Consider the following 41041-nt stretch of genomic DNA (forward strand, 5'->3'; position numbering starts at 1 on the left):
CCGCTGGCGCTGCCGCAGGCGCGCCGCCAGCACCACCAGCGCGCAGAGCACGGCGGCGATGGCGGCGCGGCCCGCGCCGGTTTCCCACCACAGCGGCTGCACCCGCAGCGACACCTGCCGCACCGCCGACCACGGTCCCTCGGCGTGCCGCGCCTGCATCAGCAGCGTGTGCTCGCCGGCGGGCAGGCGCGCGAACAGCCGTTGGGCCACCGGCCCGGTATCGATCCAGCCCGGATCCTGCCCGGTCAGACGGAACCGGTACTGGATGCGGTCCGGGTCGCCCCGGCCGAGCAGACTGACCGCGACGCGCACGTTGCGGTCGGCCGTGCTCAACAGCACCGGCGATGCATGCAGGGGCACCGGCAGCGGACGGCCCTGGCGGCGACGGCTCATGGCCTCCATGACCAGCACCGGCGGACGATCCGGCTCGCGCAGCGCGCGCGGATCGAAGGCCAGCAGGCCGCCTTCCCCCATCCCCGCCAACAGCGCACCCGAGCCGAGGCGCAGCAGCGCCTGGCTCAGCACTTCCTGCATCGGGAGGCCCTGGGCAACACCCAGCACCCGCACGTCACCCTGGCGCGGATCGACGCGCACCAGCCCGCGTGCCGTGCCCGCCCACGCCACGCCATCGCGACCCACGGCAAGCGCGTCCGCGCGCAGCTGCGGGTAGCCCTGTGCGGCATCGAAACGATGCAGCCGCTGCAGGCGCCCACCGGTGTAACGGTAGTGCTCCAGTGCGCCGTGGCGGCTGACCCAGAGCGCGCCGTCGTCGGCTTCGGCCAGCGCGACCACACTGCCACCGCTGTCGCCATCGATCGGCTCGAAGCGCTCGCGGTCCGCTGACCAGCGCATGACGCCCTGTGAATCGGTCGCCCACACGTTGTCGTCGCGCGTACACAGCAGCTGCCGTGCCGGCACATCGGCGCTCAGACCCAGGGCGGTTGGCGTGCCACTGCGCAGCAGCGCTCCCGTGCTCGACCACTGTTGCAGCGCCTGCGGATGCGCCAGCCACAGTTGCCCGGCCGCGCAGCTGCGCAGGTTGACGGCGGCCGGGCGCGTTCCCACGCCCGTCCGCCATTCCTGGCGCTCGCGGCGCACGGGATCGTAGCGGACGAGGCGGTCCCCGCTGGCAATCCAGAGCTGGCCGGCGGCGTCCTCTGCCAGGCCCACCGGCAACGCGCTGTCGAAACCGCGTGCGTGATCGATGTGGTCGATGCTGCCCCCGCTGCGCAGATCCAGGCGCTGCAATCTTCCGCCGCTGCCTGCCACCCATGCATGGTCGTCCCCCGATATTGCCAGCGCCACTACCGTGCCGCTGCGCAGTCCCGGTCCGTCATCGCTAGTGGCCGGCAGTGCGGTGAACTGCCGCCAGCGCGCCGGCAGCCACCACACCCCGTGCCGCTCGGTGACCCACCACAGGTCGCCGTGTCGATCCTGCAGCGCCTGCCGCACCCGCACCGGGGCCGGTGCCGCGCCGGGCGCTGGATGCAGCGCAACCGGATGCACCCCGGCAGCGTCACGGCGCTGCAGCACGCCATCGCCCTGCTGCCAGAGCGTCGCGTCGGCGCTGCGCAGCACGCTGCGCATCGGCAGCGGGCCGGCGCGCACCCGCTGGCGGGCGTCGAGCACCCAGGTTCCGCGCGAAGTCCCTACTTCAATTCCTCCCTGCGGGTCTGCCCACAGTGACAGCAGTTGCGTCGCTGCCGGCAACGACAGCGGCACGGACACGAAACCCTCACCGTTCCAGCGCCACAGTCCGCCGGCCGACGCCGCCCACAGTGCGCCTTCTGCATCGCGGGCCAGCATGCGCACCGCCTGGTCGTTCAGCGACTGGCGTTGCCAGCGCGCCAGTCGCGGTGACAGGCCATACAGGCGCTGATCGTCACCGATGACCCAGACCCAGCCATCGCGGCTGCTCGTTACCTGGCGCAGATGACCCGTACGGACCGCGGGCGGGGCGGAGGCATCCACACGCAGGAAGCCGCTGCGGCCGGCCCCCATCATCACCAGTCCGCGGGTGGCCGTGCCCAGCCAGAGCCGGTCCCGCGCGTCCACGTGCACCGAGCGCAGGTCCACGTCCGGCAAGCCTTCGTCGTGCCGCCACAGGCGGTAGCGCTGGCCATCGAAACGCATCAGACCGTCACTGCCGGCCAGCCACAGATAGCCCGTGGCATCTTCGGCAATCTCGCGCACCAGCGGATCCGGCAGCCCATCGGTTGGGCCCAGCTGGCGCGGCCACGGCATCTGGACGACCACGGCGAAGACCTGCGCGGACCAGCCCAGGCACACGACCAGCAGCAGGGTTCCCAGTTGCCCGCGCAGGGCGACTCGCGGACGCTTCACCGTCTACCGCAGCGGCAACATTCTCATCCCTGTCACGGTAGAACCCGCATCGCCCGCTTGCACCGGACATTCTGTAAACAGGTCACACGAATGCGAATCAAGTTTTAGATTGATTGATCGATTCGACAACACGCAGGCTATCAAATGGCTTCGCCCGGCTCAGCCAGCGGGGGCTCGGGCCGCGCGCGCCTGGGCAATGGCATCCACCAGCAGGTCGCCCGTGACCGGCTTGCGCAGGAAGCCGTCGAACCCGGCCGCCAGCACCTGCTGCTCGGCGTATGCGTCCGAGCGCGCGGTGACAGCGACCAGCGGCAACTCATAGCCCATTGCCCGCAGCTGCCCGGCAATGGCGATGCCGTCCAAGGCCGGCAGGTCCAGATCGAGCAGACCGACGTCGAAGTCACCGGCGGTGATTTCCGACAGCGCGGCAAGACCGTGCAATGCGTGCACCACGGCGTGCCCGCGCGCGCGTAGCAGCCCTGCGATCACTTCGGCGACGGTGGCGTCGTCTTCCACCAGCAGAATGCGCAGCGGCGGCAGCTCGATCCGCGCACCGTCCGGCGCGGGGTGACTGGCTGCGCCGTGGCGCTGGCTCCATGGCAGGGGCAGGTGCACGGTGAAACGCGCACCGTGTCCCGGCTGGCTGTCGATGCCGATGCGCCCCCCCATCGCCATCGCCAGTTCCTGGCAGATGGCCAGGCCCAGCCCACTGCCACCGTAGCGTGAGGCGGTACGCGGGCCGTCGGCCTGCTCGAAGCGGTGGAACAGGCGCTGTTGCTGGTCCTCGTTGATGCCCGGGCCGGTATCGGAGACCTCGAACACCAGGCCCATGCCATCGCCCTGCAGTTCGACATCCAGGCCCACGTGCCCCTGCTCGGTGAACTTGATGGCGTTGCCCAGCAGGTTCATCAGGATCTGCCGCACGCGCATCTCGTCGCCGCTGACCTGCACCGGACCGGGCAGGTTGAAGCTGCGCTCAAAGGCCAGCCCACGGTGATGCGCCATCGGCTCCATCAGCGCCTCCACCTGGGTGAGCATCGACATCAGGTCGAAGGGGCGGATGTCCAGCTCCAGCCGGCCGGCTTCGATCCGCGCCAGGTCGAGCGCGTCATTGACCAGGCGCAGCAGGTGGGCGCCGGCATGTTGGATGGACGCGGCATAGCCGCGCTGCAGGTCATCCAGCGGCGTCGCCAGCAACAGCTCGCTCATGCCCAGCACACCGGTCATTGGCGTGCGCACTTCATGCCCCAGCGTGGCCAGGAAACGACTCTTGGCCTGCGAGGCCTGCTCGGCGATCTGCTGCTTGTGCACGGTCAGCTGCCACTGCTGCCGGCGGCGCAGCCGCGCGCGGGCGAACAGCAGCAGCGCCGCGATCAACAGCAGCCACAGCACGAGGTAGCCGAAGATGGCCCAGCCGCTGCGCCACCAGGGCGGCTGCACCTGCACGCTGATGGTGCGCGACGGCGTCCAGTCACCGTGCGGCGTGGCGGCCTGCACATCGATGGCGTACTGGCCCGAGGGCAGCCGCGACAGCAGCCGCTCGCCGTCGGCATTCTGCATCACCCAGTTCTGGTCGTAGCCCGAAACGCGGTAGCGGTAGCGGTTGCCCATCGGGCTGGCATAGGACAGCAGCCGCGCGGAGATGATCAGGTCACGGTCGTCCGGCCCCAGCAGCAAGGGCGCATTGACAGGCAGCGACTGCTGGCCCTCGGCGTCGTCACGACGCACCTGGATGTTGTCGATCACCAGCTGTGAGGGCGGCAGCTTCAGGTCGGCCGCGTCCGGATCGAAGCCGACCAGCCCGGTCGCCGTGACGGCCAGCACCCGTCCATCGGCGGCGCGCACCGGCGGTCGTCCACTGAACTCCACGTCCGGCAGTCCATCGCGTTCGCCGTACAGGCGCAGGCGCCGCGCCTGCGAATGCCAACACACCAGGCCGCGCGGCGTGGTCGCCCATACCTGGCCGCCGCGGCCGAGCACCAGACCGCCCATCGACACCGGCGGTACGCCCTGCGCGGCACCGACCCGCTCGCGCAGGGTCATGCTCAGGCCATCCCAGCGGTAGCGCTCCAGGCTGCCCTTGCGCGCCATCCACACGTCGTCCGGACCTGCCCAGGCGATGTCGAACACCATCCCTTCTGAAATGCCAGGCACGCGTTCGAAGCGGTTTTCCTGCCAACGCAGCAGGCCCATGTCGCCCATGATCCACAACTGGCCGCGCGGATCGAACACCATCTGTTCGACCGGGTTTTCGGTCAGCCCCCGCCCCTCCTCGATCCGGATGGATTCGAGCAGCTCGCCGTTTGCGTCGCGGCGCTGGATGCCGAAATTCATGATCGACAACCACAGCTCGCCGTTGGGCGCCTCACGGATCAGGTCGATGCGCTGACGCACATCCGAACCGCCGCCGATCTTCCATTCGCGCAGCTGTCCGGACTGCGGCTGGTACAGGCCCAACCGGCCGGCGCGGCCGATCCACAGCGCACCGTCGGCACGCGGCAGCACCGCCCAGATGGCGCCGACGCCCAGCTTTTTTTCGTCGGCAATCTGGCTCAGGCGGGCACTGTCGTCCAAGTGGTACAGCCCGTGCGCACCGGCGATGTAATACGCATTGCCGGCGGCCCCGACCCCGAGCAGGTAAACGCTGTCCAGCGGCTTGCCGTCGAGCTGGTACCAGGTGGAGAAGCGCTTCCAGTCCGGCGGCAGATAGGCCAGGCCCTGGGTCAGCATCGCGACCCACAGGCCGCCTTCGTGGTCCTGCAGCATGTCCAGCACGCCGCTGCGTTCGGTCAGGAAGCCACTGCCGCCATCGCCGGCCAGCAGGCGCAGGTTCTGCTCGTCGCCGCGGTAGAGGCCATCGGCCGTGCCCAACCAGTAGCCCCCATTGCGGTCGTGCACCACGGTGGCCGCACGGACGTCGGCGCTGAGCGTCCACGGTGCCGGGCGCACGCTGCCGTCGGCGCCGATCCGGAACAGGCCGCCCTCGGTCCCGGCCCAGACCGTGCCGTCCGGGTCGCGGGTCAGGCGAAAGACGCTCTTGCCGCCGAGCACGGCCGGCGCGATGCGGGTAAAGCTGCGCCCGTCCCAGCGCGCCACGCCACTGCCGGTGCCGACCCAGACACGGCCCTGGGGGTCGGCCAGCAGGCTGTAGATGGTGTCGTCGGGAAGACTGTGGGGATCGGCCGGGTCGCTCCGGTAGCGCTGCAGCGTGCCGTCCTCGTCGCGCCGGCAGATGCCGTGGCGATTGGTGCCGATCCACAGCGATTTGGCGGCATAGGCCAATGACCAGAACTGGCCTTCGCAGTGCTCGTTGAGCTCGGGGAAGCGCTCGAAGCGCTCGCGCCCCGGCCCCAGCATGCTCAACCCGACGCCATTGCTGCCGACCCAGACCCGGTCCAGCGGATCGACCAGCAACGTCTCGATTTCATTGCCGGGCAGCGAACCGGGATCGTCCGGCTCATGCCGCCACACGCGCAGGCCCACGCCGTCAACCCGGGCCAGGCCATCGTCGGTGGCCGCCCAGATATAGCCCTGGCGATCCTGCGCCAGCGCCAGCACCATGCGCGAAGGCATGCCTTCGGCGGCACCGAGACGGCGCATGCGCGGTGTTTCTGCCGATGTCCCTGCGGCCCACAACGCTGACGGCACCCAACACAACGCCAGTGCCAGCAGCACGATGCCTGCCCGCCAACCGCGCGTGCTCAACGCCATCGAGTTCTCCCTGTTGCCCGCGATTGTCACACAGTGCGCTGCGCAACGCCCCGGCCCCAGCCCGCTGGCCGCACCACGATCTGTTGCAGCCATGGTGCTGCCAGGCATCACGGGGCAACGCGTATGATCGGCCCAGCCCTGAATGGAGCCGGCCGTGAACCAGCGCCTGACCCTTGCCCTGCTGTTGTCCATCGCCCCCTGGGCGGTGAGCGCCGCACCCGATACCTACCGGCTCGACCCGGTGCACACGCGGGTCCTGTTCGCGGTCGAGCATGCCGGCTTCTCGCAGGCCCTGGGCACGGTGTCGGGCAGTGAAGGCACTCTCTCCTTCGATGCCGACGACTGGCGCAGCGCCACGCTCACAGTCAGCGTGCCCCTGCAGCGCCTGGACCTGGGCGACGACAAATGGAACAAGGCCGCACTGGCGCGCAACCTGCTGGATGCCGAACGCCATCCCGAGGCCCGCTTTGTCTCTACCCGCATCGAGCCCGTCGATGCCACGCACGCGCGGGTAATCGGTGAGCTGACCCTGCGAGGCGTGAGTGGGGAAGTGGCGCTCGATGTCACGCTCAACGCGGTCAAGCGCCATCCGATGCCGCCGTTCCGCCGCACAGCCGGCTTCTCGGCAACTGCCACGCTCAGCCGCAGCGCGTTCGGCGTGGATGCGTGGCCGTCGATGATCGGCGACCAGGTGCAGCTGCGCATCGAGGCCGAAGCCGTTCGCGATCGCAGCGCCACCGATCCGCAGGACACACCGTCCGTCGAGGAACCGGGAACTCCGGTGCCGAGCGATGACTCCGACATTCCATCCACTCCGTCCGCCCGGAAGCGCTCGCCATGACCACCCGAAACACCCGTGACCGCTGGGGCACTGTCAGCCAGAGCCTGCATTGGCTGATCGCCGTGCTCATCCTTGTGCTGGGCATCGTCGGCCTGACCATGGGCGAGCTGCCCCGTACCCCGAAATACTTCTGGGTGTATACCGCGCACAAGTCGCTGGGCATCACCGTGCTGGCGCTGGTGGCGCTGCGCCTGGGCTGGCGCCTGTATGCCGGTGCCCCCGAGCCCGTGCCCGGCACGCCGACCTGGCAGGAGCGCATCGCCTCGGCCACGCACTGGCTGCTGTACGTACTGATGTTCGCGCTGCCGTTGTCCGGCTGGATCTACGATTCGGCCAGTGGCCTGCGTCCGTTCCGCTGGTTCGGCCTGGTCGACGTGCCCAAACTGGTCGCACCGGACCCGGCGGCGCGTGACATCTCCCACGCCATCCACGAGTGGGGCTTCTGGCTGCTGATCGCGGTGGTCGTCGCGCACGCCGGCGCCGCGCTGTACCACCATTTCTTCCAACGCGATGCCACGCTGGCGCGCATGCTGCCGCAACGCTGGATCGCCTCCCCCCAGAAGGATTGACGATGAACATCAAACTCACCTCCCCCGCCGCCGTCGCTGCCGCGCTGGCCGGCCTGATGGCCACCGCCCCAGTGCTGGCCGCCGATTACGTGCAGGCCCCGGGCGCAGGCTCGCACCTGGCCTTCGCCACCAAGTACGACGGCGAGGTGTTCACCGGCAAGTTTCCGGGCTTCTCGACCAAGGTCAGCTTCGATCCGGCCAACCCGGCAGCGGGCACGCTGGACGTGACCATTCCGCTGGCAGGTGCCGTGACCGGCAATAGTGACCGCGATTCAACGCTGAAGACGGCGGACTTCTTCAACGTCGCCAAGTTCGCCACGGCCAGGTACACCGCCAAGGGCTTCACCAAGAACGGCGACAAGTACGTCGCCAATGGCACGCTGGAGCTGCGCGGGGTGAGCAAGCCGGTCACCTTCACCTTCGAATGGAAGCCCGGTGCCAACCCGGAACTCAAGGGCAAAGCCACAGTCAAGCGCTTGGACTTCGGCGTAGGCCAGGGCGACTGGAACGACACCAAGACCATCCCGGACGAAACCGCAATCAGTACCGTGGTGAAGCTGCAGGCGAAGTAACCCCTTGGCGGTGCGGCGTTCCGGAGTGCCAGCCAACGGCCGGCGCTACCGCTGGTCCGTCATCCATACCGACAGGGTGGAGGCGTCGAATGGCCAGTCCAGCTCCCGGCCCTGCCCGTCGCGCAGGACGGGCACCCGGCTGCCATAGCGGGCTTCCAGGGCGGCGTCATCGTCGATGAACACACTGTCCAGCCCGGGCACCCGGGCCTGGGACAGGACCGCCAGGGCCAGGTCGCAGAGATGGCAGTCGTCGCGCTGGTACAGGATGAACATGACGCCCCTATGTTGCGTTGCAGCCAGGGTGGTTGCTGCGGAAAGCATAGAATAGCGCTCCATCCGATACCCGCAGTTTGGCAATCATGGCTGTCAGCACGTTCGACGTTTTCAAGATCGGCATTGGCCCGAGCTCCTCGCACACCGTCGGGCCGATGAAGGCTGCCGAACGCTTCGTGCACCGCTGGCTGCTGGACCCGGGCTGCCTGCAGGACGTGGTGCGCATCCGCGCCGACGTCTACGGCTCGCTGGCGCTGACCGGTCGCGGCCATGGCACCGACAAGGCCGTGCTGCTGGGCCTGGAAGGCCAGCGCCCGAACCTGATCGACCCGGACATCATTCCCGCCACGCTCGAGCGGATCCGCAGCAGCAAACGCATCCGGCTGATGGGCACCCATGAAATCGCCTTCGACGAGAAGCGCGACCTGGGCCTGAACAAGCGCCAGAAGCTGCCCTACCACACCAACGGCATGCGCTTCACCGCCTTCGATGCGCAGGACCAGGTGATCGCCACGCGCGACTACTACTCGGTGGGCGGCGGATTCGTGGTCAACCAGGACGACGCGGCCGATGATCGCATCGTGCCCGATGAAACCCCGCTGCCCTACCCGTTCAAGAGTGGCGACGAACTGCTGGCCCAGACCGCGCGCAGCGGCCTGAGCATTGCCCAGATGATGTTCGAGAACGAGAAGTGCTGGCGCAGCGAGGACGAGATCCGCGAGCAGCTGCGCGAGATCTGGGACGCCATGCAGCAGTGCGTGGCCCGTGGCATCCGCCAGGAAGGCACCCTGCCGGGCGGCCTGCAGGTGTCGCGCCGCGCGCCGGCGCTGTACCGCGAGCTGTCCTCCAAGCCGGAAGCGGCCATGCGCGATCCGCTGACCACGCTGGACTGGGTGAACCTGTACGCACTGGCGGTGAACGAAGAAAACGCGGCCGGCGGTCGTGTGGTCACCGCGCCGACCAACGGCGCGGCCGGCGTGCTGCCGGCGGTGCTGCACTACTTCGACCGTTTCTGCCCGGGCGCCAATGAGCAGCGGGTGTTCGACTTCCTGCTGACGTCGGCCGCCATCGGCATCCTGTACAAGGAAAACGCCTCGATCTCCGGCGCCGAAGTCGGCTGCCAGGGCGAGGTCGGCGTGGCCTGCTCGATGGCCGCCGGCGGCCTGGTCGCCGCGTTGGGCGGCAACCCGAGCCAGATCGAGAACGCCGCCGAGATCGGCATGGAACACAACCTCGGCCTCACCTGCGACCCGATCGGCGGCCTGGTGCAGATTCCCTGCATCGAGCGCAATGCAATGGGCGCGGTCAAGGCGATCAATGCCTCGCGCATGGCCATGCGCGGCGACGGCAAGCACAAGGTCTCGCTGGACAAGGTGATCAAGACCATGCGCGATACCGGCCGCGACATGCAGGACAAGTACAAGGAAACCAGCCGCGGTGGCCTGGCGGTCAACGTCATCGAGTGTTGATAAGGTCTGCCGGGCAGAGCCCGGCGCCACGGTTCGGTTGGGGCAGAGCCCCACGCGACTGAGCGGCCACGGTTATGCTGGTGGTTCCCCTATTGGAGACCGCCATGCGCATCCTGGCCGCTGCCCTGCTTGCCTGCCTGCCCCTGACCGGCCTTGCCGCCGACACCTATGACGCACGCCTGCAGGCGTTCGACTACGGCTGGCCGGTCAACACCTTCCGCCTGGATTCGCAGCGGCAACCGCTCGAAATGGCCTACCTGGATGTACCGCCGGCCGGCCGCGCGCTGGTGGGCACGGTCGTGCTGCTGCACGGCAAGAATTTCTGCGCGGGGACTTGGCGCGACACGATCACCGCGTTGAGTGCGGCCGGCTACCGCGTCATCGCGCCGGACCAGATCGGCTTCTGCAAGTCCAGCAAGCCGCTGCGCTACCAGTACTCGTTCGGCCAGCTGGCCGCCAACACCCAGGCCCTGCTCGCCCACCTCAAGCTGGACACCACCAAGGTGGACCTGGTCGGCCACTCGATGGGCGGCATGCTGGCCACGCGCTTTGCGCTGATGTACCCGCAGCAGATCCGCCAGCTGGCGCTGGTCAACCCGATCGGACTGGAAGACTGGAAGGCCAAGGGCGTGCCGTGGCGCAGCGTGGATGCGTGGTATGCCAACGAGCTGAAGACCAGCTTCGACAGCATCAAGAAGTACCAGTTGGAGGTGTACTACAACGGCGACTGGACGCCGGAGTACGAACACTGGGCGCGCATGCAGGCCGGCATGTACGCCGGCCCGGGCAAAGAGGCCGTCGCATGGAGCCAGGCGCTGACCTCGGACATGGTGTTCAACCAGCCGGTGGTCTACGAACTGCCCAACATCAAGGTGCCCACCACGCTGCTCATCGGCCAGAAGGACCGCACCGCGATCGGCCGTGATCTCGCGCCTGCCGCGTTGAAGGCCACGTTGGGCGACTACCCCGCCCTGGGCAAGGCGGCGGCCGCCGCGATTCCAGGTGCAACGCTGGTGAGCTTCGACGAGCTCGGCCATTCGCCGCAGGTGCAGGATCCCGAGCGGTTCAATGCGGCCTTATTGGAGGCGTTGAAGGGCGGGAAGTAATTCTGCCCGCCTCCGCGACGTCCGGGGTACCACCGGCGTAGAGCCACGCCGCGCCGTTTGACCGACGGGCGCCGATTCGATGAACGCATCGCCATGCGCGCGGAACCTCCCGCCGCAACGGGACGTGATTCAGGCGTGGCTGCTCTTCGTTCGGTACCGCGAAGCCACGCAGGGCGTGGCTCTACGCCTTTGCTATCCGCAACACATCGTCAAGGAGCGCCGCGGCGGTGACGTCGGCGCCTGCGCCCGGTCCCTGGATCAGCAGCGGTTGGGCGCTGTAGCGGTCGCTGTGGATCGCCACGCGGTTGTCGGTCTGGGCGCCACCCGCCAGGGGATGGTCCTGCGCCACGATGCGCAGGCCGACACGGGCGCCATCACGGTCGAAGCCGCCGATGAAGCGCAGGCAGCCATTCTGCGCCTGGGCCTGCTCCCACTGCCGTTGCAGCGGTGCATCCAGCAGCGACAGCTGCTCGATGGCCGCGGCGACCGGCAACGAGGCCAACGCGTCGGGCACCAGCGATGCAACCTGCACCTGCTCGGCGCGCAGCGCAATGCCGCTGGCGCGGGCCAGGATCAGCAGCTTGCGGCGCACGTCTTCGCCGGACAGGTCCACGCGCGGATCCGGTTCGGTGTAACCGGCGTCGGCCGCCTCGCGTACCCACGCCGAGAACCGGCGCTGGCCATCGTAGTGATGGAACAGCCAGGCCAGTGAGCCGGACAGCACGCCCTCCACCCGGTGGATGTGGTCGCCGCCCGCCACCAGCCCGCGCAGGCTGCTCAGCAACGGCAGCCCGGCACCCACGGTGGCACTGTCGCCATATCGCGCGCCGCCGCCATGACCGCTGTCGGCGATGGCCTGCGCGCGCGCCAGCTGCGCGCCCTGCCCCAGCTTGTTGGCGGTCACCACATGCACGCCGCGCGCCAGCCATTGTTCATGCCAGTTGGCTACATCGTCGCTGGCGGTGGCATCCACCACCACATCGCCGCGCTGCAGTCCCTCGGCCTCGGCCCAGGGCTGCACCGCCGGCGCACCGCGCTGGGCGCGGTTGGCCTCGGCCAGTTCCTGTTCGGGCAACTGTTCGCAGGCACGTGCCGTGCGCGAGTTGGCCAGCCAGGAGAACTGCGGCAGCGTGATGCCGCGCGACTGCAGCGCCTGGTAGCGCTGCACGAACGCGGTGCCTACCGTGCCCGTGCCCAGCAGGGCCAGCCGGCGCGGCAGCGCACGCGTGAACGGAACCACCGCGCTCATGCGTCCACCTGTTTGCGCCGCGCCGCCTGCGACTGCAGGTCGATCACCGCCTGCGCGCGCTCCAGCCCGGCCTGCAGGTCGGCCACCAGGTCCTCCAGCGCTTCGATGCCGACCGACAGGCGCAGCAGCCCCTCGCCGATGCCCGCATGCGCGCGCGCCTCGGCGGTCATCGCCGCGTGGGTCATGGTGGCCGGGTGCGCCACCAGGCTCTCCACGCCGCCCAGCGATTCGGCCAGGGTGAAGCAGCGCAGGCCATCGACGAAGGCACGCACGGCCGCGTGCGGATCATCGCCCGGGCAGGAGGCCAGTTCGAACGACAGCATCGCGCCAAAACCACTCTGCTGGCGCGCGGCGATGGCGTGGCCCGGATGCCCGGCAAGGCCCGGGTAGTACACATTCGCCACCGCGTCGCTGGCGGCCAGCAGCTCGACGATGCCGGCGGTATTCTCCTGGTGCACGCGCAGGCGGGCGCCCAGCGTGCGCAGACCGCGCAGGGTCAGGAATGCGTCGAACGGCGAGCCGGTCAGGCCCAGCGCATTGGCCCACCACACCAGCTGCTCATGCAGCGCCGGGTCGCGCGCGATCACCGCACCGCCGACCACGTCGCTGTGGCCGTTGATGTACTTGGTGGTGGAGTGCAGCACCACATCGGCACCGAAGGCGATCGGCTGCTGCAGCGCCGGCGACAGGAAGGTGTTGTCCACCACCACCTTGGCACCGGCCTTGTGCGCGGCGTCGATCACGAAGCGCAGGTCGGTGATGCGCAGCAGCGGATTGGACGGGGTCTCGATCAGCACCAGCGTGGGCGAACCGGCCAGCGCCTCGGCCAGCGAACGCGGGTCGGTCAGGTCGGCGGTGACCAGAGTGAAGTGCCCCTTCTTCGCCAGTGCATTGAACAGGCGCCAGCTGCCGCCGTACGCGTCGTGCGGCACCACCAGCGTATCGCCCGGCTGCAGCAGCGCGTTGAGCACCAGATTGATGGCGCCCATCCCGGTCGAGGTGATGACGCCACCGGCGCCCCCCTCCAGTTCGGCCAGCGCCTCGCCCAGCAGGTCGCGGGTCGGGTTGCCGCTGCGCGTGTAGTCGTACTGGCGCTTGTTGCCGAAGCCGTCGAAGCTGAAGTTCGACGACAGCACGATCGGCGGGGTCACCGCCCCATGCGCGGTATCACGGTCGATGCCGGCACGCACGGCGGCGGTAACACGGCTACAGGACGGCTCGGAACCGGTGGACAGACTCATGCGTTTTCTCCCGGGAGGCGGAATGCGTTGGCGAGGATCGCGTCGATGCGATCGGTTTCTTTCAGGAAGGCGTCGTGGCCGTAAGGCGAGCGCAGTACGCGCAGGCTGCCGTGCCGGCCCAGCCCTTCGACCAGGCCGACCAGGTCGGCCAGCGGCACCAGACGATCGCCTTCAACGGCCACCACCACGGTGGGCACGTCGATGGCGGCCGGGTCGATGCGGTGCAGGTCGATGGATTCGGACAGGCGCAGGTACGCCTCGACCGGGGTACGCGCGACGTACTGCGCGCCCGCCGCGTCCAGGTAGTCTTCGGCGGCCACGCGCACGCGGCCATTCACCACTTCCGGCGCGGCGTCGAAGCGCTCGCCGAACTCTTCCGGGGTGCGGTAGCTGAGCATGGCGAACTGCCGGGCGAGTGCCAGCCCGTGGCTTTCGGCGCACTGCAGTTGGCCCAGCGCGACCGCACGGCGTTGCAGCGCGCGCCAGGCCGCCGCATAGGGATGCGGACGATGCGCGCCGCTGACCGCGACCAGCTTGAGCAGGCGCTGGCGGTGGCGCACCGCGAACTGCTGGCCGACCAGTGCACCGTAGGAGTAGCCGACGAAGCACTGCAGCTGGGCGATGCCCAGGTGGTCCAGCAGGAGCAGCAATGCGTCGGCCTGGTCGGCGGTGTCGATCGGCAGGTCGAGCGAACCGTCGGCACCGATGAAGTCGAAGGCCAGGATGCGCAGCGACGCCGGATCGAGCGTGCGGCCGGCGCCGACCAGGCCCTCCGCCCAGCCCTTCTCGGTGAACTCGCCGTTGGCGGCCACGTGGCGGTGCGCCGAGATGCCACCGGCCAGCACCACCACCGGCGCTTCGGCACGGCCCACCAGCTCGTAGCGCAGCCGTACCGGCCGCAGGCCTCCGTGGCGCATCGACAGGATCGCGGCGATTTCGCCGCGCACGGCGCAGCGCCCGGCATCAACCGGAACGCTCAGCGGGGCGAAGGAGTCGGTGGCAACGGCGGCAGTGGCGAAAGACATGGCGGTATCCCGATAAGGAGAAACGGCCATCGAGCTTTCGCGGAGCTCGCGTTCGAAGCGCACGCACGGTGCACGGTTCGAACCATCTTTCGGAAGACGCCACGGTCTCCGCAGGATTTGGCACCTACGCAGGTCGCTTGCGCGTCTGCGGGCTGCCCCGGCTTCAAAGGGCCTGTCCCTCTGCCGGTCTCGATGGTGGAGCCACGATGCCAGCCTCCCGCGGCCATGTCAATCCTTTCATCGGGATGAAGCGATATAGTTTTTTCTCATCAGCCCACTTTCCTGAACGGATACAGTTGCGTAGAGTCCGCGCACCCTCACGCGAAGATCGACGATGCGCCGCACCCTGCTGCTGTCCCTGCTGCTGTGCCCCCTGGTTTCGCTGGCGTCCGGCGCCCCTGCGGCGCAGGAGTGGCGCTCTGGCTGGGGGCTGGTCCAGCAGGTGGACGGCGCCCCGCAGGGCCCCACCGCCGGCGGCATCGCCTCGGTGAAGCTGGAAGGCGGGGCGAGCCGCTGGCAGGCCCGGGTCGACAACCACCTGGCCGGCCCGGTCCAGATCGCCCTGCGCCAGGAAAGCGGGGCGGCGCTGCTGCCGGGGCTGCCCATGCAGGCGGTGCTGCCCGGATCGGCCAGCGTGGTGGTGGTCCGCCTGCAGTTGCCGCCCGACACCGAACGCCTGAACCTGCTGCTGGACGCGGTGCCGGGCGATCCGGCCGCGCGGCCGCGCGATGTGACGTACGCGCTGCCCTTCGACGCAAAGCGCTTCCAGGTGACCCAGGCGCCGCAGGGGCATTTCAGCCACACCGACCCCGAGAACCGCGATGCGGTGGACTTCGCGCTGCCGGAAGGCACGCCGGTGCTGGCCGCGCGGGCCGGCAAGGTGATGCAGGTGCAGGGCAATTTCAGCGCCAATGGCCGCGACCCGGCGCGCGACCGCGCGCGGGCCAACTTCATCCGGGTGCTGCACGAAGACGGCAGCATGGCCGTCTACGCGCACCTGCAGGCCAATGGGGTGCTGGTGCGCAGCGGGCAGCGGGTCGAGGCCGGGCAGCGCATCGGGGTCTCGGGCAACACCGGTTACAGCACCGCGCCGCACCTGCACTTCGTAGTGCAGGTCAATGTGGGCATGCAGTTGCGCTCGATTCCGGTCCGTATCGTGGCCCCGCAGGGCGAGCTGCACTTCGCGCGTGAAGAGGCCGATCCGGGGCAGGCGGCGTCCCCCTGACCCGCCGACCGCGGCGGCCCGGTATAATCGCCGGCTTATCTCTTTGAAAAGCGCCCCGGGCGGGCGCGTCACGCCATGTCCGAAGTCGCTACCGAAGCTGCGCGCCGCCGCACCTTCGCCATCATTTCCCATCCTGACGCCGGCAAGACCACGCTGACCGAAAAGCTGCTGCTGTTCGGCGGTGCGATCCAGATGGCCGGTTCGGTCAAGGGTCGCAAGGCGGCCCGGCATGCCACGTCCGACTGGATGGCGCTGGAAAAGGAACGCGGCATCTCGGTCACTTCGTCGGTGATGCAGTTCCCGTACGAAGGCAAGATCGTCAACCTGCTCGATACCCCTGGCCACGCCGACTTCGGCGAGGACACCTACCGCGTGCTGACCGCGGTCGACTCGGCGCTGATGGTGATCGACGTCGCCAAGGGCGTGGAAGAGCGCACGATCAAGCTGATGGAGGTGTGCCGCCTGCGCGACACGCCGATCATGACGTTCATCAACAAGCTGGACCGAGAGGGCAAGGAGCCGATCGATCTGCTGGACGAAGTGGAGAGCGTGCTCGGGATCCAGTGCGCGCCGGTAACCTGGCCGATCGGCATGGGCCAGCGCCTGAAGGGCGTGGTGCATCTGATCAGCGGCGAAGTGCACCTGTACGAGCAGGGCCGCAACTTCACCCGTCAGGATTCGACGATCTTCCCCTCGATCGATTCGCCCGGCCTGGCCGAGAAGATCGGCGAGCGCATGCTGGCCGACCTGCGCGACGAGCTGGAACTGGTGCAGGGCGCCAGCCACCCGTTCGACCTCGAGGCGTACCTGGCCGGCAAGCAGACGCCGGTCTTCTTCGGTTCGGGCGTGAACAACTTCGGCGTGCAGCCGCTGCTGGATTTCTTTGTCGAGCACGCACCGTCGCCGCAGGCACGCGCCACCACCGGCCGCGTGATCGCGCCGCAGGAGAACAAGCTGACCGGCTTCGTGTTCAAGATCCAGGCCAACATGGACCCGCAGCATCGCGACCGCGTGGCGTTCATGCGCGTGTGCTCGGGCCGCTTCGTGGCCGGCATGAAGACCTTCCACGTGCGCACGGGCAAGGAGATGAAGCTGGCCAATGCGCTGACGTTCATGGCCAGCGACCGCGAGATCGCGGCCGAGGCCTGGCCGGGCGATGTGATCGGCATCCACAACCACGGCACGATCTCCATCGGCGACACATTCACGGAAGGCGAGGCCGTCAGCTTCACCGGCATTCCGAACTTCGCACCGGAGCTGTTCCGCCGCGCGCGGTTGCGTGACCCACTGAAGCTCAAGCAGCTGCAGAAGGGCCTGGCGCAGCTGTCGGAGGAAGGCGCGACGCAGTTCTTCCGCCCGCTGATGAGCAACGATCTGATCCTGGGCGCGGTCGGCGTGCTGCAGTTCGACGTGGCGGCCTACCGCCTGAAGGACGAATATGGCGTGGAAGCGACGTTCGAGCCGGTCAGCGTAACGACGGCGCGCTGGGTCACCTGCAGCAATGAGAAGAAGCTGGAAGAGTTCCGCGAGAAGAACGCGGGCAACCTCAGCATCGACGCGGCGGGCCAGCTGGTCTACCTGGCCCCGACCCGGGTCAACCTGCAGCTGGCGCAGGAACGCGCGCCGGACGTGCGCTTCGCGGCGACCCGCGAGGCAGCGCACAGCGTGTCGGTGTCCTGACCAGGCACGCTTGAACGATGGCGCGTGCATGCACGTGCCATCGCGGCGATGATAGGGGGGAGCGGGCTCCCCCTCCCCGCGCGACGATCATCGCCATGACCTCTGTTGCTTCCGTACGTGAAGAAATCGCCAGCGCCCTGACCCACGGGCTGGGTGCCGTTGCGGCACTGGCCGGCAGCGCGGTGCTGATCACGCTTGCCGCGATCTACGGCGACGCCTGGCAGCTGGCCAGCGCGATCGTGTTCGGCGTGGCCCTGCTGCTGCTCTACACCGCCTCGACGCTGTACCACGCGATCCAGCACCCGATCGCCAAGGGCCGCCTGAAGGTCTTCGACCATTGCGCGATCTATCTGCTGATCGCCGGCACCTACACCCCATTCACGCTGATCGGGCTGCGCGGCGGCCCCTGGGGCTGGGGCATGTTCACGGCGATCTGGGCACTGGCGCTGTCCGGTGTGATCTTCAAACTGTTCTTCACCGGCCGTTTCAAGCTGCTGTCGACGATCATCTACATCGCGATGGGCTGGATGGTATTGGTAGCGATCAAGCCGATGTGGTCCTCGATCGACGGCTGGACGCTCGGCTGGCTGTTCGCCGGCGGCCTCTCCTACACGCTCGGCACGTATTTCTACCACCGCGAATCCATCCCCTACTCCCACGCGATCTGGCACCTGTTCGTCATCGGCGGCAGCGTCTGTCACTTCGTCGCGGTTACTGCTCAGATTCTTTGAAGCGAATAGCTGGAGCAACAGCAACAGCAACAGCAACAGCAGGCTGCTATTTGCCCACTGTTTAGGGGCGGTGTGGGTGGGCAGCCGGGACACGCCGCAAGTACGTCCCTGTAGGCTCGTTCACGCCATCCATGGCGCTCTACGGTCCCGTCAACCCACCCACACCACCCCTTCGACGCTTGGTCGGTGTGCATAGAAGATCAATAGCGGTCCAAGAGCGTTCAAGAGCGTTCAAGAGCGCAAGCGTGCTCGACCTGCCGCCGAGGAAAATGCTGAGGGGGTGGGCGGGGGTAGCCCATGCCGGGACCGCAGAAAACATGGATGTTTTCTACGAGCCCCCATGGATGGGTTTACGGCGTGTCTCGGCATGGGCTACCCCCGCCCGCCCCAGCACGTAGAAATGAAAAGCTAACGCTTTGGCTTTGGCTTTGGCTTTGGCTTTTGGCGCAACACTGACACCATCCTTACCAATGCTTCGCGTTACGTGCACGATGAACGGGCAAGGATGGGCGGGTGAATACCGTTCCCGCGCCTGCGCCTGATACGCCCTCCTCCCGCTCCCGTTGGCGCTTGCGCCGCCCTGGCAAGCGGGGGCAACGCTGGTTGGCGGTGCTGGTGTTCCTGTTTGCGCTGGCGCTGGTGGTCATCGCGCTGTGGGATTGGAACTGGTTCAAGGGACCGGTTGAACGCGCCGTGCAGGCCAAGACCGGGCGCGAATTCCATATTGGCGGCAACCTGGATGTCGATCTTGGGCGCACCCTGACCGTGCGCGCCGATGGGCTGACCTTTGCCAACGCCGAATGGTCCAAAAAGCCGCGCATGGCCAGTGCCGACCGGGCCGAAATTGATCTGCGCGCCTGGCCGCTGCTGCGGGGAGATATCCAGATTCCCGAAATCCGCCTGACCCGCCCGGACCTGCTGCTCGAAACCGCGCCCGGCAAAGGTCAGCCCGGCAACTGGGACTTTTTGGGGCCCAGCGACGGCAACCCGCCCGTGCTGCGGCGCCTGCTGGTCGAGGACGGCAGACTGCAATTCCTGGATGCTGCCGGCAAGACCGACATTCTTGTCGCCCTCAACAGTGGCAAGCCCCGCAATGCGGACAGTGCCCCGCCGCTGCTGGTCAACGGCAAGGGCCGTTGGCAGGGCAATCCGTTCACCTTGAACGGCAATACCGAATCCCCGCTGGAATTGACCAACAGTGATCATCCGTTCCGCATCCACCTGGACGGCCGCGCCGGCAATACCCACGCCATTGCCAGCGGCACGCTCACCAATCCGTTCGCATTGCGCACCTTCGACCTCGACCTTGCCCTGAGCGGCCAGGACATGGAAGACCTGTATCCGCTGATTGGACTGGCCATTCCGTCCACCCCGCCGTATCGGCTCAAGGGTCGACTCAAGCGCAACAACGACATCTGGCGCTACGAGAACTTTACCGGCGTGGCCGGCGACAGCGATCTGGGCGGCACCGCGCAGATCGAAGTTGGCAGGGAGCGTCCCCTGCTCAAGGCCGACCTCGTGTCCAAGCGCCTGGACTTCGATGATCTTGCCGGCTTCATCGGCGCGCCGCCGAAGACCGGTGCCGGCGAATCGGCCAATGCCGAACAGAAGGCCAAGGCGGCCGCGCTCGCGGTGAAGACCCGCGTGCTGCCCGATACGCCCTACGATCTCGGCAAGCTGCGCGCCATGGACGCCGACGTGCGCTGGAAGGCGCAGCGGATCAATTCGCCGGTGCTGCCGCTGGATGACATGGATGCGCACCTGAAGCTGGACGACGGGCTGCTGCGCCTCGATCCGTTGAACTTCGGCGTTGCCGGCGGCGATATCCGCAGCACCATACGCATGGATGCGCGCAAGCCGACCATCGCCACCCAACTCAATGCCAGCATCCGCAAAGTGCAGCTGGGCAAGCTGTTCCCCGACGCCAAGCTCGCCGAGCAGGCCTCCGGTGGCATCAGCGGCGAGATCAAATTAAGCGGCACCGGCAACTCCGTGGCGGCAATGCTCGGCAGCTCCGACGGCAGTGTCGCCGTCGGTATCGGTCGCGGCCATGTCGGCAACCTGGTCATGGAGCTGGCCGGCCTCGACGTGGCCGAATCGCTGAAATTCCTGTTTACCGGCGACAAGCAGATTCCGCTGCGCTGCGCGTGGGGTGATTTCAACGTGGCCAGCGGTGTGATGACCTCGCAGCAGTTGGCGTTCGACACCACCGATACGCTGATCCTGGGCGAAGGCACGGTGGACCTGAAGCAGGAAAAACTCGACCTGCTGCTGCGCCCACGGCCGAAGGACATCAGCATCCTGGCGTTGCGCTCGCCGCTGCGCATCGGCGGCACGTTCAAGGACCCGTCGTTCCGCCCCGACTTCAAGGCACTGGGCATTCGGGGTGCCATCGCAATCACCCTGGGCAGTATCGCCCCGCCGGCCGCCCTGCTGGCGACCATCGAAACCGGCCCCGGCAAGGATTCGAACTGCGGCGGGCGATACGCGAAATAACGCAGGCAGCCGGGCAGAGCCCGGCGCTACGTCATGCGATACAACCGGGCAGATGCGATTCAGCCGGGCAGAGCCCGGCTCTACCCGTCAGCCGGCGACGATGTACTGCTGCAGCTGATCCAGCGTCTTGGCCTGCTCGTCGATCACCGACTTGACCAGATCACCGATCGAGATCACCCCGATCACGCCACCGCCGTCCACCACCGGCAGATGCCGGATGCGGTAGTCGGTCACCAATTGCAGGCAGTGTTCCACCTGCTCGCCCGGTGCCACCGTGACGACCTTGGCGGTCATGATGTCGCTGACCAGCGTCGTTCGCGAGGAGCGGTCGTGCAGCACGATCTTGCGTGCGTAATCGCGCTCGGACAGGATGCCGACCAGGTGCCGGCCTTCCATCACCAGCACCGCGCCAATGCCCTTCTCGGCCATCAACCGGATCGCGTCGATCACCGCCGACTCCGGGGTTACCGCGAAAACCTCAGGGGACTTGCCTTCCAACAGCTGTCGTACCGTGGTCATCTCGCTGCTCTCCACCGATGGGATGCAAGGCCGAGTCTGCCACGAACGGCGCCTGCCAGGTGTCAACCAGGTACAGCGGGCGCTGCTTCGATTCCTCGTACAGCCGCCCCAGGTATTCCCCGATCAGACCCAGTGCAATCAACTGCACGCCCCCCAGGAACAGGATCACCGCCATCATCGTCGGATAGCCGGCCACCCGGTCGCCGTACAGCGCCGCCTTCACGATCACCCACACACCAAAGACGAACGCGACGCTGGCCGTGGCCAGGCCAAGGTAGGTGGCCGCACGCAGTGGCACCGTGGAGAAGCTGGTAATGCCCTCCAGCGCGAAATTCCACAGCTTCCACAGCCCGAACTTGCTGTCGCCCACCATCCGCGCGTGGCGGTGGTACGGCAGCGCCTTGCGCCTGAAGCCGACCCAGCCGAACAGCCCCTTCATGAACCGGTGGCGTTCACGCAGCTGACCCAGCGCCTGCAGCGCGCGTGGCGAGAGCAGGCGGAAATCGCCGGTGTCGGCGGGAATGGGCGTTCTCGACAGTCGTCCGATCACCCGGTAAAACGCCGCGGCGGTGCTGCGCTTGAACCAGCCTTCGCCATCGCGCACCAGGCGCGTGCCGTACACGTTGTCGTAGCCCTGCTGCCACAACGCCACGAATTCCGGAATCAACTCCGGCGGGTCCTGGCCGTCGGCATCGAGGATCATCACCGCACCGTCGTCGACCCTGTCCAGGCCTGCGGTCAGCGCGGCCTCCTTGCCAAAATTGCGCGACAGCCGCAGCGCGCCCACGCGCGAATCGATCGCAGCCAGGTCCTGCATCACCTGCCAGGTGGCATCGGTGCTGCCGTCATCCACATAGACGATGCGTCCCTCGATACCGTCCAGGCCATCCAGCACCGCGCACAGCCGGGGCTGCAGCATGGGCAGCGCCAGGGCTTCGTTGTGGGCGGCAATGACCACGGTAAGGCGTTGGGCAGACATGGGCCGAGTGTACCGTTGTGTCGTCAGCTGCATGAATCGTCAGTCGTCGGCCAGGTACGCGCCGCCGCCCAGCTGGCGGGCCTGCCGCTGGATCCAGTTGGCGCGACGCTGCACGTACGGCCCCGGGTTTGCCGCGTTGTAACGGCGCGGCGCGGGCAACACCGCTGCCAGGCGGGCGCTTTCGGCCGGGCTCAGGCGTGCGGCGTCCTTGTGCCAGAACTGCTGCGACGCCGCCTGCGCACCGTAGATGCCGTCGCCGAATTCGGCGATGTTGGCGTACATCTCCAGGATCCGCGATTTCGGCCACAGCGCTTCGATCAGCACCGTGTACCAGACCTCCAGGCCCTTGCGGATCCAGCTGCGGCCCTGCCAGAGGAACAGGTTCTTGGCCACCTGCTGGCTGATCGTGCTGGCCCCACGCAGGCGCCCGCCGCGCGCGTTGTGGTCGCGCGCCTTCTCGATCGCCTGCAGGTCGAACCCGTTGTGCTCGGGGAAGCGCTGGTCTTCGGCGGCCACCAGCGAGATCGGCAGGCTGGGCGCCATCTGGTCCAGGTCGCGCCACTGGTAGTGCAGCCGGTAGCTCCAGTCGCCCTGGCCCAGCGCCTCGCCATAGCGCCACAGCATGACTGTGGACAGCGGCGGGTCGATCACACGCAGCGCGGCCACCTGCAGCACACTGCCCACCACGAACAGCACGGGCAGCCAGAGCAGGTGCTTCCAGCGCCAGCGGCGCGGGCGTGAGGGTTCCAGACCCGGATCGGCCTTGTGGTTGCTGCGCTCTGCCCCCATTACTCGTGCACCCTATGCTTGCATGGTTGTCGGCGCATTATCCGGCAACACGCCCCCATTTATATAAGCGCAGCCACCGACCCGATGACCGCCCAGACCGACTCCCTCGTCCGTTTCCTGCTTCCTGATGCCGGCGTCCGCGGCGTGCATGTGCACCTCGACGCCACCTGGCAGGAAATCCTCTCCCACGCCAGCTACCCGCCGGCCGCCGCCGAACTGCTGGGCCAGGCGAGTGTCGCCTCGGCGCTGTTCACCGGCCACACCAAGGTGGACGGTCGGCTGTCGATCCAGCTGCGCAGTGCCACCGCCCTGCGCACCCTGTTCGCCGAATGCACCGCCGCCGGCACCCTGCGCGGCATCGTGCAGCTGTCCGATGACGGCGACGTCCCGCGGGACCTGACCCAACTGGGCGACGACGCGCTGCTGGCCATCAGCATCGAGAACCCGGGCCTGGACCCGCGCGAGCCGCAGCGCTACCAGAGCCTGGTCGGGCTGGGTGCCGCCAGCCTGGACGAGGCCTTCGAAGACTACTTCCGCCAGTCCGAGCAGCTGCCGACCCGCCTGCTGCTGGCCGCCGATGGCACCCGTGCGGCCGGCCTGCTGCTGCAGAAGCTGCCCGGTGACGAGGGTGATGTGGACGGCTGGTCCCGCGCCAGCGCCCTGTTCGAGACCCTGGGCAAGCAGGAACTGCTCGACGTGGACGCCGACACCCTGCTGCTTCGCCTGTTCCATGAGGAGGAGCCGCAGCTGCTGGGTGCGCGCCCGCTGCGCTTTGCCTGCTCCTGCTCACGCGAGCGGGTGGAGGGCATGCTGCAGTCGCTGGGCCAGGAAGAAGCCCGGGCCGCCGCCGAGCCCACGGGCGCGGTCGAAATCCGTTGCGAATTCTGCGGACAGGAGTATCACTTTCCGTTGACGGAATTCGACATACTGTTCAGCGACGAGGTAGTTGCCTTGCCGTCACCTGAACGGCTTCAGTAATCGCCGCACGAGTTTTGTTCTGGGGAGAACCAAGACTTGTTAAGAAATCATAAACACCCTAGGATCAGTGTCCCGCTTCGGCGGGAACTTGTGCTCATCACCGCTGTCTGAGAGTTCCCATGCGTGCCCTTCTGCGTCTACCGCTTGCCCTGATGATCGCCCTCGCCGCGATCCCGGGCGCGTATGCGCAATCCAAGGCGCGCCAGGACAGCACGGTGATCCCGGTGTGGAACAAGGGCAGCGGCAAGGTCGAGGCCCTGCTCTACCTGGAACCCACCGGTGAGCAGGCCGCCGGCGCGCGCTGGCACTTCGGGCGCAGCTCGCTGGACGCGGCCTTCGGGCTGTCGTCGGGGGATTCGCTGGGCCTGCTGTGCAACAGCAGCCGCGGCACCAGCATCAGCGGATTGGCCAGCCACTGCATGCTGGCCAGCCTGGGCGACGATGACGACAACACCCTGAGCCGTCGGGTGACCGGCACCGCCGCGTTCAACCGGCCTGGCGGCCGCGTCGGCTTCACCGTCGGCACCGGCAAGGACACGCTTCCGGCCTGGCTGGCCGGCCCGAACAAGTCGCCGGCGCTGCGCGCCGAACAGAATGACCTGACCGTCTTCGGCCAGAAGAACATTGGCCGTGAGGGCTTCGTGTCGATCGGTGGCACCTACGCCAAGGCGCGCCTGGTGCCCCTGTCCGACATGTCCCCTGCGCTGGTGGACCGCTGGGACAGCAAGAACCTCACCCTGGGTGCCGGCTATGGCAACTTCAGCGGCAACATCATCGGCCGCGTGGTCGATGTGCCCGGCCAGCCCGGCAAGTGGGAAGGCCTGGGCGTCGGCCTGACCTGGCGCACCCCCTGGAGCGGCCAGCTCACGGTCGGCGCGGAGAATGTGATCACCCGCGGCAAGAATCCTTTCGCCCCCCGCAACGAGAGCACCGACGAGGGCACCGTGCCCTATGTCCGCTACGAACAAGATCTCTGACCGGCCGCCCACGGGCGCTGACAGACAGACACAAAGCGCGCCCCGGGCGCGCTTTTTTTATGGCTCTCCGTCTGCTTTCGCCCCCCGAGCACGCCAACCTGATACACAGCGTGACAAATCAACTGCAACTATTTTGCTAACATTTTTTTAACATTCGGGGCGGAAAGACGTTTTTGCCCATCCAAGTGCCTTGATCCACAAGGACTTTGCCGAATTTCACATGGATCACAGACATCATTAACGCTACTTTAATTCTTTCGAACTGGCAGTTACTATCGAGTCAGCCTCGTGGTCTTTGGTGCTCTCTATTGGCACCGCCCCAGGCAAACACCCCAGTGAATACCCAAGATTCCCTTGGAGAGAGAGAGCAATGAACTTTAAGTCCAACAAGCTGCGTGATGCAGTGGTCGTTGCACTGGTCGTCGCTGCCGGCAGCGCCACCGCGCAGGCCCAGGAAGAGACGAACACCACCAATCTGGACCGCATCTCGGTTACCGGCTCGCGCATCCGCCAGGTCGACACCGAAACCGCCCAGCCGGTGCTCACCATCAGCCGCGACCAGATCGAACGCCAGGGTTTCAAGTCGGTTGCCGACATCCTGCAGAACATCCCGGCCGCAGGCTCTCCGGCGATCAGCCGCACCTCGCCGCTGAGCTCGGGTGAAGCCGTCGGTGGTTACTACATCGACCTGCGCAACCTCGGTGCCAACCGTACCCTGATCCTGGTCGACGGTCGTCGCCTGGGCATCACCAACGACGGCCTGCAGGACGTCGCCTCGATCCCGTCGGCCATGGTCGAGCGCATCGAAATCCTGAAGGACGGCGCGTCCACCATCTACGGCTCCGATGCCATCGCCGGCGTGATCAACATCATCACCCGCAAGGACTTCGAAGGCGCAGAAGCCAACGTTTACATCGGCCAGTGGGACCAGGGCGACGGCAAGCGCGAGAACTACGATTTCATCATGGGCTTCCGTGGTGACCGTGGCTCGCTGACCGCCGGCGTTGAATACACCAACGAAGATCCGGTGTGGGCCAAGGACCGCTGGTTCTCGCGTGACCGCTTCCCGACCGGCGAAAAGAGCGCTGCGCGTCCGGGCGGCCTGTCCGGCACCACCCAGTGGGGTCGCTTCTCCTACAACGGCGGCACCTACACCCTGCGCCGCGATGTGCCGGGCCTGGACGTGACCGACTTCGGCAGCTTCCGCCCGACCAACGGCACCGACACCTCGAACCCGGCGCTTGCTTCGACCGTGTACAGCGGCATCAAGCGCAAGTCGGCGTTCTTGAACGGTCAGTTCGACTTCACTGACAACGTTCGCTTCAACACCAGCGTCATGTACACCGACCGCGACTCGTTCGCGCAGAACGCCGGCTATCCGTTCAACAGCGCCAACTTCGACCTGAGCTCGGGCGGCCTGTCGGCCGACAGCGTGTTCAATCCGGTCGGCACCGACGTGCAGTACGTCCGTCGTGGCTGGGAAGTTCCGCGCGAAGTGTTCAACAGCCTGACCACCACGCGCTTCACCGGCGTGTTCAGCGGCAACTTCCAGACCGGTGATCGTTACTGGGATTGGGAAGCGGGCTACCTGTACAACCAGAACAAGGGTACCCAGATCAGTACGGGTAACCTGAACACCTACGCTGTTGGCCAGGCCACCGGTGCATCGTTCATCAACGCCGACGGTCGCGCCCAGTGCGGCACCGCCGCCAACCCGATTCCGCTGGGTAGCGGCCCCGGAGCCTGCACCCCGTGGAACCCGTTGATTCCGTTCGGCTACCAGGCCGCCAACGGTCTGGACGACCCGAACGTGCAGGCGTACCTGTACCAGCCGGGCCAGGCGCTGTCGCGCACCACCACCAAGAACTACTTCGCCAACATCTCCGGCTCGATCGTGACCCTGCCGGCGGGCGATCTGGGCGTGTCGGTGGGCGTGGAGCGTCGTGAGGAAAGCGGCTCGTTCTCGCCGGACGCACTGGCCCAGACCGGTATCTCGACCGATCTGGCTGCTGGTCCGACCGCAGGTGGTTACAACCTGAACGAAGTCTACGCCGAGTTCCTGGTGCCGATCCTGTCCGACGTGACCTTTGCCCGCGAACTGAGCATTACCGCGGCAACCCGTTACTCGGATTACGACACCTTCGGCGACACGCTGAACAGCAAGTTCGGCCTGAAGTGGAAGCCGATCGACTCGCTGCTGATCCGTGGCACCTGGTCGGAAGGCTTCCGCGCTCCGACCGTCGCCGATCTGTACGGTGGCCTGTCGCAGACCTTCGAGGACTACACCGATCCGTGCGACACCGTGTTCGGTCCGGCCGCCAACAACGCGCGCTGCCGCCAGGACGTGCCGGCCGGCTTCCGCCAGCTCAACGCTTCGGGCACCGCCCCGGCGCCGGGCCCGGGTGAGCAGACCAACAACCCGTTCGTGACCGGTTCGACCCCGACCCTGACCCCGGAAACCTCGACCTCCAAGACCCTGGGTGTCGTCTGGAGCCCGGAGTTCATCGAAGGCTTCAACACCTCGCTGGACTGGTGGAACATCCGCATCGAGAACACCATCGTTGCTGATACCCCGACCGACCTGCTCAACGACTGCTACCTGCGTGGCATCGAATCGCGTTGCGTCGGCTTCACCCGTAACGGCGCCGGCAACGTGACCTCGCTGAACTTCGGCCTGCGCAACGCCGGTTACGTCGAAACCGAAGGCTTCGACTGGGATATCAACTATCGCTTCGAGACCGGCTTCGGCAACTTCACCACGTCGATCCAGAGCAGCTACGTCACCAAGAACGAGATCAAGCAGGACAACTCGGCCAACCCGCCGACCCAGGACAACGGCTTCGGTGGCAACTTCCGCCTGCGCTCGAACGCCTCGGTCAACTGGCAGCTGGACGACCTGTCCATCACCTGGACCGCGCGTTACTACTCGGGCACCAAGGAACAGTGCTACTTCGACGACCGCTGCACCCTGCCGGATTACGCCGCACCGGATACCGCTGGTCAGATCCTGCCGCAGAACGAGCTGGGCTCGAACACCTTCCATGACCTCCAGGTTGCCTACAACCTGCCGTGGAATGCGACGGTGGCCGTCGGTGCCAACAACGTGTTCGACCATTGGGCTGCTCCGGCCTACGCGCAGCCGAACTCCGGCTACTCGTACTACGGTGGCTTCGACATCGGTCGCTTCGTGTACATGAAGTACCAGCAGAAGTTCTGATCGATCCACTGATCAGCACCTGATGCAGCAACGGCCCCGAAAGGGGCCGTTGCTTTTTGTGCCGTCGTTGTTTCGCACCGATCGCACACGCACAAAAAAGGCCGCTTTCAGCGGCCTTTTTCATGTTCTCGACTCCCGCTCAACCGATCGGAATCAACGTCTCGATCACGTGCTCCACGTAAGCCTCGAAGTCCTCGCGTGCCGGCTTGGGCTGCTGCAGCTGCAGCGACAGCTGCAGGAAACCCACGTACGCGGCGTACGCCAACCGCGCGCGATGCTGCGCGTCGGTACGGCTCAGCCCCGCCTGGCGGAACGAGGCCACCAGGTACTCCAGGCGGCGGTGCGAGACGCGGTCGATCACCGGCCGCACCATCGGGTGGTCCAGCGCCTTCAGCAGCTCGCTGTAGATGATGTGCGGCTGCACTTCATGGGCCACCACCTGGAACAGCTGGCGCAGGCGCGCACGCGGATCGGGCACGTCTTCCAGGCTGCCGAACACCTGTTCCTGTTCGAACAGTTCCCAGCGCTCCAGCGCGGCCTGCAGCAACGCGTCGCGCGAGGGGAAATGCCAGTAGAAACTGCCCTTGGTCACGCCGAGGCGGCGGGCCAACGGCTCCACCGCGACGGCACCGACGCCTTGTTCAGCGATGAGGTCCAGGGCGGCCTGGGCCCAGTCTTCCGCGCTCAGGCGGCTGTTGCGGCCGGCACGTGGCTCGCCGGCGGAAGCGTCAGGTTCATTCATGAGGATGATTTAACCATACGCCGGGGTTGGTTTGTATGGAATTCCACGCCCGACAGGCAAACCATACCCACCGGTATTGACATGCCCACAACGCGGTCCATACTAGCAAGTATGGTAACTCCCGCCCCCTCCCTGCCCGTCCCCACCGAGGCGCGCCTGACCGCCGCCCACGACACCGTGCTGGCCGCCACCCGCTCCGGCAGCGGACGACGTGGCACTGTCCTGTTCGCGCACGGCTTCGGCCAGACCCGGCATGCCTGGACCGCCACCGCGGAGTCGCTGGCCGGCGCCGGCTATGCCACCCTGGCCTACGATGCGCGCGGTCACGGCGACTCGGACTGGAACGCGGCCGACGTGCCGTATCACGGCGAACAGTTCGCCGATGACCTGATCGTGCTGGCCGGCGAACAGCCGCAGCCGCCGATCCTGGTAGCCGCCTCCATGGGCGGGCTGTTCGGCCTGCTCGCCGAAGCGCGTTGGCCGGGCCTGTTTTCGGCGATGGTGCTGGTCGACATCACCCCGCGCTGGGACACCGCCGGGGTCGAGAAGATCCTGATGTTCATGACCGCGCACCCGGACGGCTTCGCCTCGCTGGAACAGGCGGCCGACGTGATTTCCGCGTACCTGCCGCACCGCCCGCGCAAGACCGAGGCATCGCTGCGCGCGTTGCTGCGCGATGACGGCCACGGCCGCTGGCGCTGGCATTGGGACCCGCGCCTGGTCGCCGAACTGGCGCGCGACAGCGAACAACACCAGGACGCGCTCGCAGAAGCGGCGCGCCAGGTGAAATGCCCGGTGCTGCTGGTCAGCGGCGGGCGCAGCACCCTGGTCACCCCGCAGACGGTGGCCGAGTTCCTCGCGTTGGTGCCGCACGCTCGCCACGTGCAGTTGCCGGAGGCCACGCATATGGTCGCCGGTGACGACAACAACGCCTTTACCGCTACTGTGTTGGACTATCTGGACGTGTTGCCCTCGGCCTCCGCCGTGGCACAGTCCGCCACAACCGAGCACGTCACCGGAGCACGCTCATGAGCATTGTCGTCCCCTTCCTCGCCATCCTGCTGGCAGGCGCGTTCGTCGCCTACCATCGGATGCGGCTGATCACCTGGACGCTGGTCAGCCTCGTGCTGCTGGCGGCCTGCTGGTTCGTTCCCTACATCAACCAGACCGCAACGATCGTGGCCGCCGCCATCGTCGCCGTCATCGCCGTGCCGCTGCTGCTGCCGTTCATCCGCAAGCCGCTGCTGACCGCGCCGATGATGAAGGTGTTCCGCAAGGTGCTGCCGCCGCTGTCGCAGACCGAGCGCATCGCACTGGAAACCGGCTCGGTCGGCTTCGAAGGCGAGCTGTTCACCGGCGACCCGGACTGGAACAAGCTGCTCAGCTATCCCAAGCCGCAGCTCACCGCCGAAGAACAGGCCTTCCTGGATGGCCCGGTGGAAGAACTGTGCAAGATGGTCAACGACTGGGAAATCACCCATGTCTACGCCGACCTGCCGCCGGAACTGTGGAGCTTCATCAAGAAGAACAAGTTCTTCGGCATGATCATTCCGAAGGAATACGGCGGCCTGGGCTTCAGCGCGCTGGCCCACCACAAGGTGATCCAGAAGCTGGCCTCGGTGTCGAGCGTTGTGAGCTCCACCGTCGGCGTGCCCAACTCGCTGGGCCCGGGTGAACTGCTCAACCATTACGGCACCCAGGCGCAGAAGGACCAGTACCTGCCGCGCCTGGCCGACGGCCGTGAAGTGCCCTGCTTCGGCCTGACCGGTCCGTTCGCCGGCTCCGACGCAACGTCCATCCCCGATTACGGCATCGTCTGCAAGGGCGAGTGGAACGGCGAGCAGGTGCTCGGCGTCAAGCTCACCTTCGACAAGCGCTACATCACCCTGGCCCCGGTGGCCACGCTGATCGGCCTGGCCTTCCGCATGTACGACCCGGATGGCCTGATCGGTACCACCCGCGACATCGGCATCACGCTGGCGCTGCTGCCGCGCGACACCGACGGCGTGGAAATCGGCCGCCGCCACTTCCCGCTCAACTCGACCTTCCAGAACGGCCCGATCCGCGGCAAGAACGTGTTCATCCCGCTGACCCAGCTCATCGGCGGTGCCGAGAAGGCCGGCAAGGGCTGGAACATGCTCAACGAGTGCCTGGCCGTCGGCCGCTCCATCACCCTGCCCTCCACCGCCAGTGGCGGTGCCAAGGCCGGCGCCGTGGTGACCGGCGCCTATGCACGCATCCGCAAGCAGTTCGGCCTGTCGGTCGGCCGCTTCGAGGGCGTGGAAGAGGCGCTGGCACGCATCGGCGGCAAGGCCTACGCGATCAGCGCGCTGTGCCAGGCCACGGCCGCCGCCGTGGACCGTGGCGACGTGCCGTCGGTACCGTCGGCCATCGCCAAGTACCACTGCACCACCATGAGCCGTGAAGTGATCTCGGATGTGATGGATGTGATCGGCGGCAAGGGCATCATCCTGGGCCCGCGCAACTTCGCCGGCCGCAGCTGGCAGGCCGCACCGATCGCGATCACGGTCGAGGGCGCCAACATCATGACCCGCAGCCTGCTGATCTTCGGCCAGGGTGCGATCCTCTGCCACCCGTGGGTGCTGAAGGAAATGAAGGCGGCGCAGGACCCGGACACCCGTGCCGGCCTGCAGGAATTCGACCGCAGCCTGTTCGGCCACATCCGCTTCGGCATCTCCAACGCCGTACGTTCGTTCTGGTTCGGCCTCACCGGCGCCCGTTTCGGTGCCGCCCCGGGCGACGCATACACCCGCCGCTACTTCCGCAAGCTGGACCGTTACTCGGCCAACCTGGCGCTGATGGCCGACATCTCCATGATGACGCTGGGCGGCAAGCTGAAGTTCAAGGAATCGCTGTCCGGCCGCCTGGGCGATGTGCTGAGCCACATCTACATGACCAGCGCGATGCTCAAGCGTTACCACGACGAAGGCGCACCTGCGGCCGACCAGCCGCTGCTGGCCTGGGCCTTCCATGACAGCGTGCACAAGATCGAACAATCGCTGTCGGCGGCCCTGCGCAACTTCCCGATCCGTCCGATCGGCTGGCTGATGTGGCTGCTGGTCTTCCCGTTCGGCCGCCGTGCCGAAGCCCCGGGCGACCGCCTGGGCCACCGCGTGGCCGCGCTGCTGATGGCCCCGAACGAGGCCCGCGACCGCCTGGCCAATGGCGTGTTCCTGACCCCGTGCGAGAACAATCCGGGTGGCCGCATCAACAGCTACCTGTCCAAGGCGATCATGGCCGAACCGGTCGAGCGCAAGTTCATCAAGGCGCTCAAGACCAAGGGCATCGAAGCCCTGGACTTCGTCACCCAGCTGGACGAAGCCGTGGCCGAAGGCGTGATCACCCAGGACGAACGCACCCTGCTCGAAGAGCTGCGTGCGATCACGCTGGAGACCATCACCGTCGACGATTTCGAACCGCACGAACTGCGTTCGGCCAGCTACTACGACCGCGAACGCAAGGACGCGCAGTCCGAAGCGGCGTAACCCCGCTGCAGCGCACACCCCAACGGCGGACTTCGGTCCGCCGTTTTTTTTGAGGAGACCCCGCCATGCCCGCTCCGCTGCTCAACCTCTACCACCGCATGCAACGCTGGCCCGCCGGCCAGTGGCTGTTCTCGCGCGCCGTCTGCTTCAAGGCCCCCTACTTCGCCAGCATTGCCCCGCGCATCACCGTGCTCGAACCCGGCCGCTGCGAAGGCCGCATCGCGCACCGCCGCAAGGTCACCAACCACATCGGCACCGTGCACGCCATCGCCCTGTGCAACCTGGCCGAACTCACCGCCGGCCTGATGGTCGACGCCTCCCTACCCAAAGGCATGCGCTGGATTCCCAAGGGCATGGAAGTGAAGTACCTGGCCAAGGCGACCGGAACGCAGCATGCAGTGGCCATTCCCGAACAGCCGATCGTGGCCGCCGAGACCGGTTACGCGTTGCCGGTAAAGGTGCAGATTCGCGATACCGCCGGAACAGCCGTGTTCGAAGCGCGGATTGATATGTGGGTGTCGCCGGTCAAGCGTGGTTGAGTCAGCGCGCGAAGAGCGGCGTTTCCATTCATCCGAGCTGGGGCGGCCGACGGGCAGCCCCGCTCCGGGACACGCCGCAAGTACGTCCTTGTAGGCTGCTCCAAAACTTGCGCGTGTACGCAATCCTGCGTACACGGCAAGGCCGGGGTTGGGCGTCCTGCCCAACCCGTCCGGCGCATGCGCCGGACCCATGTTTTGGAGCGTCCCTCCGGGGGCTACCCGCCGCCCGGCCACTCCTGCACCGCGTTGGGCGGATGGAAGAGCAGCGACGCATGGCGTCGCTCTACGGGCCGCGCGCGCTTCGACGGTAGGATCGGTTCCAAAACGATTGCCCGGAACCGTCCCACGTCCGGTAACGCATTGAAACGATCAGAACGGTAGAGCGACGCCATGCGTCGCTGCTCTTTCAGGACGCCGCTACGACGCCTGCTTCTCGTCGCTCTTGGCCGGCACCAGCCAGCGCGATGCATGGATGCCCAGCTCGTAGAGTAGGCACATCGGGATCGCCAGCATGAGCTGCGACACCACGTCCGGCGGGGTAAGCACCGCGGCCAGCACGAAGATGCCCACGATCGCGTAACCGCGACCTTCCTTGAACTGCTGCGGGGTGATCCAGCCCAGCAGGGTCAGGATCACCATCGCCACCGGCAGTTCAAAACTGCTGCCGAAGGCGAAGAAGATGGCCAGCACGAAATCCAGATACGCATTCGCGTCCGGGGTGATCGCAATCACTTCCGGGCGGAAGGTGGTCAGGAAGTGGAACACCGCCGGCAACACCAGGAAGTAGGCGAACGCACAGCCGATGTAGAACAGCAGCACGGAGGTGAAAAGCAACGGCACCGCCAGGCGCCTCTCGCGTGCATACAGGCCCGGCGCCACGAAGGCCCACAGCTGGTACAGCAGCCACGGCACGGCGATGAACAGCGCCACGAAGAAGGTGAGCTTCAGCGGTGCGAAGAACGCACCGGCCGGGTTGGTCGCGATCATCGACTGCCCGTTCGGCAGCTGCGAGATCAACGGCTCGGCCAGCCAGGTGTAGATCTGTCGCGAGAACGGCATCAGCCCCAGCAGCACCACACCCAGCCCGATCAGGCCGCGCATCAGCCGCGCACGCAGTTCGATCAGGTGTTCGATCAGCCCGCTTTCGGGCGCGTCGTTGCCGCTCATCGCGGAGCCTCCGGTGTCGAAGGCGGGGGATCGCGCGGGGCCTGCCCGTCGATGCCCGGCGGTGCCATCGCATCGCGCGGCTCAGCCGGCTCGGGCTCCGGCTCGGCGGCCACCACGTGCTGGGCAACGCTGGCCGGTGAACCCGGTGCGGGCCCGGTCATCACCGGTTCGTCTGCGGCGCTGGGCGCATCGTCATGGCGCTGCACCTGCCCGCGCATCTGCTCGGCCTCGCGGCGGACCGCCTCGCCACTGGCACGCAGCTGCGCTTCGGTGTCGCGCACCGAGTCCTGCGCCTCGCGGAACTGGCGCTTGATCTCGTCGGCATGCAGCTCGCGTTCCAGCTCCTGCTTCACCGAATCCCACTGGTTGCGCGCACGGCGCACCCACAGCCCGGCGAAGCGGGCCGCCTTGGGCAGCCGCTCGGGACCGAGCACGACCAAGGCCACTACCGCGATGACCAGCAGTTCACTGAAACCGATGTCGAACACGCCACGCTACCCCGGTCAGCGCCGGTCGCGCTCGTGTTCGTTCTGCGAGGTCGTCGTCGGGTCCTGCGGACGCGACTCATCGCTCAGCTGCGCGGTCGGCTTGTCGTCGTCGCGCATGCCCTTCTTGAATTCCTTGACGGCACTGCCAAGGTCCTTGGCGCCACTGGTCAGCTTCTTGGTGCCGAACACCAGCAGAACGATGACCAGCACCACCACCCAATGCCACAAGCTCATACCGCCCATGTGATGCTCGCAATACCTAGTAAACAGAGGGTTGAGCATAGCGCACCGCCGGTAAGGCGGCGCGCGTGACGAAAGTCAGTTGCCGTCCAGCGATTCAGTGCGTACTTCGCCCTCACCCACCGGCTGGAAACCTTGCTGCGGAGCGGCCTGTTGCGGGGCGGTCTGCGCCGGCACGGCCTGCAGCGGCGCGGTGGTGGCGCCGCCGGTTGCCTGTTCAGCCACGGGTGCCGCGGGCTGCGGCTGCGGGCTGGCGGCCCGTGCTACCGGCGCGCTGCCCTGGGTGCCGCGCTTTTCGCGGGCTGAATAGGTGGCTTCTTCGAGGCGGTCGCGGAAGGCGACCACGTCGGTCGACGGCGCCTCGCCGTTCCGGCCCTCGAAGACCATGCGCGGCGTGGTGCCGCTGCCGTAGACGTCCAGGACGGCCGCATCGTCGATCTGCAGCACCGCGCCGTCCAGCGCCACGCCGGCGAACAGGCCGCGCGCGCGCGACCACGACCAGATTTCGGCCTTCAGCTGGCCGTCGGTGGCGGCGGCGGCGTTGCGCCCCACCGGGCCCGCCGCGATGCCCGCATCGGCACCGAGGGTAACCTTGCCGTTGACGATGTTGTCCAGGCTGCGGTCGTTGCGGAACACCAGCACCACGTCGGAGGACTGCACGCCGGCCTGGAAGCCGATGCTGCCGCCGGTGAGCTTGATGAACACCGGGTTGGACCAGCTGCCGTCGGCGTTCTTCACCGACATCAGGCCATGGCCGCGGCGCCCGCCAATCACCAGACCCGCCTTGATCGTGTCGGGAATGACCACGACCGCGCGTGCTTCGTCGAGCAATTTGTCCGGAATGCCGTCTTCGGGAATCTTCTGGATTTCATCCAGCACACGCACCGCGTTGCGGGCGCGCTGGTCCTCCTGAGGGCCGGCCAGGGCCTGGGTCGACAGCAGGCTGGCGGAGATCAGCAGTACAAGACTGAGGCGGCGCATGGAGACTCCAAGGAAAGCGGGGGATATCGACCGTGGATCGATACGGCCAAACAGGTAGGTATCGACCGTGGATCGATGCGGCCAAACAGGTAGGTATCGACCGTTGGTCGATACGCCATCCCCGAAATTAGTGGGGTTCCAATGAATCCGCAATGAGTATTACTCGTTTAATTGACGACATTGATCCCAGCAATCCGTCGTTTCCATCCCGGCAATCGCGCAGACCTGCGAGAATGGCACCATGCTCGACGCACCCGACACCGCCGTGCTGGCGGTCAATCTAGGCACGCCCGAGACGCCAACCGCCCCGGCGGTGCGTCGCTACCTGGCTGAGTTCCTCAGCGACCGCCGCGTGGTTGCGATCCCGCCACTGCTTTGGAAACCACTGTTGTTCGGCCTGATCCTGCCCCTGCGCAGTGGCCGGTCGGCGGCCAAGTACGCCCAGGTCTGGCTGCCCGAGGGCTCGCCGCTGATGGTCTACACCCGCCGCCTGGCCGAGGCCATGCAGGGCCTCATGCCCAACCTGCGGGTGCGCCACGCCATGCGCTACGGCGCCCCCGCGCTGACCGCCGCACTGGACCAGATGGCCGCCGAAGGCATGCGCAGGATCGTGGTGCTGCCGTTGTACCCGCAGTATTCGACCACCACCACCGCCTCCATCGAGGACCAGGTGCGCGACTGGCAGCCGCGGCACCCGGGCGTCACCGTCACCCTGGTGCGCGACTACGCCGTGGATCCGGATTGGGTTGCCGCCGTTGCCGACAGCATCCGCCAGTGGTGGGCCGAACACGGCCGCGGCGAGCGCCTGGTGTTCTCCTTCCATGGCATTCCGCAGCGGCTGGCCGACGCCGGCGACCCCTATCCGCAACGGTGCGAGGCCAGCGCGCAGGCGATCGCGCAGGCGCTGGGCCTGGACGACGATGCCTGGACGCTGACCTACCAGTCGCGCTTCGGGCGCGAGAAGTGGCTGCAACCCTACGCCGAGCCGACGCTGTGGGCGATGGCCGAAAGCGGCGTCAAACGCATCGACGTGGTCTGCCCCGGCTTCGCCACCGACTGCCTGGAGACGCTGGAAGAAGTGGCGCTGGGGTTCACCGAAACCGTCGCCGAACGCGGCGCGCAGATGCGCTACATCCCCTGCCTCAACGATGCGCCTGCCCACGCGCTGGCGTTGTCGCGGTTGAGCATCGCCGCGCTCGCATGATCCTGCAGCCCTTCTCGCTGCCGGTCGCCGGCAACCACGTCGCGGGTCTGCGCTCGGCCGCCGGCCAAGGCCCGCGCGTGTTGGCGCTGCACGGTTGGCTCGACAACGCCGCCAGCTTCGTTCCGTTGGCCGCCGCGTTGCCCGCGATGGAGCTGGTGGCGATCGACCTGCCCGGTCACGGCCACAGCGCGCACCTGCCGCCGGGCACGCAGTACAACACCCCGGGCGCCCTCTGCCACGTGCTCGACGTGGCTGACACGCTGGGCTGGGACCGCTTCATCCTGCTCGGCCATTCGATGGGTGCCGGCATCGCCAGCCTTGTCGCGGCGGCGGCGCCGGAACGTGTCGAACGGCTCATCGCCATCGAAGCACTCGGCGGCCTGCGTGGCCCCGAAGATGAAACCGCACAGCGCCTGCGCGAACACGTGCGCGCCGCACGCGCCCTGCCCGGCAAGAAGCTGCGCGTGTTCCCCGACCTGGTTGCGCCGGTGCGCGCGCGGATGATGGCCAACCAGCTCAGCGAGCCCTGCGCGAGGCTGCTGGTCGAACGCGGCGTCATGGCGGTGGACGGCGGCTTCAGCTGGTGCAGCGATCAACGGCTGATGCTGCCGACCGCGATGCGCCTGAGCGAGGCACAGATCGACGATCTGCTGGCGGCGATCGAATGCCCCACCCAGGTGATCTACGCCTCGCCGGCGCAGTCGTACTATCCCGAGCCGCTGCGCAGCGACCGCATCCGCCTGCTGCGCGATGGGCGCCTCAGCGTGTTCCCCGGCACCCACCACCTGCACATGGAACATCCACGGCTGGTGGCCGAAGTCGTCGCGACCTTCCTCGGCATCTAGTTCGCCAACGCGCAGCCACGCCGTACCTGCACGGTGCGACATCCCGTCGCACTCAATAAAACGGCGCCTGGACCGATACCGATACTGCAGCCGACCGATCGGCTGTGTCATCGCCTGCTCCGCCGTTGCGAAGCCGCGTAATACCCCGGCTTCCAGGACACGTCGTCGCAATGCCCGCTTCTCTCCCCCGTATCAGATCCCGTCGCCGGCATCCGCCGCTCCGCGACGGTCGCGGTCGCGTTTCGCCGCCGCTCTCTTCTGCCTGCGCCGCGCCGCTCGCCTGCGCGATGTCGCGTGCGCGCACCCGGCCCACTGTTGTCGTTTGAATCCTGGAGGTTCCATGTCACCCCTGCCCGCTACGCCCCGCCCTCCCGACCGTGTGTCGGGCCGCTCGCTGAATCCGCACGGGAGCGTTGTGCTGTTGCTCGCCGCCGCAACGCTCGGCGCGGTGGCACTGATGTGGTGGCCGCACGCGCCGTCCGTTCCCGTATGGCTGCTCGCCATGCGCGTGCTCGTTGTGTGTGCGTTGGCGGGGCTGCTCTACGTGCTCGCAGCGGGCATGCGTCGCCAATCGGCAGCAGTGAAGGCGGCAGCGGGTACGACCGACGCGCTGCTTGCGTTGCAGCAGCAGGTGGAGCGCGATGCGATCACCCACCGCGCCGACGCACAGGTGCGGCAGTCGTTGGATGTGTCGCGCACGGCGATGATGATCGCGGACGACGACCATGTGATCCGCTACGTTAACCGTGCGGTGGTCGAGCTGCTGCGCAACCAGCAGGATCAGCTGCGCGAGGCGTTTCCCGATTTCGACGCCGACGTGCTGGTCGGCACCAGCATCCACCGCTTCCACGCCAACCCGGCGCGGATCCGCGGCATGCTCGATTCGCTCACCCACACCCACCACGGGCGGATCCGGATCGGCCCCGTGCACTTCGCCCAGGTGGTCACCCCGGTGCTCGGTACGCAGGGGGATCGCATCGGCTTCGCGGTGGAGTGGCACGACCGCACCGAGGAACTGCTGCTCGAAGCTGCCGTTGCCGGCATCGTCGACGCAGCGGCCAGCGGCGACCTCGACCGGCGCCTACCACCGCGCCGCGCCGATGGCAGCTTCCTCGACGGGCTCACCGGTGGCATCAACCAGTTGCTGGACAGTGTGGGCAGCACGGTGGGCGAGCTGCGCCGCATGCTGGCCGCGCTGGCGCAGGGCGACCTGGACCAGCGGATGCAGGGCCAGTTCCAGGGCGCGTTCGAGGCCATGCAGCGCGACGCCAACGATACCGCCGCGCAGCTGGGTGCGATGGTCACGCGCATCCGTCATTGCAGTGGGTCCATCGCCGAAGCTGCCACCGAGATCGCGGTGGGCAACGCCGACCTGTCCGAGCGCACCGAACGCCAGGCGGCGCACCTGCAGGAGACCGCCGCCTCGATGGAGGAGCTGACCACCACGGTGCGCCAGAATGCGGCGCAGGCGGGCCAGGCCAGCGCATTGGCGCAGGACGCGCACGCCATGGCCACGCGCGGCGGCGACGTGGTCGCGCGCGCCGTGTCGAGCATGGCGTCGATCCAGTCGGCGTCGCAGCGCATCGGCGACATCACCCGGGTCATCGATGGCATCGCGTTCCAGACCAACATCCTGGCGTTGAACGCCGCGGTGGAGGCGGCGCGTGCAGGGGACCACGGGCGTGGCTTCGCGGTGGTTGCCAGTGAGGTGCGCACGCTGGCGCAGCGTTCCGCCGATGCGGCCCGGGAGATCAAGCAGCTGATCGATGCCTCTGGCAGCGAGGTCACCGAAGGGGCGCGCTGGGTGCGTGAGGCTGGGCAGACCATGGGCGAACTGGTCGGCAGTGTCGCCAGTGTGAGCGGCATCATGACCGGGATTGCCGCCGCCTCGCATCAGCAGTCCGCTGGCATCGAACAGATCAACCAGACGGTGGTGCGCATGGACGAGGCCACCCAGGCCAATGCAGCGCTGGTGGAAGAGGCCAGTGCCGCCGCACGCGTGCTGGAAGGTCAAGCCGATGCGCTGGCCGATGCCGTAGCGGCCTTCCGTCAGGGGGGTGCACACGTCGCCACGCCCAGCCGCGCTGCAGCGGCCTGAGCCGACCGTCGCGGTCCCATCGGGCCGCGATGGTCTGCGGGTGACGGCGTCGGCATGCAGGACGCAATCCGCGACGCCGATCATTGATCGCATCGACCGTGCCTCCGAAGCTGGGGCACGGTCGACGGCACGGCCGCCCCGGTGCCGAAGGGAACGCGGTCATGTATGCATATCCATTCACGTCTTCAACGGCCGGCGCTGCCCCGGCCCCGCGCGATGCTACTGCCCATGCGCAGAACCCGCCTGCAACGCAGTGCGGGGCGCCAGTCAGCGTCCACAACGCGCCGACGCGGCCAACACTTACGATCCCAGGCAGTGCCAGCCAGGTCAGCGTGCCACGCGCGTTGTTGGGCGGCGGCACGCTCCTGATATCGCCGCATGCCATGGGCGGCAGCCATCCCTCGGCAGTACCTGACGCGGTCTGGGTGGACCTGTTCCAGTTCGCCCTGCAGGCAGACATACCGGCGCCCGTCGGCGAACCGGGTGAACCCGCACTTGCGGCGGTGGTAGCCGATGCCTACGTCAGCGGCCAACAGTTGCGGGAGAGCTGGGGAGCGATGGTGGAGGGCTGGGCAGTGAGCGCTGTGACGCTGCTGTGCGACAAGGCCGACGCGATTGCATCAGACATCCCGCGCGACATGATCAGGGAGCGGTTCGCCCAGGTTGTGCATGATTCCCTTGCGCAGGAACTGGAGCAGATCTGTGGAGGACGACTGCGGATCGAGGCACTCGGCTTGAACGCGCCGATGCCAGCGGCCATGCGCGCCGCGTTGGCCAATGCGATGCAGACCGAGATAGAGGCCGATGCGCTTCTGGATCCCAGTGCCGAAGCAGGCGACAGGGCGGCAAGGGACCGGATTCTGTCTCTGCTGGACGCGCCGGCTGTCCACGTGCTGCAGGACCCGATATTGCGCCCGCTGTTCGATGCCCTGCACCGCAGCGTCCCCATCCCCTCCGCCGCGACATTGGCAAGCGCATGCATCAGCGGCACGGACGATCACCGTCGGTAGGGTCGCATCCTTCGCACGCAAAGAAAAAACCCCGTTGCGGGTAGGTGCTGACTGTTAGTCAGCACGCAAAGAAAAAACCCCGCTGCGTGAGCAGCGGGGTTTTTGGGTATAAACCCTGGCGATGACCTACTCTCGCATGGCTTGAGCCACACTACCATCGGCGCAGCTGCGTTTCACTTCCGAGTTCGGGATGGGATCGGGTGGTTCCACAGCGCTAATTTCACCAGGGAG

Annotated in this window: 33 protein-coding genes, 1 rRNA gene and 1 riboswitch; of the genes, 19 read left to right on the forward strand and 15 right to left on the reverse strand. The window is 67.3% G+C overall.

What is annotated here, in order from left to right; genetic code table 11:
* Both ACOZHM_RS19535 and ACOZHM_RS19540 read right to left on the reverse strand, forming a co-directional pair.
* Window positions 1–2343 (reverse strand): triple tyrosine motif-containing protein (locus ACOZHM_RS19535; RefSeq protein WP_421570974.1); only part of this gene is annotated, 2343 nt, incomplete at its 3' end.
* A 159-nt stretch (window positions 2344–2502) separates the two neighbouring features.
* Entirely contained in the window at window positions 2503–6054 is a 3552-nt protein-coding gene (locus ACOZHM_RS19540; protein ID WP_421570976.1) for an ATP-binding protein, read from the reverse strand.
* 142 nt (window positions 6055–6196) lie between these two features.
* On the opposite strand from ACOZHM_RS19540, the gene ACOZHM_RS19545 reads away from it, so the two are divergent.
* The 3 genes from ACOZHM_RS19545 to ACOZHM_RS19555 are packed head-to-tail and all read left to right on the forward strand — an operon-like array spanning window position 6197 to window position 8036.
* Window positions 6197–6895: a YceI family protein gene (locus ACOZHM_RS19545; RefSeq protein ID WP_421570977.1), complete on the forward strand. Its 699-nt coding sequence runs from the start codon at window positions 6197–6199 to the stop codon at window positions 6893–6895.
* Complete coding sequence (locus ACOZHM_RS19550) at window positions 6892–7464, forward strand: cytochrome b (RefSeq protein ID WP_421570978.1); 573 nt, start codon at window positions 6892–6894, stop codon at window positions 7462–7464. The genes ACOZHM_RS19545 and ACOZHM_RS19550 overlap by 4 nt, the downstream gene beginning before the upstream one ends.
* A gap of 2 nt (window positions 7465–7466) precedes the next feature.
* Window positions 7467–8036 carry a YceI family protein gene (locus ACOZHM_RS19555; RefSeq protein ID WP_421570980.1) on the forward strand — a complete coding sequence of 190 codons (570 nt, stop codon included), beginning with the start codon at window positions 7467–7469 and terminating at the stop codon, window positions 8034–8036.
* A 45-nt stretch (window positions 8037–8081) separates the two neighbouring features.
* Here the strand turns inward: ACOZHM_RS19555 and ACOZHM_RS19560 are convergent, their stop codons facing one another.
* On the reverse strand, window positions 8082–8309 hold the full coding sequence (locus ACOZHM_RS19560; RefSeq protein ID WP_421570981.1) for a glutaredoxin family protein: 228 nt from the start codon (window positions 8307–8309) through the stop codon (window positions 8082–8084).
* An 86-nt stretch (window positions 8310–8395) separates the two neighbouring features.
* Here ACOZHM_RS19560 and ACOZHM_RS19565 point away from each other — a divergent pair, with 86 nt between their 5' ends.
* The gene (locus tag ACOZHM_RS19565; protein WP_421570983.1) at window positions 8396–9778 is read left to right on the forward strand and encodes an L-serine ammonia-lyase; all 1383 of its coding nucleotides are present in this window, start codon (window positions 8396–8398) and stop codon (window positions 9776–9778) included.
* Between the two features lie 104 nt (window positions 9779–9882).
* Window positions 9883–10884, forward strand: a complete 1002-nt coding sequence (locus ACOZHM_RS19570; protein ID WP_421570984.1) for an alpha/beta fold hydrolase — start codon at window positions 9883–9885, stop codon at window positions 10882–10884.
* A gap of 181 nt (window positions 10885–11065) precedes the next feature.
* On the opposite strand, the gene ACOZHM_RS19575 is transcribed toward ACOZHM_RS19570, so the two are convergent.
* The 3 genes from ACOZHM_RS19575 to metX are packed head-to-tail and all read right to left on the reverse strand — an operon-like array spanning window position 11066 to window position 14399.
* Entirely contained in the window at window positions 11066–12133 is a 1068-nt protein-coding gene (locus tag ACOZHM_RS19575) for a homoserine dehydrogenase (protein WP_421570985.1), read from the reverse strand.
* Window positions 12130–13374, reverse strand: a complete 1245-nt coding sequence (locus ACOZHM_RS19580) for an O-succinylhomoserine (thiol)-lyase (RefSeq protein WP_421570986.1) — start codon at window positions 13372–13374, stop codon at window positions 12130–12132. The genes ACOZHM_RS19575 and ACOZHM_RS19580 overlap by 4 nt, the downstream gene beginning before the upstream one ends.
* Complete coding sequence (gene metX, locus ACOZHM_RS19585; RefSeq protein ID WP_421570987.1) at window positions 13371–14399, reverse strand: homoserine O-succinyltransferase MetX; 1029 nt, start codon at window positions 14397–14399, stop codon at window positions 13371–13373. Before metX ends, ACOZHM_RS19580 begins: the two co-directional genes overlap by 4 nt.
* 79 nt (window positions 14400–14478) lie before the next feature.
* Window positions 14479–14598: riboswitch (SAM riboswitch) on the reverse strand.
* Window positions 14599–14733: 135 nt separating this feature from the next.
* Here metX and ACOZHM_RS19590 point away from each other — a divergent pair.
* The 4 genes from ACOZHM_RS19590 to ACOZHM_RS19605 all read left to right on the forward strand — a co-directional run bounded on the left by ACOZHM_RS19590 (window position 14734) and on the right by ACOZHM_RS19605 (window position 20531).
* Window positions 14734–15624, forward strand: a complete 891-nt coding sequence (locus tag ACOZHM_RS19590) for a M23 family metallopeptidase (protein WP_421570988.1) — start codon at window positions 14734–14736, stop codon at window positions 15622–15624.
* Between the two features lie 75 nt (window positions 15625–15699).
* Window positions 15700–17304 (forward strand): peptide chain release factor 3, encoded by a 1605-nt coding sequence (locus tag ACOZHM_RS19595; protein ID WP_421570989.1) that lies wholly within the window; start codon window positions 15700–15702, stop codon window positions 17302–17304.
* A gap of 95 nt (window positions 17305–17399) precedes the next feature.
* Complete coding sequence (gene trhA / locus ACOZHM_RS19600) at window positions 17400–18035, forward strand: PAQR family membrane homeostasis protein TrhA (protein WP_421570990.1); 636 nt, start codon at window positions 17400–17402, stop codon at window positions 18033–18035.
* Window positions 18036–18548: 513 nt separating this feature from the next.
* Window positions 18549–20531, forward strand: a complete 1983-nt coding sequence (locus ACOZHM_RS19605; protein WP_421570991.1) for an AsmA family protein — start codon at window positions 18549–18551, stop codon at window positions 20529–20531.
* Window positions 20532–20618: 87 nt separating this feature from the next.
* On the opposite strand, the gene ACOZHM_RS19610 is transcribed toward ACOZHM_RS19605, so the two are convergent.
* From ACOZHM_RS19610 to mtgA, 3 genes are read right to left on the reverse strand one after another with little or no spacing between them, the layout of a single operon-like run.
* Entirely contained in the window at window positions 20619–21050 is a 432-nt protein-coding gene (locus ACOZHM_RS19610; RefSeq protein WP_421570992.1) for a CBS domain-containing protein, read from the reverse strand.
* Window positions 21010–22029, reverse strand: coding sequence for a glycosyltransferase family 2 protein (locus tag ACOZHM_RS19615; RefSeq protein WP_421570993.1), 1020 nt, complete (start codon window positions 22027–22029; stop codon window positions 21010–21012). The genes ACOZHM_RS19610 and ACOZHM_RS19615 overlap by 41 nt, the downstream gene beginning before the upstream one ends.
* A 39-nt stretch (window positions 22030–22068) precedes the next feature.
* Complete coding sequence (gene mtgA / locus ACOZHM_RS19620; protein WP_421570995.1) at window positions 22069–22818, reverse strand: monofunctional biosynthetic peptidoglycan transglycosylase; 750 nt, start codon at window positions 22816–22818, stop codon at window positions 22069–22071.
* 84 nt (window positions 22819–22902) lie between these two features.
* Between mtgA and ACOZHM_RS19625 the strand changes: the two genes are divergently transcribed.
* From ACOZHM_RS19625 to ACOZHM_RS19635, 3 genes are all read left to right on the forward strand, one after another.
* A complete protein-coding gene (locus tag ACOZHM_RS19625; protein ID WP_421570997.1) occupies window positions 22903–23796 on the forward strand; it encodes an Hsp33 family molecular chaperone HslO in 894 nt (297 codons plus the stop codon).
* Window positions 23797–23948: 152 nt separating this feature from the next.
* A complete protein-coding gene (locus ACOZHM_RS19630; RefSeq protein ID WP_421571012.1) occupies window positions 23949–24773 on the forward strand; it encodes a hypothetical protein in 825 nt (274 codons plus the stop codon).
* Between the two features lie 370 nt (window positions 24774–25143).
* A complete protein-coding gene (locus ACOZHM_RS19635; protein ID WP_421570998.1) occupies window positions 25144–27990 on the forward strand; it encodes a TonB-dependent receptor domain-containing protein in 2847 nt (948 codons plus the stop codon).
* A gap of 139 nt (window positions 27991–28129) precedes the next feature.
* Here the strand turns inward: ACOZHM_RS19635 and ACOZHM_RS19640 are convergent, their stop codons facing one another.
* Entirely contained in the window at window positions 28130–28732 is a 603-nt protein-coding gene (locus ACOZHM_RS19640) for a TetR/AcrR family transcriptional regulator (RefSeq protein ID WP_313346748.1), read from the reverse strand.
* 111 nt (window positions 28733–28843) lie between these two features.
* Between ACOZHM_RS19640 and ACOZHM_RS19645 the strand changes: the two genes are divergently transcribed.
* The 3 genes from ACOZHM_RS19645 (at window position 28844) to ACOZHM_RS19655 (ending at window position 32777) form a co-directional block, all read left to right on the forward strand.
* Window positions 28844–29764, forward strand: coding sequence for an alpha/beta fold hydrolase (locus tag ACOZHM_RS19645; RefSeq protein WP_421570999.1), 921 nt, complete (start codon window positions 28844–28846; stop codon window positions 29762–29764).
* Window positions 29761–32238: an acyl-CoA dehydrogenase gene (locus ACOZHM_RS19650; RefSeq protein WP_421571000.1), complete on the forward strand. Its 2478-nt coding sequence runs from the start codon at window positions 29761–29763 to the stop codon at window positions 32236–32238. Before ACOZHM_RS19645 ends, ACOZHM_RS19650 begins: the two co-directional genes overlap by 4 nt.
* Before the next feature lie 65 nt (window positions 32239–32303).
* Window positions 32304–32777, forward strand: coding sequence for a hotdog fold domain-containing protein (locus tag ACOZHM_RS19655; protein ID WP_421571001.1), 474 nt, complete (start codon window positions 32304–32306; stop codon window positions 32775–32777).
* A gap of 417 nt (window positions 32778–33194) precedes the next feature.
* Here the strand turns inward: ACOZHM_RS19655 and tatC are convergent, their stop codons facing one another.
* The 4 genes from tatC to ACOZHM_RS19675 all read right to left on the reverse strand — a co-directional run bounded on the left by tatC (window position 33195) and on the right by ACOZHM_RS19675 (window position 35653).
* Window positions 33195–33944 carry a twin-arginine translocase subunit TatC gene (gene tatC / locus ACOZHM_RS19660; RefSeq protein ID WP_421571002.1) on the reverse strand — a complete coding sequence of 250 codons (750 nt, stop codon included), beginning with the start codon at window positions 33942–33944 and terminating at the stop codon, window positions 33195–33197.
* Window positions 33941–34432, reverse strand: coding sequence for a Sec-independent protein translocase protein TatB (gene tatB, locus ACOZHM_RS19665; protein WP_421571003.1), 492 nt, complete (start codon window positions 34430–34432; stop codon window positions 33941–33943). The genes tatC and tatB overlap by 4 nt, the downstream gene beginning before the upstream one ends.
* Window positions 34433–34447: 15 nt before the next feature.
* The gene (gene tatA, locus ACOZHM_RS19670) at window positions 34448–34675 is read right to left on the reverse strand and encodes a Sec-independent protein translocase subunit TatA (protein WP_421571004.1); all 228 of its coding nucleotides are present in this window, start codon (window positions 34673–34675) and stop codon (window positions 34448–34450) included.
* 75 nt (window positions 34676–34750) lie between these two features.
* The gene (locus ACOZHM_RS19675) at window positions 34751–35653 is read right to left on the reverse strand and encodes a YSC84-related protein (protein WP_421571005.1); all 903 of its coding nucleotides are present in this window, start codon (window positions 35651–35653) and stop codon (window positions 34751–34753) included.
* Window positions 35654–35894: 241 nt separating this feature from the next.
* On the opposite strand from ACOZHM_RS19675, the gene hemH reads away from it, so the two are divergent.
* From hemH to ACOZHM_RS19695, 4 genes are all read left to right on the forward strand, one after another.
* Window positions 35895–36857, forward strand: a complete 963-nt coding sequence (gene hemH / locus ACOZHM_RS19680; protein WP_421571007.1) for a ferrochelatase — start codon at window positions 35895–35897, stop codon at window positions 36855–36857.
* Window positions 36854–37702 carry an alpha/beta fold hydrolase gene (locus ACOZHM_RS19685; protein WP_421571009.1) on the forward strand — a complete coding sequence of 283 codons (849 nt, stop codon included), beginning with the start codon at window positions 36854–36856 and terminating at the stop codon, window positions 37700–37702. Before hemH ends, ACOZHM_RS19685 begins: the two co-directional genes overlap by 4 nt.
* A gap of 340 nt (window positions 37703–38042) precedes the next feature.
* Window positions 38043–39800: a methyl-accepting chemotaxis protein gene (locus ACOZHM_RS19690; RefSeq protein ID WP_421571010.1), complete on the forward strand. Its 1758-nt coding sequence runs from the start codon at window positions 38043–38045 to the stop codon at window positions 39798–39800.
* Between the two features lie 425 nt (window positions 39801–40225).
* Window positions 40226–40810 (forward strand): hypothetical protein, encoded by a 585-nt coding sequence (locus ACOZHM_RS19695; protein WP_421571011.1) that lies wholly within the window; start codon window positions 40226–40228, stop codon window positions 40808–40810.
* A 113-nt stretch (window positions 40811–40923) separates the two neighbouring features.
* Here the strand turns inward: ACOZHM_RS19695 and rrf are convergent.
* Window positions 40924–41038, reverse strand: a 5S ribosomal RNA gene (gene rrf / locus ACOZHM_RS19700).
* Window positions 41039–41041: the final 3 nt, after the last annotated feature.

The organism is Stenotrophomonas sp. PD6 (assembly GCF_049199305.1).
In the GTDB taxonomy this organism is placed as follows: Bacteria; Pseudomonadota; Gammaproteobacteria; order Xanthomonadales; family Xanthomonadaceae; genus Stenotrophomonas.

Bases quoted from the DNA above. Each gene is read 5' to 3' on its own strand.
- ACOZHM_RS19540 (WP_421570976.1), bottom strand. From the start codon at position 6,054: ATGGCGTTGAGCACGCGCGGTTGGCGGGCAGGCATCGTGCTGCTGGCA.
- ACOZHM_RS19545 (WP_421570977.1), top strand. From the start codon at position 6,197: ATGGAGCCGGCCGTGAACCAGCGCCTGACCCTTGCCCTGCTGTTGTCC.
- ACOZHM_RS19550 (WP_421570978.1), top strand. From the start codon at position 6,892: ATGACCACCCGAAACACCCGTGACCGCTGGGGCACTGTCAGCCAGAGC.
- ACOZHM_RS19555 (WP_421570980.1), top strand. From the start codon at position 7,467: ATGAACATCAAACTCACCTCCCCCGCCGCCGTCGCTGCCGCGCTGGCC.
- ACOZHM_RS19560 (WP_421570981.1), bottom strand. From the start codon at position 8,309: ATGTTCATCCTGTACCAGCGCGACGACTGCCATCTCTGCGACCTGGCC.
- ACOZHM_RS19565 (WP_421570983.1), top strand. From the start codon at position 8,396: ATGGCTGTCAGCACGTTCGACGTTTTCAAGATCGGCATTGGCCCGAGC.
- ACOZHM_RS19570 (WP_421570984.1), top strand. From the start codon at position 9,883: ATGCGCATCCTGGCCGCTGCCCTGCTTGCCTGCCTGCCCCTGACCGGC.
- ACOZHM_RS19575 (WP_421570985.1), bottom strand. From the start codon at position 12,133: ATGAGCGCGGTGGTTCCGTTCACGCGTGCGCTGCCGCGCCGGCTGGCC.
- ACOZHM_RS19580 (WP_421570986.1), bottom strand. From the start codon at position 13,374: ATGAGTCTGTCCACCGGTTCCGAGCCGTCCTGTAGCCGTGTTACCGCC.
- metX (WP_421570987.1), bottom strand. From the start codon at position 14,399: ATGTCTTTCGCCACTGCCGCCGTTGCCACCGACTCCTTCGCCCCGCTG.
- ACOZHM_RS19590 (WP_421570988.1), top strand. From the start codon at position 14,734: ATGCGCCGCACCCTGCTGCTGTCCCTGCTGCTGTGCCCCCTGGTTTCG.
- ACOZHM_RS19595 (WP_421570989.1), top strand. From the start codon at position 15,700: ATGTCCGAAGTCGCTACCGAAGCTGCGCGCCGCCGCACCTTCGCCATC.
- trhA (WP_421570990.1), top strand. From the start codon at position 17,400: ATGACCTCTGTTGCTTCCGTACGTGAAGAAATCGCCAGCGCCCTGACC.
- ACOZHM_RS19610 (WP_421570992.1), bottom strand. From the start codon at position 21,050: ATGACCACGGTACGACAGCTGTTGGAAGGCAAGTCCCCTGAGGTTTTC.
- ACOZHM_RS19615 (WP_421570993.1), bottom strand. From the start codon at position 22,029: ATGTCTGCCCAACGCCTTACCGTGGTCATTGCCGCCCACAACGAAGCC.
- mtgA (WP_421570995.1), bottom strand. From the start codon at position 22,818: ATGGGGGCAGAGCGCAGCAACCACAAGGCCGATCCGGGTCTGGAACCC.
- ACOZHM_RS19625 (WP_421570997.1), top strand. From the start codon at position 22,903: ATGACCGCCCAGACCGACTCCCTCGTCCGTTTCCTGCTTCCTGATGCC.
- ACOZHM_RS19630 (WP_421571012.1), top strand. From the start codon at position 23,949: ATGATCGCCCTCGCCGCGATCCCGGGCGCGTATGCGCAATCCAAGGCG.
- ACOZHM_RS19635 (WP_421570998.1), top strand. From the start codon at position 25,144: ATGAACTTTAAGTCCAACAAGCTGCGTGATGCAGTGGTCGTTGCACTG.
- ACOZHM_RS19640 (WP_313346748.1), bottom strand. From the start codon at position 28,732: ATGAATGAACCTGACGCTTCCGCCGGCGAGCCACGTGCCGGCCGCAAC.
- ACOZHM_RS19645 (WP_421570999.1), top strand. From the start codon at position 28,844: ATGGTAACTCCCGCCCCCTCCCTGCCCGTCCCCACCGAGGCGCGCCTG.
- ACOZHM_RS19650 (WP_421571000.1), top strand. From the start codon at position 29,761: ATGAGCATTGTCGTCCCCTTCCTCGCCATCCTGCTGGCAGGCGCGTTC.
- ACOZHM_RS19655 (WP_421571001.1), top strand. From the start codon at position 32,304: ATGCCCGCTCCGCTGCTCAACCTCTACCACCGCATGCAACGCTGGCCC.
- tatC (WP_421571002.1), bottom strand. From the start codon at position 33,944: ATGAGCGGCAACGACGCGCCCGAAAGCGGGCTGATCGAACACCTGATC.
- tatA (WP_421571004.1), bottom strand. From the start codon at position 34,675: ATGGGCGGTATGAGCTTGTGGCATTGGGTGGTGGTGCTGGTCATCGTT.
- ACOZHM_RS19675 (WP_421571005.1), bottom strand. From the start codon at position 35,653: ATGCGCCGCCTCAGTCTTGTACTGCTGATCTCCGCCAGCCTGCTGTCG.
- hemH (WP_421571007.1), top strand. From the start codon at position 35,895: ATGCTCGACGCACCCGACACCGCCGTGCTGGCGGTCAATCTAGGCACG.
- ACOZHM_RS19685 (WP_421571009.1), top strand. From the start codon at position 36,854: ATGATCCTGCAGCCCTTCTCGCTGCCGGTCGCCGGCAACCACGTCGCG.
- ACOZHM_RS19690 (WP_421571010.1), top strand. From the start codon at position 38,043: ATGTCACCCCTGCCCGCTACGCCCCGCCCTCCCGACCGTGTGTCGGGC.